Source organism: Dentiradicibacter hellwigii (assembly GCF_041770905.1).
GTDB classification, from domain to species: Bacteria; Pseudomonadota; Gammaproteobacteria; order Burkholderiales; family Rhodocyclaceae; genus Propionivibrio; species Propionivibrio hellwigii.
This window is the reverse complement of record NZ_JBEUWX010000002.1, coordinates 1,763,120-1,820,790: the sequence shown is the minus strand read 5'-3', so window position 1 is coordinate 1,820,790 and position 57,671 is coordinate 1,763,120. Positions and strand designations below refer to the sequence as shown.

At 58.1% G+C, this 57,671-nt stretch carries 51 protein-coding genes (1 of these 51 cut by a window edge); 23 read left to right on the top strand and 28 right to left on the bottom strand.

All coding sequences use genetic code 11. The features are described from left to right. Positions 1–1,359, top strand: partial view of an IS1380 family transposase gene (locus ABCS64_RS10550; RefSeq protein ID WP_418891741.1) — the 3' portion only. The gene continues 21 nt to the left of window position 1, outside the view; the window shows 1,359 of its 1,380 coding nt (coding positions 22–1,380); its start codon lies beyond the left edge, outside the window; its stop codon occupies positions 1,357–1,359. A 438-nt stretch (positions 1,360–1,797) separates the two neighbouring features. Here ABCS64_RS10550 and ABCS64_RS10545 read toward each other — a convergent pair whose 3' ends face one another. From ABCS64_RS10545 to ABCS64_RS10510, 8 genes are all read right to left on the bottom strand, one after another. Then, positions 1,798–3,807 (bottom strand): primosomal protein N', encoded by a 2,010-nt coding sequence (locus tag ABCS64_RS10545; RefSeq protein WP_418891794.1) that lies wholly within the window; start codon positions 3,805–3,807, stop codon positions 1,798–1,800. 488 nt (positions 3,808–4,295) lie between these two features. After that, entirely contained in the window at positions 4,296–5,420 is a 1,125-nt protein-coding gene (hemE, locus tag ABCS64_RS10540; protein WP_418891793.1) for a uroporphyrinogen decarboxylase, read from the bottom strand. Positions 5,421–6,248: 828 nt separating this feature from the next. Continuing rightward, positions 6,249–7,022, bottom strand: a complete 774-nt coding sequence (locus tag ABCS64_RS10535) for a sulfite exporter TauE/SafE family protein (RefSeq protein ID WP_418891792.1) — start codon at positions 7,020–7,022, stop codon at positions 6,249–6,251. After that, positions 7,009–7,623 (bottom strand): DUF2242 domain-containing protein, encoded by a 615-nt coding sequence (locus tag ABCS64_RS10530; protein ID WP_418891791.1) that lies wholly within the window; start codon positions 7,621–7,623, stop codon positions 7,009–7,011. The genes ABCS64_RS10535 and ABCS64_RS10530 overlap by 14 nt, the downstream gene beginning before the upstream one ends. A 16-nt stretch (positions 7,624–7,639) precedes the next feature. Further along, entirely contained in the window at positions 7,640–7,975 is a 336-nt protein-coding gene (locus tag ABCS64_RS10525) for a hypothetical protein (RefSeq protein WP_418891790.1), read from the bottom strand. 8 nt (positions 7,976–7,983) lie between these two features. After that, positions 7,984–8,844: a Tim44 domain-containing protein gene (locus ABCS64_RS10520; protein ID WP_418891789.1), complete on the bottom strand. Its 861-nt coding sequence runs from the start codon at positions 8,842–8,844 to the stop codon at positions 7,984–7,986. 49 nt (positions 8,845–8,893) lie between these two features. Continuing rightward, positions 8,894–9,628 carry a bifunctional demethylmenaquinone methyltransferase/2-methoxy-6-polyprenyl-1,4-benzoquinol methylase UbiE gene (gene ubiE / locus ABCS64_RS10515; RefSeq protein WP_479686659.1) on the bottom strand — a complete coding sequence of 245 codons (735 nt, stop codon included), beginning with the start codon at positions 9,626–9,628 and terminating at the stop codon, positions 8,894–8,896. A gap of 146 nt (positions 9,629–9,774) precedes the next feature. Next, the gene (locus ABCS64_RS10510; RefSeq protein WP_418891787.1) at positions 9,775–10,203 is read right to left on the bottom strand and encodes a gamma-butyrobetaine hydroxylase family protein; all 429 of its coding nucleotides are present in this window, start codon (positions 10,201–10,203) and stop codon (positions 9,775–9,777) included. 66 nt (positions 10,204–10,269) lie between these two features. Here ABCS64_RS10510 and ABCS64_RS10505 point away from each other — a divergent pair, with 66 nt between their 5' ends. After that, positions 10,270–10,461 carry a hypothetical protein gene (locus ABCS64_RS10505; protein ID WP_418891786.1) on the top strand — a complete coding sequence of 64 codons (192 nt, stop codon included), beginning with the start codon at positions 10,270–10,272 and terminating at the stop codon, positions 10,459–10,461. Here the strand turns inward: ABCS64_RS10505 and ABCS64_RS10500 are convergent, their stop codons facing one another. The 10 genes from ABCS64_RS10500 to metG all read right to left on the bottom strand — a co-directional run bounded on the left by ABCS64_RS10500 (position 10,462) and on the right by metG (position 21,375). After that, entirely contained in the window at positions 10,462–10,965 is a 504-nt protein-coding gene (locus ABCS64_RS10500) for a hypothetical protein (protein WP_418891785.1), read from the bottom strand. A gap of 371 nt (positions 10,966–11,336) precedes the next feature. Further along, positions 11,337–11,711, bottom strand: coding sequence for an acylphosphatase (locus ABCS64_RS10495; RefSeq protein ID WP_418891784.1), 375 nt, complete (start codon positions 11,709–11,711; stop codon positions 11,337–11,339). Further along, positions 11,708–12,235, bottom strand: coding sequence for an NADH-quinone oxidoreductase subunit B family protein (locus ABCS64_RS10490; protein WP_418891783.1), 528 nt, complete (start codon positions 12,233–12,235; stop codon positions 11,708–11,710). The genes ABCS64_RS10495 and ABCS64_RS10490 overlap by 4 nt, the downstream gene beginning before the upstream one ends. A gap of 2 nt (positions 12,236–12,237) precedes the next feature. Continuing rightward, entirely contained in the window at positions 12,238–13,794 is a 1,557-nt protein-coding gene (locus ABCS64_RS10485) for a hydrogenase large subunit (protein ID WP_418891782.1), read from the bottom strand. 4 nt (positions 13,795–13,798) lie between these two features. Further along, positions 13,799–15,253 carry a hydrogenase 4 subunit F gene (locus tag ABCS64_RS10480; RefSeq protein WP_418891781.1) on the bottom strand — a complete coding sequence of 485 codons (1,455 nt, stop codon included), beginning with the start codon at positions 15,251–15,253 and terminating at the stop codon, positions 13,799–13,801. Beyond that, positions 15,250–15,936 (bottom strand): formate hydrogenlyase, encoded by a 687-nt coding sequence (locus ABCS64_RS10475; protein WP_418891780.1) that lies wholly within the window; start codon positions 15,934–15,936, stop codon positions 15,250–15,252. Before ABCS64_RS10475 ends, ABCS64_RS10480 begins: the two co-directional genes overlap by 4 nt. Continuing rightward, positions 15,936–16,883, bottom strand: coding sequence for a respiratory chain complex I subunit 1 family protein (locus ABCS64_RS10470; protein ID WP_418891779.1), 948 nt, complete (start codon positions 16,881–16,883; stop codon positions 15,936–15,938). Before ABCS64_RS10470 ends, ABCS64_RS10475 begins: the two co-directional genes overlap by 1 nt. A 4-nt stretch (positions 16,884–16,887) precedes the next feature. Then, complete coding sequence (gene hyfB, locus ABCS64_RS10465; protein ID WP_418891778.1) at positions 16,888–18,915, bottom strand: hydrogenase 4 subunit B; 2,028 nt, start codon at positions 18,913–18,915, stop codon at positions 16,888–16,890. Next, complete coding sequence (locus tag ABCS64_RS10460; RefSeq protein WP_418891777.1) at positions 18,912–19,169, bottom strand: hypothetical protein; 258 nt, start codon at positions 19,167–19,169, stop codon at positions 18,912–18,914. The genes hyfB and ABCS64_RS10460 overlap by 4 nt, the downstream gene beginning before the upstream one ends. 43 nt (positions 19,170–19,212) lie before the next feature. Continuing rightward, positions 19,213–21,375: a methionine--tRNA ligase gene (metG, locus tag ABCS64_RS10455; RefSeq protein WP_418891776.1), complete on the bottom strand. Its 2,163-nt coding sequence runs from the start codon at positions 21,373–21,375 to the stop codon at positions 19,213–19,215. A 379-nt stretch (positions 21,376–21,754) separates the two neighbouring features. Here metG and apbC point away from each other — a divergent pair, with 379 nt between their 5' ends. The 5 genes from apbC to ABCS64_RS10430 all read left to right on the top strand — a co-directional run bounded on the left by apbC (position 21,755) and on the right by ABCS64_RS10430 (position 28,255). Continuing rightward, entirely contained in the window at positions 21,755–22,846 is a 1,092-nt protein-coding gene (gene apbC, locus ABCS64_RS10450) for an iron-sulfur cluster carrier protein ApbC (RefSeq protein ID WP_418891775.1), read from the top strand. A gap of 163 nt (positions 22,847–23,009) precedes the next feature. Further along, positions 23,010–23,525: a superoxide dismutase family protein gene (locus ABCS64_RS10445; RefSeq protein WP_418891774.1), complete on the top strand. Its 516-nt coding sequence runs from the start codon at positions 23,010–23,012 to the stop codon at positions 23,523–23,525. A gap of 209 nt (positions 23,526–23,734) precedes the next feature. Continuing rightward, positions 23,735–24,304 carry a dCTP deaminase gene (dcd, locus tag ABCS64_RS10440; protein ID WP_418891773.1) on the top strand — a complete coding sequence of 190 codons (570 nt, stop codon included), beginning with the start codon at positions 23,735–23,737 and terminating at the stop codon, positions 24,302–24,304. 97 nt (positions 24,305–24,401) lie between these two features. Continuing rightward, complete coding sequence (locus tag ABCS64_RS10435; protein ID WP_418891772.1) at positions 24,402–26,642, top strand: Orn/Lys/Arg family decarboxylase; 2,241 nt, start codon at positions 24,402–24,404, stop codon at positions 26,640–26,642. A gap of 122 nt (positions 26,643–26,764) precedes the next feature. Beyond that, entirely contained in the window at positions 26,765–28,255 is a 1,491-nt protein-coding gene (locus ABCS64_RS10430) for an amino acid permease (protein WP_418891771.1), read from the top strand. A gap of 73 nt (positions 28,256–28,328) precedes the next feature. On the opposite strand, the gene ABCS64_RS10425 is transcribed toward ABCS64_RS10430, so the two are convergent. Then, positions 28,329–28,847, bottom strand: a complete 519-nt coding sequence (locus ABCS64_RS10425) for a dihydrofolate reductase (protein ID WP_418891770.1) — start codon at positions 28,845–28,847, stop codon at positions 28,329–28,331. A gap of 1 nt (position 28,848) precedes the next feature. After that, on the bottom strand, positions 28,849–29,670 hold the full coding sequence (locus ABCS64_RS10420; RefSeq protein WP_418891769.1) for a thymidylate synthase: 822 nt from the start codon (positions 29,668–29,670) through the stop codon (positions 28,849–28,851). A gap of 233 nt (positions 29,671–29,903) precedes the next feature. Between ABCS64_RS10420 and ABCS64_RS10415 the strand changes: the two genes are divergently transcribed. Next, positions 29,904–31,391 carry a hypothetical protein gene (locus tag ABCS64_RS10415; RefSeq protein ID WP_418891768.1) on the top strand — a complete coding sequence of 496 codons (1,488 nt, stop codon included), beginning with the start codon at positions 29,904–29,906 and terminating at the stop codon, positions 31,389–31,391. A gap of 55 nt (positions 31,392–31,446) precedes the next feature. On the opposite strand, the gene yjgA is transcribed toward ABCS64_RS10415, so the two are convergent. After that, positions 31,447–32,040, bottom strand: coding sequence for a ribosome biogenesis factor YjgA (gene yjgA, locus ABCS64_RS10410; protein WP_418891767.1), 594 nt, complete (start codon positions 32,038–32,040; stop codon positions 31,447–31,449). 117 nt (positions 32,041–32,157) lie between these two features. Between yjgA and pmbA the strand changes: the two genes are divergently transcribed. After that, the gene (gene pmbA / locus ABCS64_RS10405) at positions 32,158–33,567 is read left to right on the top strand and encodes a metalloprotease PmbA (protein WP_418891766.1); all 1,410 of its coding nucleotides are present in this window, start codon (positions 32,158–32,160) and stop codon (positions 33,565–33,567) included. 214 nt (positions 33,568–33,781) lie between these two features. On the opposite strand, the gene ABCS64_RS10400 is transcribed toward pmbA, so the two are convergent. The 3 genes from ABCS64_RS10400 to lgt form a co-directional block, all read right to left on the bottom strand. Continuing rightward, positions 33,782–35,392, bottom strand: a complete 1,611-nt coding sequence (locus tag ABCS64_RS10400) for a hypothetical protein (protein ID WP_418891765.1) — start codon at positions 35,390–35,392, stop codon at positions 33,782–33,784. Positions 35,393–35,682: 290 nt separating this feature from the next. Next, complete coding sequence (mce, locus tag ABCS64_RS10395; protein WP_418891764.1) at positions 35,683–36,096, bottom strand: methylmalonyl-CoA epimerase; 414 nt, start codon at positions 36,094–36,096, stop codon at positions 35,683–35,685. A 152-nt stretch (positions 36,097–36,248) separates the two neighbouring features. Continuing rightward, entirely contained in the window at positions 36,249–37,076 is an 828-nt protein-coding gene (gene lgt / locus ABCS64_RS10390; RefSeq protein WP_418891763.1) for a prolipoprotein diacylglyceryl transferase, read from the bottom strand. Between the two features lie 186 nt (positions 37,077–37,262). Between lgt and ilvD the strand changes: the two genes are divergently transcribed. The 11 genes from ilvD to ABCS64_RS10335 all read left to right on the top strand — a co-directional run bounded on the left by ilvD (position 37,263) and on the right by ABCS64_RS10335 (position 48,505). After that, a complete protein-coding gene (ilvD, locus tag ABCS64_RS10385; protein ID WP_418891762.1) occupies positions 37,263–39,119 on the top strand; it encodes a dihydroxy-acid dehydratase in 1,857 nt (618 codons plus the stop codon). A gap of 59 nt (positions 39,120–39,178) precedes the next feature. Continuing rightward, entirely contained in the window at positions 39,179–39,565 is a 387-nt protein-coding gene (locus ABCS64_RS10380; RefSeq protein ID WP_418891761.1) for a hypothetical protein, read from the top strand. 495 nt (positions 39,566–40,060) lie between these two features. Then, a complete protein-coding gene (locus ABCS64_RS10375; protein ID WP_418891760.1) occupies positions 40,061–40,822 on the top strand; it encodes a maleate cis-trans isomerase family protein in 762 nt (253 codons plus the stop codon). A gap of 46 nt (positions 40,823–40,868) precedes the next feature. Continuing rightward, positions 40,869–41,662 (top strand): IS5 family transposase gene (locus tag ABCS64_RS10370; RefSeq protein ID WP_418891759.1). Its coding sequence is split into 2 segments (ribosomal slippage): positions 40,869–41,145 and positions 41,145–41,662, totalling 795 coding nucleotides; the frame shifts between segments, so codons are not numbered across the junction. Between the two features lie 519 nt (positions 41,663–42,181). After that, positions 42,182–42,532 (top strand): hypothetical protein, encoded by a 351-nt coding sequence (locus ABCS64_RS10365; protein ID WP_418891758.1) that lies wholly within the window; start codon positions 42,182–42,184, stop codon positions 42,530–42,532. 132 nt (positions 42,533–42,664) lie between these two features. Beyond that, entirely contained in the window at positions 42,665–43,039 is a 375-nt protein-coding gene (locus ABCS64_RS10360) for a hypothetical protein (RefSeq protein WP_418891757.1), read from the top strand. A gap of 87 nt (positions 43,040–43,126) precedes the next feature. Next, positions 43,127–43,915, top strand: a complete 789-nt coding sequence (locus ABCS64_RS10355; RefSeq protein ID WP_418891756.1) for a hypothetical protein — start codon at positions 43,127–43,129, stop codon at positions 43,913–43,915. A gap of 59 nt (positions 43,916–43,974) precedes the next feature. Next, positions 43,975–44,934 carry a hypothetical protein gene (locus ABCS64_RS10350; protein WP_418891755.1) on the top strand — a complete coding sequence of 320 codons (960 nt, stop codon included), beginning with the start codon at positions 43,975–43,977 and terminating at the stop codon, positions 44,932–44,934. A 15-nt stretch (positions 44,935–44,949) separates the two neighbouring features. Next, positions 44,950–45,357, top strand: coding sequence for a hypothetical protein (locus tag ABCS64_RS10345; RefSeq protein WP_418891754.1), 408 nt, complete (start codon positions 44,950–44,952; stop codon positions 45,355–45,357). Between the two features lie 290 nt (positions 45,358–45,647). After that, on the top strand, positions 45,648–47,027 hold the full coding sequence (locus ABCS64_RS10340) for an IS1380 family transposase (RefSeq protein WP_418891741.1): 1,380 nt from the start codon (positions 45,648–45,650) through the stop codon (positions 47,025–47,027). A gap of 395 nt (positions 47,028–47,422) precedes the next feature. Beyond that, entirely contained in the window at positions 47,423–48,505 is a 1,083-nt protein-coding gene (locus ABCS64_RS10335) for a TRAP transporter substrate-binding protein (RefSeq protein ID WP_418891939.1), read from the top strand. Between the two features lie 99 nt (positions 48,506–48,604). On the opposite strand, the gene ABCS64_RS10330 is transcribed toward ABCS64_RS10335, so the two are convergent. Together ABCS64_RS10330 and ABCS64_RS10325 are read right to left on the bottom strand one after the other, a co-directional pair. After that, positions 48,605–50,236 (bottom strand): TRAP transporter large permease, encoded by a 1,632-nt coding sequence (locus tag ABCS64_RS10330; protein ID WP_418891753.1) that lies wholly within the window; start codon positions 50,234–50,236, stop codon positions 48,605–48,607. Then, positions 50,233–50,841, bottom strand: a complete 609-nt coding sequence (locus ABCS64_RS10325; protein WP_418891752.1) for a TRAP transporter small permease subunit — start codon at positions 50,839–50,841, stop codon at positions 50,233–50,235. Before ABCS64_RS10325 ends, ABCS64_RS10330 begins: the two co-directional genes overlap by 4 nt. Positions 50,842–51,268: 427 nt before the next feature. Between ABCS64_RS10325 and glyA the strand changes: the two genes are divergently transcribed. The 3 genes from glyA (at position 51,269) to ribD (ending at position 54,223) form a co-directional block, all read left to right on the top strand. After that, complete coding sequence (gene glyA, locus ABCS64_RS10320) at positions 51,269–52,519, top strand: serine hydroxymethyltransferase (protein WP_418891751.1); 1,251 nt, start codon at positions 51,269–51,271, stop codon at positions 52,517–52,519. Between the two features lie 121 nt (positions 52,520–52,640). After that, entirely contained in the window at positions 52,641–53,090 is a 450-nt protein-coding gene (gene nrdR, locus ABCS64_RS10315) for a transcriptional regulator NrdR (protein ID WP_418891750.1), read from the top strand. Positions 53,091–53,137: 47 nt separating this feature from the next. Beyond that, the gene (gene ribD, locus ABCS64_RS10310; RefSeq protein ID WP_418891749.1) at positions 53,138–54,223 is read left to right on the top strand and encodes a bifunctional diaminohydroxyphosphoribosylaminopyrimidine deaminase/5-amino-6-(5-phosphoribosylamino)uracil reductase RibD; all 1,086 of its coding nucleotides are present in this window, start codon (positions 53,138–53,140) and stop codon (positions 54,221–54,223) included. Positions 54,224–54,476: 253 nt separating this feature from the next. Here the strand turns inward: ribD and ABCS64_RS10305 are convergent, their stop codons facing one another. Together ABCS64_RS10305 and ABCS64_RS10300 are read right to left on the bottom strand one after the other, a co-directional pair. Beyond that, positions 54,477–55,916, bottom strand: a complete 1,440-nt coding sequence (locus ABCS64_RS10305) for a S41 family peptidase (protein ID WP_418891748.1) — start codon at positions 55,914–55,916, stop codon at positions 54,477–54,479. Positions 55,917–55,940: 24 nt separating this feature from the next. Next, a complete protein-coding gene (locus tag ABCS64_RS10300; protein WP_418891747.1) occupies positions 55,941–57,479 on the bottom strand; it encodes a murein hydrolase activator EnvC family protein in 1,539 nt (512 codons plus the stop codon). Positions 57,480–57,671 lie beyond the last annotated feature (192 nt).

Here is a 57,671-nt window from a genome sequence, read left to right as displayed (position 1 = left end):
GTCAGCCCATGCGCGAAGCGTATTGATGGCCGCCAGGTGGCGGTGGATTTCGACGGAGGGCAGATCAGTTCGGATGCGGGCGCGCTGTTGCTGCGCGAGGTCGATCGCACCTTGCGGCTGACCGAACGGGTGGCGGCCTGCTTCGAGGATGGGCGCGATCCGGAGCTGATCGAACACACGGTGCACACGTTGGTGATGCAACGGATCGTGGGGATCGCGCTGGGCTACGAGGACCTGAACGATCACGATCAATTGCGCCGTGACCCGGTACTGGCCACGCTGGCCGGTAAGCTCAGCGCTCGGCGCAAGGGCTGCGAGCTGCTGGCGGGCAAGTCGACCTTGAACCGGCTCGAACATGCCCCCGACACCAAGGACGGTTCGCGCTATCACAAGATCGCTCACGATCCGGCGGCCTTCGAGTCGCTGTTCGTCGCGTGCTTCATTGAGGCGCACGAGCAGGCACCTGACGAGATCATCCTCGATCTGGACGCCACCGACGACCCGCTGCACGGCCAGCAGGAAGGGCGTTTCTTCCATGGTTACTACGGCGGCTACTGCTACCTGCCGCTGTACATCTTCTGCGGCCGACATCTGCTCGCCGCCAAGCTGCGCCGGGCCAACACGGATGCCTCGGCGGGCAGCATCGATGAACTCGAACGCATCGTCACCCAGATCCGCCGCCACTGGCCGGAGGTGCGCATCGTGCTGCGTGCCGACTCGGGCTTTGCGCGCGATGCCTTGATGAGTTGGTGCGAGCAGACGCACATCGACTTCGTCTTCGGGCTGGCCAAGAACGACCGGCTCAAGGCCCAGATCGAAACCGAGATGAGCCAGGCGCAGGCCGAATGCACCCAGACCGGCAAGCCCGCACGGCGGTTTCGCGACTTCACCTACCGCACCCTTGACAGCTGGTCGTGCGCCCGGCGGGTCGTCGGCAAGGCCGAGCAGCTGCCGGGCAAGGCCAATCCGCGCTTCATCGTCACCAGCCTGGACGCTCAGCGCTGGCCGGCACGCGAACTGTACGAGGCGCTGTACTGCGCCCGAGGCGAAATGGAGAACCGCATCAAGGAGTGCCAGCTACACCTGTTCGCCGATCGCACCTCAACGGCGACGATGCGGGCCAATCAGCTGCGGCTGTGGTTCGCCTCCTTCGCCTACGTCATGCTCGAAGCGCTGCGCCGCATCGGGCTGGCTGGCACCGAACTGGCCGAGGCCACCTGCGAGAGCCTGCGCCTGAAACTGCTCAAGATCGGCGCACGGGTCAAGATCAGCGTGCGCCGCATCCATGTCAGCATGGCCAGCAGTCATCCGTTCCAGACCACCTGGCGCCTGGCCCAGGCCAGACTCGCCCCCGGCTGATCCGCCACGCCACCGTGGCCCTGCTGATCCGATCGCGCTCCCGTTCGCGCGAGGCGGTCTCATGCCCAAACAGCGCCGCTTGCCCCCTCAACGCACCTGACCGCCCGCAGAACCTCACCCGCCTGCACTCCATTGGCCGCTCGCGGGCCTGAATCCTCGCGGTCACGGCAACGCGTGAAGGAAAAAGCCGCGCCAACGGGGGCCGAACCGTGAGGGTGTGAGAAATGTGGGCTAGTGTGCCGTGCCGCCGCACCCGCCGGACCACTGCTGGAGCCCGCGTAAACAGGGCATCTCCGGCCCCCATGCCCTGAATCCCTTTATTTATAAGGGTTCCAGAGGTGCCTGCCTAGGAACGCCCTGTTTACGCGGGTTTTCGGGCGCCCACATCTGAAACGCCCTAAATACGCGGGCTTGCGGGTAGGCGCCCGGCGCGCTTTGTCAGAATGCCATCGGATCGACTTCCAGATGCCAGCGCAGTCGGGACGGCGTTTTGATTGCTGCAACAGCCGACCGCCAGGGGGTGAGAAATGCCTGCAAGACCCGCCGTGAAGGCGATTCGACGAGCAGTTGCGCGCGTTCGAGATTGGCGCGGCGGGCCAATCGCATGGGGACGGGGTCGTACAGCATGACCTCCGGATACTCTGCGGCCTGCGGCCAGGCACGCGCCGTGGCCAGAAAGGCGATGGCATCGGCCATGTGCGGCGATTCGGCGCGGAGCATGGCCTGGTAGGTGTAGGGCGGGAAGCCGGCCTGCTCGCGTTCCTTGAGCTGCGCCTCGGCAAAGCCGGCATAGTCGTGGCGCACCAGCGCCGCGTAAAGCGGGTGATCGGGATACTGCGTCTGGATAATGACCTCGCCGGGCAGATCGGCGCGGCCGGCACGGCCGGCAACTTGCATCAGCTGGGCGAACAGCCGCTCCGCCGCCCGCCAGTCGGCGGCGAACAGGGCGGCATCGGCGCCCAGTACGCCGACCAGCGTCAGCTTTGGGAAATCATGCCCCTTGGCCAGCATCTGCGTGCCGACGAGGATGTCGGCCTCCCCGGCGCGAATGCGGGCGACCAAGGCTTCCCATTGTTTACGGCTTTTTGCCGCATCGCGGTCAACGCGCAGCACGCGGGCATAGGGAAAGCGCGCGGCGAGCGCCGCTTCCAGCCGTTGCGTGCCGCGCCCGAAGGGCATGATGTCCTGGTTACCGCAGGTTGGACAATGTTTCGGCACGCGGCACTCGAAGCCGCAGTGGTGGCAGCGCAACCGCCGATCCGCCAGATGCAGCACCAGATTGGCGGCACACCGCCGGCAATGCGAAATCCAGCCGCATGCCGGGCAGGACAGCACCGGCGCATAGCCGCGCCGGTTGAGGAAGACGAGGCTTTGTTCTCCGCGCGCCAGACGCATGTTGATCGCCGCCAATAAAGCATCGCAGCATCCGTCCTGCAATTTTTCCTGACGCGTGTCAATGCGCCGCACCGCCGGCAGGCGCGCGCCGCCGATGGCGCGCGCCTTGAGCGTGAGCAGCTGGTAGCGCGCCCGGGTGCGCGGGTCGGTCGCATTCGCCCAGCTTTCCAGCGACGGCGTCGCCGAGCCGAGCACGATCGGAATATCACGGGCGCGGGCACGAAACACGGCCACATCGCGCGCCGAATAACGCATGCCCTCCTGCTGCTTGAACGAAGCGTCATGTTCCTCATCAACGATGATCAGGCCAAGATCAGGCAGCGGCGTAAATACCGCCAGCCGCGTCCCCAGTACGATGCGCGCCGCGCCTTCGAACGCCGCCCGCCAATGTTGCGCGCGCGCCGCTTCGCCCAGCTCGCTGTGCAGGCTGACCAGCGGCACATCCGGAAAACGCGCGGCTACGCGCTCTTCGAGCTGCGGCGTCAGATTGATTTCCGGCACCAGCAGCAGCGCCTGCCGGCCAGCGGCCAGCGCCCGCGCAATCAGGCGTAGATAAACTTCGGTTTTGCCGCTGCCGGTCACGCCATGCAGCAGGTATGGGTGGAAGCCTTCTTCGCCGGTAATGGCCGCCAGCACGGCTTCCTGCTCATCGGTCAGTGCCGGCGCGGGGCAGGGAAATGGCGTTCGGGCGGTACGGCGCGGTGTTCTCGCCCGTGGCGGGTCGATGCGGCGCAGCCTTGCCGGCAGGGTCGAGAGCATGACTTCGCCCAGCGGCGCATGGTAGTAGGCTGCACAGAACTCGCATAGACGAAACCATTCGGCCGGCAGCGGCGGCAGGTCACGCAGCACCGCATCGGCGTCCTTGAGCCGCGTTTCGGCCAGTTCGCTGTGTTTGGGCAGCGCGGTCAGCACGCCGATGCGCATTTGCCGGCCGAACGGGACGCGCACGCGCAGCCCGATGTCGGCAGCGCCCAGAAGCTCACCCGCCGGCGCGTAATAATCGAACAGGCCGTCCAGCGGAACATCAAGGGCAATACGGATAATCTGGCGCACGCAATAGGCTCTTTAAGACAAGCTCAGGCACCCCAAGCCATCAAGCGGCAGCGCCGGCGGCACGGGCCTGAATGGGGCGCGCCTGGCAAAATCTCTTGCCGCACAAACGGTGGAAGGACTGGAACAACGGAAAAACCGCCGCGCGACGGCGCCCCCTTTAAAGACGGGGCAAAAGCAGAATGAAATATCATGTAGTTGTGCTGCCTTTTTCATTTGCTTTCTACGAAACGCGCCTAACGCTTTCTCTCGACAAGATTTTTTCGTTATGCACATTTTCTGTGGATAATTTTGTGGAATTGGGCTGAAAAAAGTGCCTAATTACGTGTTCCATAAGGGTTTTCATTGGCTTGCCTGAAAAATAATCAGAAAAATATCTTTTAATAATCAATTAGATAAAAATAATTTGCTGATTATCAACGAGTTTTTGAATGCGCCGGCACAACAAGCTGATTTTTGTGCATAAGTCAAGCGTTCGCCGCCGGTCTGTTCTACGCTATTTCAGGATGTCCGGCCGGATTTCCGGCTGGATTTCCCGCCTTATTTTCCGATAACAAAGGTTTGCGGCGATAGGCATGAACCGTTTCGACCAGCACGGCAATGTTTTCGGGTGGCGTGTATTGGGAAATCCCGTGGCCGAGGTTGAACACATGCCCGGTATGCCCCGCGCCATAGCAATCCAGCACCTTGATGGCCTCTGCCGCCACGACCGTCGGCGGAGCGAAGAGGACATTCGGATCGAGGTTGCCCTGCAAGGCGACCTTATCGCCGACGCGCCGGCGCGCTTCGCCCAGATCAATCGTCCAGTCCAGACTGATGGCGTCACAGCCGCAGGCCGCGATGGCCTCCAGCCACAGGCCGCCGCCTTTGGTAAATACGATCACGGGAACGCGGCCGTCCTTTTGTTCACATTTCAGGCCGGCAATGATCCGCTGTAGATACGCCAGCGAAAACGCCCGGTATGCGGCCGTCGACAGGCTGCCGCCCCAGGTATCGAACAGCATCAGCGCCTGCGCGCCGGCTTCGATCTGAGCGTTGAGGCAGGCCGTCACCGCCTCGGAAGTCACCGCCAGCAAGTGATGCAGCAAATCCGGACGCGCGTAGAGCAGGGTCTTGATATGGCGATAGTCGCTGCCGGAAGCGCCTTCAACCATGTAGCAGGCCAGGGTGTAAGGGCTGCCGGCAAAGCCGATCAGTGGCACGCGATCGCCGAGCGCACGCCGCACCTGGGCAATCGCATCAGTCACATAACGCAGGCGATCGTAGGGGTCTGGTACGGCCAGCCGCAGAATGTCCCGCTCTTCACGCAAGGGGCGTTCAAAACGCGGCCCTTCACCCTCGCTAAAATACAGCCCCAGCCCCATGGCATCGGGCACCGTCAGAATGTCGGAAAAAATGATGGCGGCGTCCAGATCGTAGCGCGCCAGTGGTTGCAGCGTCACCTCACAGGCGAGCGCCGGGTTCCTGCACAGATCGAGAAAGCCGCCGGCGCGCCGGCGCAGCGCACGGTATTCCGGCAGATAACGTCCGGCCTGACGCATCATCCAGATCGGCGTATGGTCGGTCGGCTGGCGCAGCAGCGCGCGCAGAAAATTGTCGTTACGGGGTCGAGCCATGACGGTTTTGATTGTTCAATAGGTGTATCAGGACAAAAACGGATTATGCGTTAATTTACAAAATTGAACCGCTATTAAGGCTTCTGGAACACGTCTCTGAACCCCACGTAAACAGGGCATCTCCCGGCACCCTGCCCTGGAGCCCTTTATTTATAAGCGCTTCAGGGGTGCCTGCCCGGAAACGCCCTATCCACGCGTGGTTCCGAGGGGGTGCTCCAGAAACTTAATAGCGGCTCGACTTTGCCAAAAAACAAAGCGGCGAGCCGCAGACAGTATGAGTAGTACGGCAAGGCGAAGCCAACGCCGTATTTTGGCAAAGGAAGCCGCTATTTCAGAAAAGCGCGGGGCGGCAGGCGGGAACAAGGGCTTGATTGTTTGAGCGTGAGCGAGTTATAAAGTCCGCCGCACAAGTACCAATCCAACCCGCGACAAGGAGTTTTCTGCGCCTGGGGTCGCCTTTCTTTGCTGACTTTCTTTGGCGAGATAAAGAAAGAAGGTAGGAAAGTCAGCGGGGCGCGCTGCCGCACAGCGCTACAGCATCAAGAGACGTCTTGTGGGTGGAAGTCAGCTCGCAGGCCTTGGCAATTCCTATAGTTAAAGTGTCTCAAGGTACTTGCCCGCTAGCCCGCGTATTTAGGGCGTTTCAGAGGAGGTGCCCGTAAACCCCTTGTATTTAGGTCATCTCCGGGCACCCTATCCGCAAACGCCCTATTTATAAGGGTTTCAGAGATGCCTATCCGGAGATCCTTTATTCATAAGGGCTTCAGAGGCGCCTACTTGGAAATGCCCTATCTACACGGGTTTCCGGGGCGCTATTTTTGACCGCGCTTAGGCCAGGGCGTCCCAGATCAGCTTGACGCCGCTGAGAAACAGCAGCAGGTAGCTGATCTGGAAAAAGGTTTTTTCAGAAATACGCTTGTGCAGCCAGATGCCAAGCCAGATTCCGAGCGGCACCAGCGGCGCAAAAAGCAGTGATAGGGAAAGATTGCTCAGGCTCAATTGGCCGAGAAAATAGTATGGCGCTAGCTTGACGTAATTGGCGATGCAGAACAGCAGCGCCGAGGTCGCGACAATGGCCGATTTGTCCAGACGCTGCGAGTAGATATAAACGGCAAAAGGCGGGCCGCCTGCATGCGCCAGCGTGCTGGTAAAGCCGGAAAATAGGCCGCAGATTGCGCCCGTGACCGGACCGGGCGTTTGCTCGCTCATGGACAGGCGGGCGGCCAGACGCTCGGTGAGTGCGAAGTATTTATTGACCGAGAAAAACACGGCGATAAGGCCGACGATCAGCCGGATTGCATTGACCGGAAGAATGCCGAACGCCAGGCTGCCCAGGGCGATGCCCGTCAGTACGCCGGGGAGCAGAATGCGCAGATGCCGGATCGACCAGCGCCCGCGCCAGGCGTAGACGCTGAAAATATCCATGGCGCAAAGAATGGGCAACATGATACCGGCGGCTTCCGGCGGGGCGACGACCAGCGATAGGATCGGTACGGCCAGCCCGCCGGCCGCTGCGCCGAATCCGCCCTTGGAAATACCGGTCAGCAGAATGGCGACGACGGCGACCGGATAAAACGCCAGCGGGGTTTCAGGGAGCGTCATCGGCGGCGGGCGTGGCTTTCTTCCCGCCTTCGAGCGATTCGATCAGATCGAACAGGCGCTGGTAGAACCCGGCGTTGGTAATGGTTTCCTCGCTGATTTTGACCAGCGTATTGCGATCCATCGTCCACGGCAGAGAAAGCGACCCCATGCCGGAAACACTCACGCCAGCGCTGCTGCCGCTCGATTTAAGTTCGTAATGGGTTTCCAGGGCGTTGGCGTAAATGATGGCGCCCCGCCCGCTCGCCAGGCAGACGAGATTGATGCCGAGGCGGACGACTCTTTCTGTTTCGGGTCGGAAGATTTTTTCGCCGTTCAGACTCAAGGTCTTGTCTTCACTGATACGGTAGCCCTGGCTCAACAGCGCGCGCTTGCCAGTTTCGCACGCCGCTTCGGGCGGACGCTTGCTGGCATAGGAAAAAGGCGTATCCGTCGTAAATGTTTCGTTCGCATGGACGCGTTTCTCCGGCGCGCTAGTGCTTTTGCAGGCAGTGAGCGTTAACGTCAGCCCAAGCCCGAGAATCAACGCCGATGCCTGTAAAAGCCGCTGAAAATATGGATGTTGCTTGTACCGCGGTGTTTGCGGAAAAAAGATCGAAGTCATGGCATTCATAAAATCATTAAAGGTAGGCGCACGTCCGGATTTCCATGCCGCCCAGTTGTCCCAGGCGTTGTTCGAGCGATGTCGTATCCCGGATCAGTGCGTTGATGGCGCGGGCTAATGCCTCCATCTCGGCCTGGCCGACGATGAGCGAGTTTTTCTCGCTGAAATATTCGGCGAAATGCCGTGCAAATGCGCGGGCAGCACGCGAAACGCCGGAAAAGACGGCACGGCCGCGCTGCGCCCGCCGTCGGACGGGTTGGGCGGCAATGTCTCCGACGCTGCGGGGCAGCGCGTCCTCGAAATTCCGGCGCAAATTGCGCAGGGTGAAAGCCAGCGCGGCAGCCGTCAGCATGGTGAGGATTACTGAATCTGCTGAATGCCGGCGACGACCCAGCCGCTGCTTCCGTCGATCGGCTTGCTCAGATGCCAGATTTCTTCAAAAGGCGCGGCGGCGCTTTCGGCATCGCCAAGGCTCTCTCGAATCATGCCGCCAAAGCGCACGCTGGCGATATAACGCGGGCCTTCTTGGACGACTTCCAGTAAATCGGCCGTAAGCGTCACGATGTCGGTTTGCTGGGGCGTATTGCCGCGCTCGTCCATCTGCAGCTTAATCTCGGCGTAGATTTCGGGCGTGACGAATTCGCGGATGTCGTCAAGGTTCTTCGCGTCGTTCGCTGCTTGTAGGCGGACAAAGTTGAGCTTGGCGACACGCAGGAAGGCTTCGTCGTCAAAACCGGCGAGGATGTTGCCGGCAGCCGAAGGCGTATGATCCGGCGCCTCCGCAGCCCGCATGGATTGGGCGTTTGCGGCCGCCCCGTCGGTATGGCGGGGCGATTGTCCGGGGGTGTTTACGCCCGCATAGCGCATCGGCGCCTGCTGCCCCTGTTGGGGACGGCGGAACAGACGGACAAGGAACATGCCGGCCATCACTAGCAGGACAAGCATGACGAAATTTGCCAGTTCAGCACTCAGGCCGAGATACGAAAACAGCGCGGCGAGGCCGAGGCCAGTCGCCAAGCCGGCGATCGGGCCGAGCCAGCTGCGCTGCGCCTGGCCCGGTGCGGGCGCGGCCTGGCGCTGCGGCGCGGCCGGGCGGGGCGTGAGCGCCCGGCGCTGCATACCGACGGAACGCCCGCCGCCCAAACGCGCGGCTTCGGCATCGTCGACGGTTGACACGACGGCGAGTAAGGCGATGAACATAGCGGCCAAGAATCTTTTCATCAGGCGTTCTCCTTGGGGTTTCTTGAATTTGATTGACTGAAAAATTCCTTCAGAACTTGAAGCCCCGATGCAGGGCGACAACACCCAGCGTCAGGTTGAAATATTCGACGTTTTCCAGCCCAGCGTGTTCCATCATCCGTTTCAGCGTCATCTGGTCCGGATGCATGCGGATCGACTCGGCAAGGTAGCGGTAGCTTGCTTCGTCCTGCGTCACGAGCCGGCCCAGCTTCGGGATGATTTTAAACGAATAGAAATCGTAGGCCGGCGCCAGCGGCTTCCAGATCCGCGAGAATTCGAGGATCAGCAGGCGTCCGCCCGGGCGCAGAACACGGCGCATTTCGGCGAGCGCCCTGTCCTTGTGCGTCATGTTGCGCAAACCAAAAGCGACCGTCACGCAATCAAAATAATCATCGGGGAACGGCAGCTTTTCAGCGTCACACTGCGCTACCGGCAATAGAATCCCCTGATCGCACAAGCGATCGCGGCCGTGCGTGAGCATGGCGTTGTTGATGTCGGTCAGCCAAACTTCGCCGCTTTTGCCGACGCGCCGGGCGAAAGCGCGCGACAGGTCGCCGGTGCCGCCTGCCACATCAAGCACGCGCGCGCCTTCGCGCACGCCACTGCGGTCGATGGTAAAGATTTTCCAGAGCCGATGCAGTCCGCCGGACATCAGATCGTTCATCAGGTCGTAGCGCGTCGCCACCGAATCGAATACGCCGGCGACGCGCCGCGCTTTTTCGCTCTCGGCAACGTGTTCAAAGCCGAAATGGGTTTGTTTATCCATGGCAGGGTCAGGGCGATCGACGTTCATATTTTCGGGCAACGACGCAATTTTAGGCGATTGCTGGACGATCGTACGCCATCAGGCGCGCAACGAGGGCAATAAGCATGGCGAACAGGCAAAGGCGCGGCGTATTCCGTACGCGGCGCTCAGTGTCTGACCAGGCCACATTGCACTGCGGGCGGCTGCGGCGACGGCGGGCATTCGGCCGGATCGCGGCTGCCACCGGCTGCGGCGAGGCGGTCGAGGTAGGCTTGCCACAGCGCATCGCGGTGGCGGCAGAAGTTGTACAGCAGATCCCAGGAATACAGGCCGCTGTCGTGACCGTCGGAAAAAACCAGGCGAAGCGCGTAATTGCCAACGGGTTCGATGCGCTCGATTTCGACGTCGCGCTTGCCCAGTTGCAGGGTTTCCTGGCCGCGTCCGTGACCGCGCACTGCCGCCGAAGGCGAAAATACGCGGAGAAACTCGTGGCTGAGTTCATAGTGCGCGTTCTCATAAACGAGTTCGAGGCGGCGGGTTTTCTGATGCAGCCGGATTTCGGTGGGAATCGGCGTATCGGGAGAAAGTCCGGTCATAGCGAATATCAGTCGGTCGAACCCGGCGGAGAAGGCGGGCGAGGACGGAGGAATGCAGGAATGGGCGTGAATGAGAAACGAATCGGGCAAAAAAGCCGGCGCGCCAATCATAACGTAAAACGCCTCGTCCCCGATGGCGATGTAAAGTCAATCACGCTGAAAACCGGGCAGTTTTACGCCCGTTGTCTGGCCGCCGAGCCTTCCAGATATCTGGGCAGTCCGGTGCAGCGCGCCACGATCCGGTCTGCCGGGCCTTGATCAATCGTCATCGTCATCGTCATCATCATCATCGTGATGGCGGCGATGGCGCGGGAATTGGCGATACCCGCGCCAGCGGTAACCGTCGTACATATGGCGCCTGCGCCATTCTTCACGGTAGCGGAAATGGGGCGGAGGCGGCGCATCGTAACCCATGTAGCGTGGCGCGAACTCGCGGCGATACCAGCTATCCCGCACAAAATACACCGGCTCGCTGCAAGCGCCGTATTCGCGGCAGTGGCGGCGCCAATGCTTGATGTGCCGGGGAGGAACGCGAAAATATACCGGCGGCCCCATGAATGGCGACGGGGTGACGATGACAGGTTGGGAATAAACCAGGGGTGGGGGTGGATGGCCGCCGATATCAATGCGCCCGTAAAACCCCGGATCCCCGATGCTGAACGAGACTTCGGCACGGATGCTGCCGGCAAAACCGACAAGTGCTGCGAAGGCGAGAAGTCGGACGGCAATGGCAAAAAACAGCGGGCGGTGTTGCTTCAACATGATGAGTCTCCTTTTTTTCCGTTCAGCATCGGCGCGTTTTCCGTACATTGCGTCCCGTCTGTGGCGGCGCGCCTTGCGACTGTTTTTATTCAGTCAACGACATTCAAACAACGCGCTATCTCTGTATCTGGCCGACGTGGCAAAGGTAAAAGATTGTGTCACGCCAATAGTACATGGGATGTGCACCGAATGTACATCGCGTGCGGCATGGAAAAGTACAAAGTGTACGAAATGGCTGCGCCGGAGGCCGGAAAGCCGTGCTGGATGCGGGGCAAGCGATTGGCGATCTTATGCCGCGTCGTATTACTGGAGGCTTGACAATGCAACCCAGATGGCGCACTAAAGGTCGTGGGCAGATATCAGTGCGGTGATTACACAGAAGGTTTGCGCCGGAAGGGAAAGTATTCCTGGGGGCGAGCTTCTGACAAGTCGGGTGGCGGTGATTCCGGCGGAAATGCCGCTGAAAGGTGTTCCAGAAAGGACGCCGGGTGTGCCCCCGGAAAAGGCATTTCCTGGCAGGTCACGCGGTCGATCCGCGCCAGGCGCGGGCCATGATGGGCCCAGGTAATCAAGGCATTGACGTGCGCTTCCTCGCCGCAGAAAAAAGCTTCGACGTGGCCGTCATGGTGGTTGCGCACCCAGCCGCCGACGTCGAGACGCAGGGCTTCGGCACACAGCGCGTTGCGGAAGCCGACGCCCTGCACGCGGCCTTCGATCAACAGCCGGCAGGCAATACGGCGGTTCATTGAGCTTCGCGGGTATCCGGTGCAATGGCGGCGAGGATGCCCTGCATCAGCTGCAGCGGTGTCGGCGGGCAGCCCGGGATGGTGACATCGACGGGAATCACGTTGGCGACGCGCCCGCACGAGGCATAGCTCTCACCGAACGGACCGCCGGTACAGCCGCAGTCGCCGACGGCGACAACGAGTTTCGGCGCGGGCGTCGCCTCGTAGGCACGTTTGAGCGCGGTTTCCATGTTTTTGGCGACCGGCCCGGTGACGAGCAGCATATCGGCATGACGCGGGCTGGCGGAAAACTTGATGCCAAGCGCTTCGAGGTTGTAATAGGGGTTGCCCAGCGCATGGATTTCCAGCTCGCAACCGTTGCAGGAACCGGCATCGACGTGGCGGATGACCAGCGCACGGCCGAGCAGGCGGTGCATTTCGCTGTCCAGACGTTGCCGGACGGCGACCAGCATGGCGTCATCGGCGGCAGGCGGCGGCTCGGTGACGATGCCGGTGCGGAGAATCTGTCGGATGAGGGGAAACATGGCTACAAATCCGGCCCGGAATAAGAAAGATTGAACGATTTGTTGATCAGCGGAAAATCGGGAACGATGTTGTCGATCACCGCATGTTCGAGCGCCGGCCAGTTGTGCCAGGAAGGGTCGTGGCAATGGCAGCGGCGGATTTTGCCGTCGGCGCCGGTTTCCAGCGCCACCAACACGTCACCGCGCCAGCCTTCAATCCAGCCGAAACCGCGCCGGTTGGGCTGGCTGTGTAGCACGGTGCGTGTTTCGCCTTCCGGCAGGTGGTCGAGCAGCGCCCGGATCAAGGCAAACGATTCAAACAGTTCGGTAAAGCGCACGGCGGCGCGTGCGGCAACGTCGCCACGCCGCTCGAGCGCCAGCATTGGCACCATCCGGTCGTAAGGCAGGCATGGGTGGTTGCAGCGCAGGTCCCACGCCTGCCCGCTGGCGCGGCCGGCCAAACCGATGAGGCCGAGTCGACGCGCCAGATCGGGCGTGACGGTGCCGGTGGTCAGAAAGCGATCCTGCAGGCCGGCGTGTTCGTCGTAAATGGCCTTCAGCCGGCGCACCTCCTTCTCGACGGCGTCACACTGACTGTGTAAAGCACCGACACCGGCAGCGTCGATATCGACGGTCACGCCGCCGGGAACGATGCGATCCTTGGTGAAGCGGTGCCCGAACAGGCGGGCGTTAAGGCGCACCCAGTCTTCCTTCAGGCGCATGAACTGCATCAGCCCGAAGGCAAGCGCAACGTCGTTGCCCAGGTAGCCGAGATCGCTCAGGTGATTGGCGATGCGTTCGCGTTCGAGCAGCAGGGCGCGCAGCCAGGCGGCGCGCGGCGGCGGCACGACCTCGGCGATGGCTTCGGCGGCCTGGCTGTATGCCCAAGCGTAAGCGACCGTGGTATCGCCGGAAATCCGGCCGGCCAGCAGGGCGCCTTCGGCCAGCGGCATACCGATGAAACGCCGGTCGATTCCTTTATGTTTCCAGCCCAGGCGCTCCTCCAGGCGGAGCGTGCGTTCGCCCATCGTCGAAAAACGGAAGTGGCCCGGTTCGATGATGCCGGCGTGGATCGGGCCGACAGCAATTTCATGGACGCCCTCGCCCGCGACACGGACGAAGGGATAATCTTCATTTTCCGCCGGAAACTGGCGATCCGGCGTGTCGCGGCGCAGCGGAAAGTAGTCGGCCGGCCAGTTGGCGTGGCGTAGCCAGGGGCGCGTATCCTCGCCGTCCTTGATGCGCAGGCCGAGCAGGTCACAGGCGGCGCGCTGCAGGCGGTTGGCGCTGTAAAACAGTGACGCCAAATCGGGGAAGGCGGGGTTGTCTGCCGGCAGCGGCAGGCTCAGGCATACCAGCCCTTCGGCCAGATCGAAGGCGACATGCAGGGCAAAGCCGGCGTCAGCATCCGCAGCGCGGTCACGCTCGTCACTCCCCCACAGGCTGACCAGCCGCCGGCCGGCGCGATGAACGGCAACGCTGAAATCCACTAACTGCGCGGCACTGACGGTCGCCACGTAAGCGGCCATCGTCTGGCCGGCGACAGGCGAAAAATCGATGGGCTGATCGAGGAATCGCATGAGGCTATCCGATGAAAGCGACGGCCTGGTGGAACCACTCGGCCAGATAGGGCGGAATCCACAAACCGAGCATGAGCACCAGGCCAAGATGTAGGAACACCGGCAATAGCGCCGGATTGTGCGCCAGCGGCTTGACTGTCGGCTCGCCGAAAACCATGCCCTGCACCTTATGGAACATGGCCGCGAAGGCAACGCCCAGCGCAATCAGCAGAATCGGCGCCGCCCAGGGGTGCTGCCGAATGGCGATGGTCAGGATCATGAATTCGCTGGCGAATACGCCGAAGGGCGGCATGCCGAGAATGGCCAGCGTGCCGAGCATGAGTCCCCAGCCAATGGTGGGCGAGCGTTTGAGCAGGCCGCGGATGTCTTCGATGGTCTGTGTGCCGGCCATTTGTGCGGCATGGCCGACGGCGAAGAAAATGGCCGACTTGGTTAACGAATGCACGGTCATGTGCAGCAGGCCGGCAAAGATGGCGACCGGCCCGCCCATTCCGAAGGCGAACGTGATCAGCCCCATGTGCTCGATCGAAGAAAAGCCAAACAGGCGCTTGATGTCTCTCTGGCGGGAGAGGTAAAAAGCCGGCACGACGACGGTCAGCAGGCCGAAGGCCATCATTAGGTTTTCCGCAAAGCGGGTGCCCAGCGCCCCGTCGACGAGCACCTTGCCGCGGATGATGGCGTAGAGCGCCACATTGAGCAGCAAGCCGGAAAGTACGGCGGAAACGGGCGTTGGCCCTTCGGCGTGGGCATCCGGCAGCCAATTGTGCAGCGGCACCAGACCGGTCTTGGTGCCGTAACCGACGAGCAAAAACACAAAAGCCAGCGACAGCGTCGTCGGCTCGAGCAAGGTGCGCACGCCGTTCAGATGCGTCCATAGCAGCGCATGTCCTTCGCTGCCGAGCATGCGTTCTGCGGCAAAGTAAATGAGGATGGTGCCGAATAGCGCCTGGGCGATGCCGACGCCGCACAGGATGAAGTATTTCCATGCCGCTTCCAGACCCGCCGGCGTGCGGTAAAGGGCGACGAGCAGAACGGTGGTCAGCGTCGCCGCCTCCATGGCGACCCAGAGGATGCCGAGATTGTTGGTCGACAGCGCCGTCAGCATGGTGCACATGAACATCTGGAACATGCTGTGATAGAGCCGCAATCGCCCTGCCGAAAGGCGGCCGTAATCATGCTCGATGCGCATGTAGGGGCGCGAGAACAGGGCGGTAGTGAAACCGACCAGCGCCGTCAGCGCGATCAGGAAAACATTGAGCGGGTCCACGAAAAACTGCATGTCGTATGCCCACATCGAACCGTCGGCAATAATGCGCCGGGTCAGGAAGGCGGCGGCGATCAGGGTCAGCAGGCTGCACACGGCATTGATCGTGCCCGCCGCGCGCCAGTGGCCGACCAGCGCCAGCAATATCGCGGCGAAAAGCGGAATGCCGAGAACACAGCCCAGTTCAACCGTCATTTTTCGTGCGCCTTTTGTGTCTGTTCCATGCGGCTGATGTCCAGGCTGTCAAACTGCTCGCGGATCTGGAAGAAGAAAATGGCCAGGATGACCATGCCGACCATGACATCGAGCGCAATGCCCAGTTCGACGACCATCGGCATGCCATACGTGGTGCTCGTGGCGGCGAAAAACAGGCCGTTTTCCATAGCCAGGAAGGCGATCACCTGCGGTACGGCCTTGCTGCGCGTGATCATCATCAGGAAGGAGAGCAGTACGCAGGCCAGCGCGATGCCGACGGTCGAGCGCATGATCGTGCCGGAGAGCTGCGAGATCGGCTGCGCTACGTTGAAGGAAACAATCACTAGCAGAATGCCGACCAGCATCGTTGTCGGGATGTTGAGTAGCGTCTCGACATCCCACTTGACCGACAGCCGGCGGATCAGGCGGTGCAGGATCCAGGGCAGGGCAAGTACCTTGAGGAGCAAGGTTAGCGCCGCCGACCAGTAAAGGTGCCGCTGATGTGTTGCCACGGCGACGATCAGCGTCGAGCAGAATAGGACGAATCCCTGCATCATGAACAGGTTGATCAGTGTCAGGATGCGCCGCTGCGAAAGCATGGCGAAACCGAGCAGCAGCAGGATCGCTGCGCACAGGTTGATGAGCGGCAGGGCTTCCTGGATGAGCAGCGAGGGGAGCATCATCACGCCCTCAACAGCAGGTGAACGAGCATGGCTAGCACGGCCAGCATGAAGGCGGCGCCGAGAAATTCCGGCGTGCGGAAAACGCGCATTTTGGCCGAGAGCGTTTCGATCAGCGCTAGGCAAAAACCGCTGACAGCCAGCTTGGCGAGCAGGATGAGCGCTGCGCGGCCCAGTGACAGCGGGTCGGAGGCATCAGGGATGCCAAAGGGAAAGAACAGCGCGATGCCGATGCACGAGTAGGTGAAAAGTTTGAGGCTGGACGCCCATTCGATCAGCGCCAGATGGCGGCCGGAATATTCGAGAATCATCGCTTCGTGGATCATCGTCAGCTCCAGGTGCGTCGTCGGATTATCCACCGGCACGCGCGCATTTTCGGCCAGTGAAACCATGACGAAGGCGACGCCCGAAAAAGCCAGGCTTGGGTAGATGGCGAACTCGCGGTTGCCCAGGCTATCGACGATCGTTGATAGCGAGGTCGATTGCGAAATGAGTGAGGCGGTGAAAAACACCATCAGCAGCGCCGGTTCAGCGAGAAAGCCGATCAGCATTTCACGGCGCGCGCCGAGCGAGCCGAACGCCGTGCCAACATCCATGCCTGCCAGTGCGATGAAAACGCGCGCCAGTGCAAACAGGCCGACCAGGGCGATGGCATCGGCGGCTGGTGACAGAATTAGATCAGTAGATAGGGTGGGCACGATGGCCGAAGCCAGAGCCATGCAGGCAAAAATCACATAGGGGGCGGTACGGAACAGCGACGAGGCGTTGTCCGCCAGCACCACTTCCTTGCGGAAGAGTTTGTGCAGTGTGTAATACGGTTGCAGTAAAGAGGGCGCCGAACGATTCTGCAGCCAGGCACGGCACTGGTTGACCCAGCCGACGAGCATGGGCGCCAAGATAATGGCAGCAGTCAGTGCGAGCATTTGGGCGAAGAATGGGTAAAACCTCATCGCCTCATCCCCGCGTCAGCACCAGCAACGCGATCAGTGTCACGAAACTGTAAAGTAAATAAATGGCAATCCGCCCCTGCTGAAGCAACGCCGCCAGGCGCGTGCCGTATTCGACGAAGCGGGCGATCGGTAGATACAGCCAGTACCAGGTTGGGTCTTCGACAACACTGCGGTAGACCGGCGCTTTGTCGAAGGGCGAGGGGTGCATGCGCGTGCGGCGCAGGAATACATCGAAAATACGCCGCACGGGCTGACCAAAGCCCTCGGCCGTGTCCTGCATACGCGGCGTTTGCAGCGGAAAGCCGCAATCCCAGGCCGGCGCGCGCCGATGCCCGGGCATTCCCTGTTGGCGGCGCTGAAAACGGCGCACGGCAAAATAGACGATCGGCGTCAATATGGCCAGGCTGACGAAAAAGGCCAACGCACTGTAACTGGCGCGATCGGCATTGATCGGCGTGAGCAGCCACCAACTGTTGGTTGCCGCATCACGCAGGCTAACACCGACCAGCAGGCGCGTGACCGGGTCGAGCAGGGTCACGACCGCATTCGGCAGCAGGCCGAGCAAAACGCAGCCGAACGCCAGCCAGAGCAGGCCAAGGCGTTCAAACTGACCGGCGTCGTGCGCCTCGGAGAGCTTTTCTTCACGCGGCTGGCCGAGAAAAATGACGCCGAAAAACTTGACCATCGCAAAGCCGGCCAGCGCGGCCACCAGCGCCACGGCCGCCGCGACGACCGGCAGAAGCATATTCAGATAGCCGTGCGGCAGCCCGGAAGTAAACAGAAAGCTTTGCAGCAACAGCCATTCTGAAACAAAGCCGTTGAGCGGCGGCAGCCCGGCGGCAGCGAGCGTGCCGACGAGAGCCAGCCAGGCCACCCAGGGCATACGGTGAATGAGGCCGCCCAGTTTGCCGAGATTGCGCTCGTGCGTGGCATGCAGCACGGAGCCGGTCGACAGGAACAGCAGCCCCTTGAAAAAAGCGTGGTTGAGGCAGTGATACAGCGTAGCGGTGAGTGCCAGCGCCGACAGATAGGGGAGCTGGAAGGTGACGAAAATCAGTCCGAGGCCGGCGCCGACCAGGATCAGGCCGATGTTTTCGATCGAAGAATAGGCGAGCAGGCGCTTCATGTCGCTCTGGATCGCCGAATAGATGACGCCGAACAGCGCCGTCAGCAGCCCGGCGACCAGCATCAGCGCCCCCCACCACCAGGTTTCCGCATCCAGCAGATCGAAGCTGACGCGCAGGATGCCGTATACAGCGGTTTTCAGCATGATGCCGCTCATCATTGCCGACACCGGCGAAGGCGCGGCCGGGTGCGCCTCCGGCAGCCAGATATGCAGAGGCAGCATGCCGGCCTTGGCGCCAAAACCGAAGAGTGCCAGCAGAAAAGCGCCTGCCGCCCAAGCGCCGCTGCGCGGAAATTCGCGCATGGCCTCGAACGTATAGTCGCCGGCGCCACCGGCCATGACGCCAAAAGACAGCAAAATGCCGATGGCGCCGATGTGGGCGATCAGCAGATAAAGATAAGCGGCGCGCCGAATCTCGGCGTGGCGATGCTCGGACGCAACGAGAAAAAATGAGGACAGCGCCATCGATTCCCAGGCGACCATGAAGGCGTAACCGTCATCTGCCAGTAAAACGCAGGCCATGCTCACCAGAAAAACGTGATAAAGAAAACAGTAGAGGCCGGGCGGGGCGCTGTCGTCGCGGTGCATGTAGCCGGCGGCATAGAGGGAAATGCCTGCCGCCGCTGCGCCGAGCAGGAACAGAAAAAACGCCGAGAGCGCGTCCAGCCGCAGATGGAACGGCTGACCGGGAAGACCCAGCGGCAGGATGAGCGTTTGCGGTGAGGCCGCCATGGCCAGCAGCGCCTGCACGGCGACCAGCGCGGCGATGCCCGCGCCGAGCGGGAACAGGAGGCGGCTGATCAGGGTAAAGCGACCGGGCTGTACGAGGCCGATACAACCAATCAGCAGCCAGCCGGATGCGGCCAGCAGGATACTGTGGATTCCGTTGGAAAATAGCGCGCTCATTTCGGCGGCTCCGTCGGCGGCGCTGGCATTTCGAGCATTTCACGCAATAGTCTGGCAATGGCGTAGACCATCAGTACCAGGCCGCCGCCCAGGGCGATGAAAGCTTCCGCCTTCGTCGCCGGAAAGTCGCGAAAGAACAGGGGCACGCCGCGTATCAGCCAGAGCGCGCCTGAAGAAAACAGCGCAATGCCCAAAACATCGCAGGCAATATAGGCCAGCACTTTCGGTGTCAGGCGCAGCCGCATGGTTTTCATGCGGGTCGCCTCTGCCTCATTGCGCGCATTGCCGTCCTCCGGATTACTTGACCTTCATGCCGGCCTGCGCGCCTGCATCAGGCGACAGCAGGAAGATTCCCGGCATGTTGCCGTCCGCGTCGGAGGCGGCGAGGATCATGCCTTCGGACAAGCCAAACTTCATTTTGCGCGGCGCCAGATTAGCGACCATAACCGTATGGCGGCCGATCAGTGCGGCCGGGTCGTAAGCGGACTTGATGCCGGCGAATACCTGCCGGGGGCTGTCTTCACCAATGTCGAGCAAAAGGCGGAGCAGCTTTTCCGCCCCTTCGACATGGCTGGCATCGACAATGCGCGCCACGCGCAGGTCAACCTTCATGAAATCGTCGATGCTGATTGTTCCCTTGTCCGCGTTGTCTGCCGGCCCAGTTTTTCGGGAAGAAGATCCCTCTAGCGCGGCGGAGGCAGGGCGTGCGGCGGACTTGCCGGAGCGCTGCCCGTCCGCGTCGTGATGCGTTTTTGCTTTCGGTCCGGAATCTGCCGGAACGGCGTTCAGCGAGGCCTTGTTGGCTTCGATCAGCGCGGTAATCTGTTTTGGGTCGATGCGTGTCATCAGATGGCTGTAGGCGCCGATGACGTGACCGGCCGGCAACGGCGCCTGTGCGTCGTCCCAGGCAAGCGGAGGTACGCCGAGGAAAGCCTCGACCGCTTCGGCGACTTTGGGCAGAACGGGCTTGAGGTATACGGTTAGCAGGCGGAACGCCTCGATGGCCTGCGAACAGGCGGCATGTAAAGCTTCCTGCTGTCCTTCCTGTTTGGCGAGTTCCCAGGGTTTCCGGTCGTTGACGAAGACATTGGCGGTATCGGCCAAAGCCATGACTTCACGCAGGGCGCGCCCGAATTCACGCGCTTCGTAGGCGGCGGCGATGTTGCTGGCGGCATCGCGCAAGGGTTGCAGCCACGCCGCGTCAGTCGCAGCCAGACGGCCGCCGAAGCGCTTGCCGATGAAGCCGGCGCAGCGGCTGGCGATGTTGACATATTTGCCGATCAGGTCGGCATTGACGCGGGCCACAAAATCTTCGAGGTTAAGGTCGATGTCTTCCATTGTCGCGTTGAGCTTGGCGGCGTAGTAATAGCGCAGCCATTCGGGGTTCAGTCCCTGCTTCAAATAGCTTTCGGCGGTGATGAACGTGCCGCGCGACTTGCTCATCTTGGCGCCGTCGACGGTCAGAAAGCCGTGCGCGAAGACGCCGCTCGGTGTGCGGAAGCCGGCGTGCGCCAGCTGGGCCGGCCAGAATAGTGCGTGGAAATAGAGGATGTCCTTGCCGATAAAGTGATACAGCTCGGTTTGCGTATCTGCTTGCCAGTAGTCGTTGAAGTCGATGCCGTTTTTTTCGCACAGGTTTTTGAACGACCCCATGTAGCCGATCGGGGCGTCGAGCCAGACATAAAAGTATTTGCCGGGCGCCTCGGGAATTTCAAAGCCGAAGTACGGCGCATCGCGCGAAATGTCCCAGTCACTGAGCCGGTTTTCGCCTTCTGCGCCCAGCCATTCCTGCATCTTGTTGGCGGCTTCCGGTTGCAAATGGCCGCTGTCGTGCGTCCAGCGGCGCAGGAAATCCTGGCAGCGCGGGTCGGAAAGCTGGAAGAAATAATGCTTGGACTGGCGCAGCTCCGGCGTGGCGCCGGAAACGGCCGAGTAGGGGTTTTTCAGTTCATTCGGCGTGTAGGCGGCGCCGCACGACTCGCAGTTGTCGCCATATTGGTCGGGGGCGCCGCATTTCGGGCATTCGCCTTTAATGAAGCGATCGGGCAGAAACATCTGCCGGGTCGGGTCGTAATACTGTTCGATCGTGCGCGTTGCGATCAGGCCGTTTTCCCGCAGACGGGCGTAGATCAGGTTGGCGTAGTGGCGGGTCTCCGGCGAATGCGTCGTGTAGAAATTGTCAAAGCCGACGTGGAAGCCGGAAAAATCGCGGAAATGCTCATCATGCACGCGCGCGATCAGCGCCTCCGGCGTGATGCCTTCCTGCTCGGCACGCAGCATGACCGGCGTGCCGTGCGTATCGTCGGCGCAGACGTACCAGCACGCCGCTACCCGGTCTTTCGCCTGCATTTTCTGGAAGCGCACCCAGATATCGGTCTGGATATATTCGACAAGATGGCCGAGATGGATCGCGCCGTTGGCGTAAGGCAGGGCGGAAGTGACGAGAATTTTGCGGGACATGACGGTATGCAAGGCATTCTTAGGAATTGGCAAGCCGTCATTTTATAGCGAATGGTGGCTGAAACCTACCGTTCCATGCGCCTGTGCCCGATGAAAATCTTTGTAAACAAGGTGTCTCAGGGTGGGGCGCGGAGATGTTCCGGCCACGTGGGTTTTAGCGGGTCATTTGGCTATGATTTTCCATTTTATGTTTTTTGATGCCCTGAAGCCCTTTATTTACGTCGACTTCCGGGCATTTTATGTTTTCTGGCCTATTTGCACGAGGTTTCGGCGCACTTTTTTCAGCTAGACTGGTCACAGCTTCCAGGCGTCACGCGCAGCTTTGAATCCGCTTTGCCCGCACAGTCATACCGCTAGAAAATATTTCAAGGAACCCGTCATGGCAGTCACTCAGGAAAACGTACTTGCAGCCTTGCAGCAATGGATCGACCCGAATACGCGGAAAGATTATGTTTCCAGCCGGTCGGTCAAAAACCTCCGGATCGACGGCGGCAGGGTCGCGTTCGACATCGCGCTCGGCTATCCTGCCGGAACGCAAATCGAAACGATTCGTCAGGCATTGGTAGATCTCGTGCAGGCTGTCCCCGGCGTGACGGCGGTGGATGCCAATGTCGCCAGCAATATTGTTGCGCACGCCGTCCAGAAAGGTCTGAAACCGCTGCCGGGCGTCAGGAACATCATCGCCGTGGCTTCCGGCAAAGGCGGCGTCGGCAAAAGTACGACCGCCGTTAATCTGGCACTGGCGCTGGCGCAGGAAGGCGCGGCGGTAGGGCTGCTCGATGCCGACATCTACGGGCCATCGATTCCGCAGATGACCGGTCTTTCCGGCCAGCAGCCGGATTCTCCGGACGGAAAATCCATGACTCCGCTTATTGCGCACGGCATCCAGACGATGTCGATCGGCTTCATGATCGACGTCGATTCGCCGATGGTCTGGCGCGGACCGATGGTGACGCAGGCGCTCGAACAGCTGCTCAAGCAGACAAGCTGGCAGGACCTGGACTACCTGATCGTCGATATGCCGCCCGGTACGGGCGACACGCAACTGACCCTGGCGCAGAAGGTGCCGGTGACGGGCGCGGTGATCGTCACGACGCCGCAGGACATCGCCCTGATCGATGCGCGTAAGGGGCTGAAAATGTTTGAAAAAGTCGGCATTCCAATTTTGGGGCTGGTGGAAAACATGAGTTTGCATACCTGCTCGCAGTGCGGCCACGAAGAGCCTGTTTTCGGCAGCGGCGGTGGCGCCCGGATGGCGCAGGATTACGGCACGGAGCTGCTCGGCGCCTTGCCGCTGGAGCTGTCCATCCGTGAGATGACCGATGCCGGCAAGCCGACCGTGGTCGGTGCGCCCGATTCGCGCGCAGCAGAAATCTATCGTGCCATTGCCCGCCGCATTGCCGTCAAGATCGCCGAGAAAGCCAAGGATATGAGCGGCAGGTTTCCGAATATCGTCGTCCAGAATACCTAAAACATATGCGGCCGTACCGGCGCGATAAGTGATGCCGTGGCGCCGCTTTCCGTTTGCCTGCGGGCGGCAAAACCGCTAGTCTTGATCCTTGTGGGTTTTCGGCTTGCCGCCGTGGCGGCGGGATGGCCGGGAACACGTTTTCAACGACCTCAAGGAGAACGCTATGAAAAAAATGTGGCTATGCCTGCCGATCGTCGCGGCATTGAGCGCCTGCGCAGGCAGCGGTGCGGGCGGTGCGAACGCAATGGCGGGCGCGGAAGCTGTTCTGAAGGCGACGCAGGGGAACAGCGTTGCTGGCAGTGTGGTTTTCCGCCAGGAAGGCAATACACTGGTCGTCATGACGCAGGCTTCGGGGTTGACGCCCGGTGCGCATGGCTTCCACGTTCATGAATTTGGTGATTGCAGCGCGCCGGATGCGTCCAGCGCCGGCGGGCATTTCAACCCGATGGGCAAGCCGCATGGCAAGCCGGGTCAGGCCGACAGTCACGCGGGCGACATGCCTGAACTGGTTGCCGACGCCAAAGGCAATGTCCGCCAGATGGATCGCCTGACGGGCGTTTCTGTGAACGATTTCATCGGCAAGAGCGTCATCATCCATGCCGGTGGGGATGATTACAAGACACAGCCGACGGGTAATTCAGGCGCGCGCGTTGCCTGCGGAGTCATCGCTGCCAAGTAGGGCGGCGCTCTGCTGCTAGGATCGTCGGGCGGCGGCGCGTGTTTGCCGCCCGATGTGTGCCGCGCCGCATCCATGACCTGTTCCCTGCCCTGCTTTCCTCCCGTGCGCCGTTTTGTATGGAAAGCAGGTTTCATCGACTATAGAATACGCGCCTGAGCAATTTCCGATTCATTCTTCCGCTTTATTTCGTTGGCGCAGCAAGGAAAGCGATGTCCATCAAACCCGACAAATGGATCCGCCGCATGGCCGAGCAGTACGGCATGATCGAGCCGTTCGAGCCGCGGCTGGTGCGTGAACTCAACGGCGACAAGATCGTATCCTACGGAACGTCGAGCTACGGTTACGATATCCGCTGCGCCGATGAATTCCGCGTGTTCACCAATATCAATTCGACGATCGTCGATCCCAAGGCCTTCGATCCGCAGTCCTTCATCGAGGTTTCCGGCAAAGGCTATTGCGTCATTCCGCCCAATTCTTTTGCTCTGGCGCGTACGGTCGAATATTTCCGCATCCCGCGCTCGGTGCTGACGGTCTGTCTCGGTAAAAGCACGTATGCGCGCTGCGGCATCATCGTCAATGTCACGCCCTTTGAACCGGAATGGGAAGGCTTCGTGACGCTCGAATTTTCCAACACGACGCCCTTGCCGGCCAAAATCTATGCCGGCGAAGGCTGTGCGCAGGTGCTGTTCTTTGAATCCGACGAGGAATGCGAAACTTCGTACAAGGATCGGGGCGGAAAATACCAGGGGCAGATCGGCGTCACCTTGCCGAAAATCTGATTCCGAGGGTTGATCGCGAGCCGCTGTCAGGCTGTTTTTGTGACTATATTTGTCAGACCCGCTGCGGCGGGTCGTTGCTTTCCGGGAGCCAAATGCCATGCGCTTTAATTTTCCGATCATCATTATCGACGAGGATTTCCGTTCGGAAAATGCCTCCGGACTGGGCATCCGCGCGCTGGCGGAGGCCATTGGCGCCGAAGGCATGGAAGTGCTCGGCGTGACGAGTTACGGTGACCTGAGCGCCTTTGCCCAGCAGCAAAGCCGTGCGTCGGCTTTCATTCTGTCAATTGATGACGAGGAGTTCAGCGGCGACGAGGCGCAGACGACCATTGAAGAATTGCGCGCCTTTGTGGTGGGTATCCGCCGCCGCAACGAAGATATTCCGATTTTCCTTTACGGCGAAACGCGCACCTCATACCACATTCCGAACGATGTGCTGCGCGAGTTGCACGGCTTCATTCACATGTTTGAGGATACGCCGGAATTTATTGCCCGCTATGTCGTCCGCGAAGCGCGCGCCTATCTGGGTAGCGTGCCGCCGCCCTTTTTCCGCGCGCTGACGCATTACGCTGCGGACGGCTCATATTCCTGGCACTGTCCGGGGCACTCGGGCGGCGTGGCTTTTCTTAAATCGCCGGTCGGGCAGATGTTCCACCAGTTTTTCGGTGAGAATATGCTGCGCGCCGACGTCTGCAACGCCGTCGAAGAGCTGGGGCAGCTGCTCGATCATACTGGGCCGGTCGCCGCTTCTGAGCGCAACGCCGCACGCATTTTTAATGCAGACCATCTGTTCTTCGTCACTAACGGTACGTCGACCTCGAACAAAATCGTCTGGAATTCTGCGGTTGCTCCCGGTGATATCGTCATTGTGGACCGCAATTGCCATAAATCCATTCTTCACTCGATTATCATGACCGGCGCCATCCCGGTCTTCCTGATGCCGACGCGCAATCACTTCGGCATCATCGGGCCGATTCCCAAGGAAGAGTTCCGTTGGGAAAATATCGAGAAAAAAATTGCCGCCCATCCGTTCGCCAGTGGCGTGACAGCGAAGCCGCGTGTGCTGACGATTACCCAGAGCACTTATGACGGGATTCTCTATAACGTCGAGGAAATCAAGGAAATGCTCGACGGGCGTATCGATACGCTGCATTTCGACGAAGCCTGGCTGCCGCACGCGGCGTTCCACGATTTCTATGGGGATTATCATGCGATCGGCGCCGACCGTCCGCGCTGCAAGGAGTCGATGGTTTTTTCCACGCAATCGACGCATAAGCTGCTGGCCGGGCTGTCGCAGGCTTCGCAGATTCTCGTCCAGAACTCGGAAAACCGCGAACTGGATCGCGCCGTTTTCAACGAGGCTTATTTGATGCACACCTCGACCTCGCCGCAGTATTCGATCATCGCTTCCTGCGATGTGGCGGCGGCGATGATGGAAGCGCCGGCCGGCACGGCGCTGGTGGAGGAATCCATTGCCGAAGCCCTCGATTTTCGTCGCGCCATGCGCAAGGTGGCCGAGGAATGGGGCGATGACTGGTGGTTCAAGGTCTGGGGGCCGGACGATCTGTCCTCCGAGGGGATCGAGGAGCGCGAAGCCTGGATGCTCAAGCCCGGTGAGCGCTGGCATGGTTTTGGCCGGCTGGCCGACGGCTTCAATATGCTCGATCCGATCAAGGCGACGATTATCACGCCGGGTCTGGATGTGGATGGCGATTTTGCCGAAGGCGCGGGGATCCCGGCCGCCATTGTGACCAAGTATCTGGCCGAGCACGGCATCATCGTCGAGAAGTGCGGTTTGTATTCCTTCTTCATCATGTTCACCATTGGCATCACCAAAGGGCGCTGGAATACGCTGGTGACGGAGTTGCAGCAGTTCAAGGACGATTACGACAAAAACCAGCCGCTCTGGAAAGTGCTGCCGGAATTCGTTGCCAAACATCCCGTTTATGAAAATATGGGGCTGCGCGACCTGTGCCATACCATCCACGGCGTCTATGCGCTCAACGACGTAGCGCGGCTGACTACCGAAATGTATCTTTCGGATATGGTGCCTGCCATGAAGCCGACCGACGCCTTTGCCAAAATGGCGCACCGCGAGATCGACCGCGTGCCGATCGATGACCTGGAAGGGCGCATTACGAGCATTCTGCTGACGCCCTACCCGCCGGGGATTCCGCTGCTGATTCCGGGGGAGCGCTTCAACGCGACCATCGTGCGTTATCTGAAATTTGCCCGCTTCTTCAATGAGCAGTTCCCTGGTTTTGAGACGGATATTCACGGTCTGGTCAAGCAGACGGTCAACGGTAAGGCCGAGTATTTCGTTGATTGTGTTCGTTGAGGCGACAGGCTGATGCGGCAGCTCAGCGTTGAGCAGGGCGCGGGGCTTTCCAGCCCGGCGGCATGTCTCTGCATCTGACGGCCAGCCTGGTTTTTCCAATCTTTCAAGGGGCACATCTTTATATGTCCAGCGTATCCGACACTTCCGAAGCCGTGCATCAGGTACAGCGCCGCCTGAAACTACGGCATCTGTCCATGATTGCCATCGGCGGCTGCATCGGCACAGGCTTGTTTATGGCCAGCGGCGCGGCCATCCACAGCGCCGGTCCGGGCGGCGCCTTGCTGGCCTATGCCGCGGTAGGGCTAATGGTTTATTTTTTCATGACTTCGCTGGGGGAGATGGCGACGCATATGCCCGTCTCCGGTTCGTTCAGCACGTATACGGCACGCTACATCGACCCTTCGCTCGGCTTTGCGCTGGGGTGGAATTTCTGGTTTAGCTGGACGATCACCGTTTCGGTCGACGTTGCCATTGCCGCGGTGGTGATCAACTACTGGGCGCCGCTGCGTGAGCTGATGCCCACCTGGGGCTGGAGCCTGATGTTCTTGGCCATCATCTTTGCCCTCAACACCGCCTCGGTGCGCGTGTATGGGGAGACGGAGTACTGGATGGCGCTGGTCAAGGTCGTCACCGTCATCCTGTTTTTGACGATTGGCGTGCTGACCATCTTCGGCATCGTGGGCGGGCACTACATCGGCCTGAGCAACTTTACCATGGGCGATGCGCCATTTCTGGGCGGTACGTTGGGCGGTCAGTTCCTGACGACCCTGGGCGTATTTCTGGTGGCGGGCTTTTCGTTTCAGGGCACCGAGCTGATCGGCACGGCGGCGGGCGAGTCCGAGCACCCGGAACAAAGCATCCCGCGCGCCATCAAGCAAGTGTTCTGGCGCATCCTCATTTTTTACGTGCTGTCCATCGCCGTCATCGGGCTGATCATCCCCTACAACAGCCCGGAACTTCTGGGCGCTGATGTTAACGAGATTTCCAAATCGCCGTTCACACTGGTGTTTGAGCGGGCGGGGTTGGCATTCGCGGCGGCGGTCATGAACACGGTGATTCTGACTTCCATTCTGTCGTCGGGCAATTCGGGCATGTTTTCATCGACCCGCATGCTTTACGCTATGGGACGCAATGGTCTGGCCTGGCCTATTCTTGGCGAGGTCAATACGCGTGGCGTGCCCGTGCCCGCCCTGCTGGTAACGGCCACAGTCGCGCTGGCCGTGTACCTGCTACAACTGATCAACGACGCTGCTTATCAATATGTGCTAGCCGCCTCGGGGCTGACGGGATTCATCACCTGGGTCGGCATCGCCGCCAGCCATTGGCGCTTTCGCCGCGCCTGGATGGCACAGGGCAAACCATTATCCGATCTGAAATATCGCGCCAAGTGGTTTCCCGTCGGGCCGTTAATGGCATTGGCGCTCTGTGTGCTGGTCATCATTGGGCAGGACACGCAACTGGTGTTGCATGGTGATTTTGACTGGGAGCGCCTGGCGATTACCTATATGGGATTGCCGGTGTTTCTGGGCTTTTATATCTATCACAAGCTCAAGCACCGCACGCGGCTGATCCCCTTGCAGGACGTGGATTTGAGCAAGCGGGAATATGATTGACGCGATGGTGACTAACACGGTGGCAATTGACACTGTTGATCGCACGCTACCGTGATGCCGCCGCCGGCTGTATCTACGGTTTACGTTGGTACTCGACAAATGCCAATGTAAATGTTCGCCCGTCGTTTGTGCCTGATGCAGGGGGTATGGTCTGGCGGCTGGTTTCCTGCCATTGCGCCGGATTGAGCGTTGGGAAGAACGTATCGCCGACAAAATCCGCATCAATTTCCGTCAGGTAGAGGCGGTCAGCCAGCGGTAGGGCCTGCCGATACAGTTCGGCACCTCCGATGACGAAAACTTCCGCCGCCCCGGGCACAAGGCGCGCAGCCTGCTGCAAGGCATCCTCCAGCGAGGCCGACAATACGGCGCCTGCGGCGTGATACTGAGGGTTGCGGCTAACGACGATATTTAGTCGGCCGGGGAGCGGACGGAATTTTTCAGGGAGGGATTCCCAGGTTTTGCGCCCCATGATGAGCGGCTTGCCAGAGGTGATTTCGCGGAAATGGCGCATATCTTCTGGCAGCTGCCAGAGCAGCTGTCCGTCCTTGCCAATGGCGCGATTGCGGGCGATGGCGGCGATCAGTGAGAGCATGTCAGACGGCCACCGGAGCGGCAATGTGCGGGTGCGGATCGTAGCCCTCGAGCGTGAAATCTTCGAACCGGAACGCAAAAATATCGCTGATTTCCGGATTGAGCCGCATGGTCGGTAACGGGCGCGGTGTGCGCATAAGCTGGAGACGCGCCTGTTCGAAGTGGTTGCTGTAAAGGTGCGCATCGCCAAAGGTATGCACAAAATCGCCGGGGCGATAGCCGCATACCTGCGCGATCATCATCGTTAGCAGCGCATAGGAAGCGATATTGAACGGCACGCCAAGGAAAATGTCGGCGCTGCGCTGGTAAAGCTGGCAGGATAACTTTGGGCGCGGGTCGGTATCACCGGCGGCGGGCGGCGAGACATAGAGCTGGAAGAGCGCGTGGCAGGGCGGTAGAGCCATCCGTTCCATATCGGCCGGGTTCCAGGCGGTGACGATGTGCCGCCGTGAATCGGGATTGCGCTTGAGGTCGGCGACAAGCCGGGCAATCTGGTCGATCTCGCCGCCGGCGGGCGTTTGCCAGTGCCGCCACTGATGGCCGTACACCGGACCCAGGTCGCCGTTTTCATTTGCCCACTCGTCCCAGATGCGGACGCCGTGTGCTTTCAGATAGGCAATATTGGTGTCGCCGCGCAGGAACCAGAGCAGTTCGTAGATGATCGAGCGCAGATGCAGTTTTTTGGTGGTGAGCAGGGGGAAACCGGCTGCCAGATCGAAGCGCATCTGCCAGCCGAACACCGAACGGGTGCCCGTGCCAGTACGGTCGTCTTTGTCGACGCCCTGTTCAAGTACATGGCGCATCAGGTCGAGATAAGGTTTCATAAAAAAGTAGAAAAACAGTCCGGATGATCAACGCCAGGCATTGTAATGGAATGAAAGCCAATCGGCGGATAACGCGGATACAAATCGCGCTGTACGCTTGCGGTCTCAGCGCTGGAATAATACTATTGGAATAAATCTTGGTAGGGCACACGTGCCGGAATAACAAAGGCAAGACTGTGATACTTGATCTGTTTACGCCACGCCCCATACATCAACTATGTGACGCCGCGGAGTTGAAGCGGACGCTTGGCGCATTGCTGGCCGGCGAGGCTTTTAAGGCAGTTGAAGAAATCTATGGCTGGTTTGAATCGCTGCATCGCGCGGAGGGCGTGCGGCCGATGCAGTTGTTCGATATTGTGCGCCAGCTCGACGAGGTTGGTTATCACAAGATACGTCGGCTGACGCGGGATTACTTGCATTCCGCGCGCCTGTCGAAAGGCGAAGAACGCCGGTTATGGTCGATGTGCTTCAATTACTGGGGCGAGTTGACCAGCCTTTATGCCTATTGCGCCGAGCAGCTTCGCCCCGCCTTGCAGGACAAGGCGGATAAGTCAGAGCAGGCGGGCGAGTCGCTTAAATCCATCATGCCGCTGTTGCTGTCCCGTCAGATGGCGGCGCGGACGAACCAGCTGCGATGGATGGTTTATAGCTATTCTGTGATTGGCGAGGATCTTTGGCGCGGGTTGGGGCATGCATTCTCGCGTGCCGTTGCGGACGGCTTCGCCAATGAGCCGGTACTGCTGTATCCGGGCATGAACCAGACGACGAGCGTGACGCGGGAGTATCTGCATCTGCTGGTGCTTTCGGCGTCCTCGGCGGACAGTCTGATGCCTTTTGAGATCGATCTGGCGGATCGGCTGATCGGCCATTTGTTACCGCATTTCGTTTTTTCGGAAACTTTCCAAAAAGACAGTGTGTATTGGGTCGATATCGCCGAAGGCAAGCCGCCAACCCGCCTGGCGCGCGAGCCTGCCGCACTGACGCCGACATTGCGCTTCTTTTCGCCTGGCCGTGCACATCAGGCGTTAAGCCAGCTCATTCAGCGTGTCGGTCAGGGGGAAGTGCCTGAGGAGTTGAATCTGGGCGGCAATTATGCGGCCGATATCGTTTTGCCGGTGATGCAGCATTTGGCCTTGTATTGGGCGCCCGAGCCGCCATTGCGCCAACATCCGCGCCATTCAGTCAAGGCGCGCATTGCCGCGCTGCAGGGGTTTGAGGATTGCTTTACGCTGTTTTCCGGCGAAATCGCGCGTTTCGGCAAGGAACAGACCGCAGCCGTCTGGGTTGTCGAAAACGTCAGCCTTGGCGGTTTCCTGGCATCGGCGGATATTGCCACGGAAGGGCTGAAAATCGGCACCTTGCTTGGCCTGCAGCCGGAGGGCAGCGAGAACTGGGTACTCGGCATCGTTCGCCGTTACAGCAAGGAGACGACGACACAGGCCAGCGTCGGCATCCAGGCGCTGTCACGACAAGCGTGGAGCGTCAAATTGCGTCCAGGCGGTAATGGATTCTCCCCGCACAACGCCATCCCCGGCATTTGTCTGGAAGAGCATGCGGGCGAAAGTGAACTCCGGATTGTCGTTCCTTCGGGGTGTTTCGATGCGCGCGAGACGATCGAATTTGCCCATGAAAATCGCCACTATATGCTCACGCCCATTGCATTGGAAGAAGTCGGCGATGATTTTGAGATCGCCCGTTACCGATTCACCGTATTTTCCTGATGGGCATTTGGGCATATGGGCGTACGTAGTATGCCGCCACACTGCCCGCGGTGTTTCATGCCAATGCTTCATCCTCATCCGCAGGGGCGGGTTGTTCCGTCAGTGATTTGAGTGCCTGAAACAGTGCGCGGTAACTGCGCGGCGGCTTATTCTGCGCCCGCTCCTTGAGTGCGGCGCGGCGTAACGCGCGTAGTTGCTGCAAGTCGGCGGCAGGATAATCGCGTGCAATCCCGTAAAGCAACTTTTCGTCGGCCAGCAAATCTTCGCGCCACTTTTCCAGTCGGTGCAGGTTGGCGAGCGCCTGCGCCGATTCGCTGCGTGCTTCCGCTAGGGCAGTGCGTATCGGCTCGGGGGCGACATCGCGCATCAGGCGACCAATGTATTGCATCTGGCGCCGCCGCGCCTCATCGTGTTTTTTCATGGCGCTGACGGTATGGATGGCATCGCGTAGATTTTCCGGTAGATCGATCCGTGCGATGTGCTCGGCGGGTAATGTTGTCAGTGCCTCACCCAGCGCTTGCAGATCCTGCATTGCCCGCTTGCGCTGGGTTTTGGAAGGAGGCGGTGCCCGCCCTTCTTCATTTTCATGATCCGCTCCCATCGTTATCTCCGCAGCCGGGTAATTGTCCGGGCCATTCACCGTCTTCATAGCGATCGCATCATTGAGTAAAAACAGAAAAAACCAACGAGTGTCGTGCGCGTGCGCACCCGATGGCGCGCCTGATAACTGCTATGATAGCGGCTCTTTTGACAATTGATGGTCCCTATGCCCCATGACCCTGCCGTAGTATCCGCGCAGCCCCTCGCTCCCGCTCGTGCGCATGTCCGCCCGCCCTCACGTTTTGCGCATCACTCGTCTGTATTGCAGGCGCTGGCCGGTGATGTGCTTCAGTATGCAAAAATGCTTGGCGCGAGCGACTGCGAGGTGGAGGTTTCCGAAGGCTTCGGGCAGGCGGTAACGGTTCGCTGCGGCGATGTCGAGAATATCGAATATAACCGTGACAAGGGCATCGGCGTTACGGTCTATCTTGGCGCGCGCAAGGGCTATGCAAGTACCTCGAATTTCTCGTCCGCAGCCTTGCGTGAAACGGTCGACGCGGCGCTCAATATCGCCCGCTATACCGCCGAGGATTCATGCGCCGGCCTGCCGGAAACCGGCTTGCTGGCGACGCGCGAAGAGTGCGCGCGTGATCTCGACCTCTACCATCCGTGGTATATCGGCATCGAAGAAGCCGTCGATACGGCGCGCCGTTGCGAACAGTCGGCCTTTACCGTCAGCCCGCAAATTACCAATTCGGAGGGGGCGACGGTTTCGGTTCAGGAAGCCCATTTCATTGCCGCCAATAGTCGCGGCTTCATGGGCGGTTATCCCAGCTCGCGCCACTATGTGTCCTGCTCGGTGATTGCTGGCAAGAACGCGGCCATGCAGCGCGATGATTGGTATTCGACTGCGCGCAACCCGGCGCATCTGTCTTCTCCTGAAGCCATCGGTAACTATGCGGCGCAGCGCGCACTGGCCCGGATGGGGGCGCGTCAGGTCAAAACGTGCAGAGTGCCCGTTTTATTTGAAGCGCCGCTGGCAGCCTCGCTGATCGGCCATTTCGTGCATGCCGCCAGCGGCGGTAGCTTGTATCGCAAAAGCTCTTTTCTTACCAACTGCCTTGGCGCGCGCGTGTTTTCGCCCGTCGTGCAGATCAGCGAGCACCCGCATCTGGTCGGCGGCATGGCCAGCAGTCTGTTCGATAGTGATGGCGTGGCGACGCGACATCGTGAAGTCGTGACCGCCGGCGAACTGCAAGGCTATTTTCTTGGTGTGTATTCGGCGCGCAAGCTCGGCATGCAAAGCACGGGTAATGCCGGCGGGTGCCATAACCTGATTGTGCGGCCGGGCAGCCATGATTTTGCCGGCCTGCTGCGCACAATGCGGCGCGGGCTGTTGGTGACCGAATTGCTTGGGCATGGAATCAATTATGTGAGCGGCGATTATTCGCGCGGTGCGGCCGGTTTCTGGGTTGAAGACGGGGAAATCGCTTATCCGGTTGAGGAAATTACCATTGCCGGCAATCTGAAAGACATGTTCCGCCATATTGTCGAGGTCGGCAACGATATCCTGGTGCGCGGATCAAAGCAGGTCGGTTCGATTCTGATCGAAGAAATGAAAGTGGCCGGCGGCTGAAATATCGTCGATACACTTGATCTTTCCACGAAGGCGGGCCCGGTCTATTTCGTCGGATGAGGATGATCGTCCGCTGCGGCACAGCGGTTGAGCATTTCTGTGCTTTCGACGATTTTGCCGTCTGTCCGGCAAGCCGGAGTAAACAGGCGAACAGGCGCTTGCCGGCATCCCGCCTTTCTTATGCCTTTTCCAAGCTCAGGGTGAGCGGTGGCGCTCAGTTTGCCTCGGGCGCGCCGAGTTGCCAGCGCTCATTGTCACCATGGCGCTCGATGAGAGTCTGTGGCGTGAATGGCAGCGGCAGCAAGGCGGAGTCGGCGCCGTCATAAAGGCGGCAACGCAGGACGCGCGCCAGTGCGTTGGTCGGCAGAATGATCTGTAATTCGTTTCCCGATCCGGTCAGCAGTGCCGGATATCGGAAAGTCGCGTTTGAGATTTTCTCCGTGATTTCCACTGCCAAGGGCGAAATTTTTCCGGCCAGGAAATGCGCGCCGACCATAATCTGGCCGTCTTGCGTGAACAGGCGACTGACACTTGCTAACTGCAGATCGGCATCCGGCGTTTGACGAATACCAAGTAGATCGCCGCAGGCTAGGCGCTTTCCTGGCCGATTCACGGCGCGCTGCAAATTCAGCGTTGTTGTGTCCGCCGAGAGTGCGCCCTGCCAGGTTTCAAAAACGATCGACGCTAGGTTTCCGGGATCGGCGATATGTCCGAAAATGGCCAGCCGTTCGGCCTTGATGCGTGCGACGGAGGTTTCCGGCAGGTTTTCCTGAGCGCTTGTGCCGCCGATGAGACGGTAAATGTCTGTCAACGTGCAGAGTACTTCTACCGGCTGCATTGCCGTGGCGGCGGCGGGGGATGGCGTGAGTACAGGCGCGTACAGACGCGCGCCCAGTTTTCCCAGCAGTTCGATGGAGACTTCCGATGTTACGAGCTTGCCTAGGCGGAGATCTTCCGGCGAAGCGCCGCCTTTCAGCGCCTTGATGCGCTTTCCGATTTTGCGGAAGATGGCGTCGAATGAAATCTGGCGTTGCGTGGCACTGTCTTTATTGCTGCGTGCGGGATCATGCGGGAAAGAGAGATCGAGAACAACGCTGTGCGCATTATTATTGAAAGACGTATCTGCCGGCGCCTGTACAGTGACCAGTTCCCGCCAGCGGGAAAGCCACTGAAGGACGGCGAGTAGGTGAACGTGCCGCAGGGCATAGGGATCGGCCAAGTGTGCCAGTATCGCCATGCCGTACTGGCCGGTCAGCGTCGATTCGAGTGTTTCATTGGGTAGCGGATCGCGGACGAATTCGCTGAGTACCTGCAATTTTTCGGCCGCCAGATAGATGGCGTGCAGCTCCTTCCAGAAATGATCGCCCAGCGCACTGCCGGCACCATAGCAGCACAATTGCTCCATGCGCAGGCTGGTAATTGCCCGATGTGCGATCTTTCCTGCCAGGCCGTTGAGGCTGGCCTCCCCTTCCAAACAGGCATTCAGGCAATATAAGTAACCCAGCGTACAGCAGCGCCAGAGCCGGGATGTGGCCAAAAAAACCGCCTGCTCATCAGCGGTGAGCGGCAATGGTTTATTTTCAAAATGACGGCAACTTTCGCTGCCGATGGTAAATACCATCCTGCGGAGCGCTTCCAGTGTCTTGAAGCGCTCCCGCGTGGGCAGGGCAAAGTGGTTGAAGGCATCGATCTCGCGCGTCAGCGCTTCGAGCATGACCGGAACGTTAGCCTGGGGTTGCCTGGCGAGCCATTGGCTAGCAAGGAATGCATCGCGGAAGGCGACGGGCTGCTCGGTGCTTGTTTTCGGTAGTGAAAAACGAACCATCTCATGCCCCCTGGATGATGTGCGATGTGTTTTTCTGGCAAATGGCGACGCTATGGCTGTTTTTCATGCATTCGTCGAATCACTGCGGTGAATCCTCGTTGCAATGCTCACGTCACAATATCCCGTATTTGTGCCGGTTTTGGTTTTATGTGAGCTTTACCTCATAACGCATCGTCCGTGTATCTGCCGGGATGCAAAATTCGTCAGCCCATAAAAAACAATCGGCTAGAACCGTACAGGTTCCGACCGATTGTAAACCAAACCAAATATATTATGTGAATTGCTTATTTTTATTTCTTATTCGGATCTTCGCACAGTTCCATCAATATGCCGCCCGTGGTTTTCGGATGCACGAAGGCAATGTTGAGGCCTTCTGCGCCCTTGCGCGGGGTTTTGTCGATCAGCTGGGCGCCCTTGCTGGCCAGTTCGTCCAGGTTTTCTTGCAGTCCCTCAACGGCAAAGGCCAGGTGGTGGATGCCGCCGCCATTCTTTTCAACGTATTTGCCGATGGGGCCGTCCGGCTCGGTCGATTCGAGCAGTTCGATCTTCGATTGGCCAATCTTGAAAAATGCGGTGCGAACCTTCTGTTCTTTTACTTCTTCGATCGAGTAGCACTTCATGCCCAGTTTTTGTTCCCAGAAGGGAATGGCTTCATCCAGGCTCTTGACGGCGATGCCGAGGTGTTCGATGTGTGTCAGTTTCATGTGTGATTTCCTTGTGTTATGAGTGATAAAAAACGGGAAAGAACCCGACTGGAAACCTGAGAACCCTCAACGGGTCGGGCGCTAGCTTATACACCTTTTCCAGAAACAATCAATAAGGGGCTTCCACAGTATCCGCTATACTTCGTTTGTAATCAGTGCATTGAGTTAATGTCTTTATCTTTTTTTTGCCGGCGATTGGCCCAGAACAGCAGCGCAATGCCGGATAAAACCATCGGTAGCGAGAGCCATTGTCCCATGCTGATGACTTCCGAGCGGCCAAAAATGCCCGCATCAGGTTGGCGGAAGTATTCGGCAACGAAACGAAAAGCGCCATAGCCGACGAGAAATGCACCGGACACCGCGCCCAGCGGCCGCGGTTTGGCCGAGAACCACCACAGGATAACGAAAAGCGCCAGTCCTTCCAGTCCTGCCTGGTAGAGCTGCGATGGATGGCGCGGCTGCAAATCCCCGGATTGCGGGAATACCATTGCCCAGGGGAGCGACGGATCACAGACACGCCCCCAGAGTTCGCCATTGATGAAATTGCCGATGCGCCCCACTGCCTGACCGAGCGATATGAGCGGTGCGATGAAATCGGTGATGGCCAGCCACGGACGCTGCATTTTCCATGATGCAAACGCCATGGCGACCAGAACACCGAGAAGCCCGCCGTGGAAAGACATCCCGCCTTTCCATATGGCAAGGATTTCGAGCGGATGTGACAAGTAATACGTGGGTGCGTAGAAAATGACTTCGCCTAGCCTGCCGCCGAGGATCACGCCGAGGACGCCGTAGAACAGCAGGTCGTCAAGCTGCTCGACCGTCCAGCCGTCGGCAATGTACTGCGCATGTGTGCGGATGCGCCGCCGTCCAAGCCACCAAAATTGCAGAAAAGCCAACAGGTACATCAGCCCGTACCAATGGATCGACAACGGGCCGAGGCGGAGTGCAACAGGATCGAACTGAGGGTGGATCAGCATGCGCGTGATTGCCTTGAAACAAGCCGTTTTGGGCTAGAATCGAAAAGAATTCCGACGAATAATGAACGGACGTAACTGCGCGGAAATTATAGCGCGCCGCGTTGCTTGCGTTTTTGCCGCTTTTTGCCTGTTCGCCTTCGCATCCCAAGCTGTGTTGACCTGATTCTTGACTTATTGGAGACCCTCATGCCCGCTTATCGCTCCCGCACGTCTACCCATGGCCGCAACATGGCCGGCGCTCGCTCGCTGTGGCGGGCCACCGGCATGAAGGACGGCGATTTTGGCAAACCCATCGTCGCCATCGTCAATTCCTTTACGCAATTTGTCCCGGGGCATATGCACCTGAAAGACCTCGGCCAGATGGTCGCGCGCGAGGTCGAGGCGGCAGGCGGCGTCGCCAAAGAATTCAATACGATCGCCATTGATGACGGCATTGCCATGGGGCATGACGGCATGCTTTACTCATTGCCTTCGCGTGATCTCATCGCCGATTCGGTTGAATACATGGTCAACAGCCATTGTGCCGACGCGATGATCTGCATTTCCAACTGCGACAAGATTACGCCGGGGATGCTGATGGCGGCAATGCGCCTGAATATCCCGACCATCTTCGTCTCTGGCGGGCCGATGGAGGCGGGCAAGGTTCAACTGGGCGGCGATCAGGTCGTGCGTACCGATCTGATCGATGCCATGATTAAAGCAGCCGATAAAACGATTTCCGACGAAGATGTCGCCAAGATCGAACGTCTGGCCTGCCCGACCTGCGGTTCCTGCTCCGGCATGTTTACGGCCAATTCGATGAACTGTCTGACGGAAGTTTTGGGGCTGTCCTTTCCGGGTAACGGCACGCTGCTGGCGACGCACGCCGACCGCAAGGCGCTGTTCCTGCGTGCCGGACGTCATATCATCGAACTGTGCCGCCGCTATTATGAGCAGGATGATGTGTCCGTACTGCCGCGCGGCATCGCCTCGTTCGGTGCGTTCGAGAATGCCATGTCGCTCGATGTGGCGATGGGCGGTTCGACCAATACCGTCCTGCACCTGCTGGCGATTGCGCACGAGGCCCAGGTCGATTTCACCATGGCCGATATTGACCGCATCTCGCGCAAGGTGCCGCATCTGTGCAAGCTGGCGCCCTCGACCGAGGTCTATCACATCGAGGATTGTCACCGGGCGGGCGGCATTTTCGGCATTCTGGGCGAACTCGACCGCCTTGGGCTGATTCATCGCCAGCCCGCGACGATCCACGCGCCGACGCTGGGCGGAGCGATCGACCATTGGGATGTCAGGCGTTCGGACGATCCTGCCGTGCGGCAGATGTACCTCGCCGCGCCGGGCAATAGGCCAAGTGGTGAAGCGTTCTCGCAGGATAAGCGTTATGCGGCGCTCGACCTCGATCGCCAGGCCGGCTGCATCCGCGACCGTGCGCATGCTTACAGTCAGGACGGCGGTCTGGCCGTGCTGTTTGGCAACATTGCCGAGGATGGCTGCATCGTCAAGACGGCGGGCGTCGATGCCAGCATCCTCAAATTCACCGGCCGGGTGCGCGTTTTTGAGAGCCAGGAAGAAGCGGTCAACGGCATCCTCGGCGACCAGATCGTCGCCGGCGACGTGGTGCTAATCCGCTACGAAGGGCCGAAAGGCGGGCCGGGCTGCCAGGAAATGCTCTATCCCACCTCCTACCTCAAGTCGCGCCACCTCGGCAAAGAATGCGCGCTGATTACCGATGGCCGTTTTTCCGGCGGTTCGTCGGGGCTGTCGATCGGCCACGTTTCGCCGGAAGCCGCCGAGGGCGGGGCGATCGGCCTGGTTGAGGAGGGCGACGTCATCGAAATCGACATTCCCAACCGCAGCATCCGGCTTGCTGTTTCCGACGCGGAACTGACACGGCGCCGTGCGGCGATGGAGGCCAAGGGCGACAAGGCCTGGAAGCCGGTCTCCCGTCAGCGTGTTGTCTCCACGGCCTTGCAGGCGTACGGCCTGATGGCGGCTTCTGCATCACGCGGCGCGGTGCGCGATCTCGGCCAGTTGCGGCGGCGTTAGCCGTCAAAGGTAGAAAAAAGGCGCCGTAGGGCGCCTTCATTGCAAGGAGCGGCTTGGCGATGAAGAACTTTTTCTATGGCTTTTACTGGAGCGGAGTCTGGATCGGTATTTGTTTCCTTGCTTTTGCCGGCAGGTTATTTTCCCCGGAGGCGTTTTTGGCACTTTTCTTTATCGCCCTTGTTCTGAGTTTGCCGTGGAATATCTTCGCCCTCCTGCTCGGGATTCTTCTCATGATGCTAATCCACCCGATAGGTGACTTTTTTCTGTTTTTGGGGGGTGGGGAAGGTGGAGCATTGGGCGCAATGATAGGGGACTCATTAATTGCGATAGCCATTGGCCTGCATATCAATGGAATGTGGTTCATCAGCTATAGAAAAAAGAGGCAACAGCGCAGAATGGAAAAAGAACAAGAACAAGAACGGGAGCAGGCACGGCGGCAAGCGTAGGAAAAAAACTTAAGAACGGGTTTCCCCAGCCCGGCTGCTGGAATAGCGATTGCAGGCATCCGCTGATTGGTTTTCTATCGGTCGGCGTTTTCATTTATGGCAGCGAATCTTTGGCTGGCTTTTCTGGCCGCCTCGACCGCATTCGCTGTTTCACCGGGAACGGGCGCGGCATTGTCGATGGGCAACAGTCTGCGCTATACGGCTACCGGACACCCCTGCGCAGCATCGCCCGCCGGCAATACGTGCTGGTGCCCGAGATTGGCGTTGCCGTTGTGGGCGGCGGCGCGAGTGTTTCCCGTCATATTGATTGGATGTCATCGGGAAAGGCATGCCGTATATTCAAAAAAAACCGATGAAAAGTGGAGGGTGCATCCATCAGGTCGTGGTATTGGCGATTAGCCTTTTCCCTTGCATTGAGCCGCTTGGTCTGGCATAAACAATCGGTGTGCACCCAGTGACACATCTATTATTCATGTACCCCCCAGGAGAGTTGCCATGAAAATGAATTATCGGATCGGCCAAATCGTTCCCAGTTCCAATACGACGATGGAAACCGAGATTCCTGCCATGTTGCGGGCGCGCGAAACGGTCGAACCGGAACGCTTCACTTTCCATTCGAGCCGCATGCGCATGAAAAAAGTGACGAAGGAGGAACTGGCAGCGATGGATAACGACTCTGACCGTTGTGCCATTGAGCTGTCCGATGCGCGCGTTGATGTCCTCGGCTATGCCTGCCTGGTAGCGATCATGAGCATGGGCAAGGGCTATCACCGCATTTCCGAGGCGCGATTGCATCAGCGCACGGTCGACAACGGTGGTCCGGCGCCTGTCGTGACCAGCGCTGGCGCGCTGGTGGAAGGCTTGAAAGTCATTGGCGCGAAAAAGATCTCGCTTCTGGCGCCCTACATGAAACCGCTGACGCAACTGGTCATCGACTACATCGAAAATGAGGGCATCGAGGTGGTGGATAGCCTATCACTCGAAATTCACGACAATCTCGAAGTCGGCGCGCGCGACCCGCGTGCACCTGCCGAACTCTGGCGCAAGCTCAATCTTGCCAATGTCGATGCCATTGTCGCCTCTGCCTGCGTGCAGATGCCGTCGCTGGCCTCGATTCCGCTGATCGAAGCGGCGAGCGGCCTGCCGGTGGTTTCGAGTGCCGTCTGTACGACTTACCAGATGCTGGCCAGGCTGGGGCTGAAAACGATCGTGCCGAATGCGGGCAGTCTGCTATCCGGACGTTACCCGGCGGTTTGAACAGTGTCTAAGAACGTGTTCATAGTCTCTGCTGTAAAGTATCGTTATGAACAGAAAAGCCTACCCAAGCGATATAAGTCGCACACAATTTGCTACTCTTCTTCCTCTTTTGGAAAGTGCTCGCAGACGCACAGCACCGCGCAAAGTGGACTTGTACGATGTCTTTTGTGCCATTCTCTATCTTCTACGCAACGGCTGTGCCTGGCGTGCCTTACCGGGCGATTTTCCCAAATGGCGCACCGTTCATTCCTACTTCCAAAGATGGAGTGAGCCCCGCGAAAGTGGCATCAGTCTCCTTGAGGAAGCGTTAAAAAAAATCAGGTGGCCGCAGCACGTCGCAAGCAGGGGCGCCATGAAGCAACCACTTTCCTGATTATTGATGCGCAGAGCGTGAAGAACACGGATACCGCCATGGAAAAAGGCTACGATGCGGGCAAGAAGGTTAGCGGTATCAAGCGACATATAGCGGTTGACACGCAAGGTTTGCCGCATGCCCTTGCGGTAACGACGGCGGATGTTACGGATAGAAAAGGCGGCCTGGTGGCATTGGAACGTGACAGAGATAATCTTGGTGCGGTACAAAAAGTCCTTGCCGACGGAGGTTACACGGGTCAGGCATTTGCTTCGTCGGTACAGGAGTTGATTGGTGCGGAAGTAGAGATTGCCAAACGAAACGAATTGCAGCGTTTTGCGGTATTGCCAAAGCGATGGGTAGTAGAGCGCAGTTTTTCCTGGTTGGAAAAGAACAGGCGGCTTTGGAAAAACTGCGAGCGTAAGTTGAGTACCAGTCTGCAAATGGTAGTTTTGGCTTTCTTGGGCGTCCTGCTACGAAGACTATGAACACGTTCTTAGATGCTATGGCGATGGCGGCATCGGGTTCGCCAGCGTGCGCGCTTCGGGTCAAAGCAAACTTCAGATAGGTTGCCAGTGCTGATGCAAACGGTGCATGAATGGCAGCGCGGCAGCCGTGTAACGAGGGAAGAATGGGCGAATCCCAATACAGACGTGGGCTGGCGACAAGTGTCGCCATACGACGACAGTATCAACGGGCAGAAACGCGGGGAATTTGCGTATGTACCCTGGGATGTGTCGCCCACGGGCGACGCCTAAAGGCTTTAAAGGCTCGTGTGTTTTTTATAACAATTTGAATATAAAAATAAAATTATTTATGGCACGGGATGTGCTTTAACTCCCTCGGCATAAGCCGTTTCGTACGTGAAGCTGGTTTTCTGATAGTGCTGATTTCTAGTTTCGCGTTTTATGGTTATCCCGTGAATAGGCGGGAGAAACTTCCGGCAGATGGGGCTTGGGAATTTTCCCGATATGTTTTCCGCCGGATATAAGGAAAGGAGAATCAGAATGGAACTTCTTAAAAAACTCGCGCTGGTCGGTATTTTTTCTTCGTTTGCAATGGGTGCTTACGCCGGTGATTTGGGTGACGCGGCAAACGCGGCGGCTAGTCTGACCTCGGTTCAGGGGAATGTGGCTGTGGGCGTCAACGCGGGTAGTGGTGATGCTGAGATCAAAGCGAATGCGTCGGGTAAAGATTCTGTTGCCAATGCGGGCTTGGCTGTCGTTGATGCCAAAGCTAGTGGCGGCAAGAGTCTGAATGCAGCGGTTGGCGTCAATACGGCAAAAGCTAATATTAGTGCGACAGCCAGAGATGGCGGAACGTCCAATGCGGGTCTGGCGGTCGTTCGCGCACAATAAGCTGAAGACCGCAGCGGTGCTGGCTGGAGTGATCCGGCTGGCAGCGTGACCCTAAGCGCCTGTTGTCTGTTTGGTTAGCTGCCAGTACAGGCAAGAGGCGCTTGTAACGATTTTTCGATGGAGACATATTTTATGTTCCGCAAATCTGAAATGCGTCACGGCAGTGCATACCGCGGGCTTTTAATAGGAGTGCTGGCGTTCATCCTGACGCTTGGCGGAGCAGCTGTATATGCGGCCGGGAATATTGCAAATGTTGCTAAACAAGGCGTTTCGGTGGTCGGCAGTCAGGTGTTCATAGACGGCGTTGAGGTTGAGCCGGGCGTAGAGCGTTATACGTCACCGACAACCGGAGACGTTTACCGCATTCAGCGCCGAGGGGAGTCTGTTGCCGTTGTGCTTGAGCGGAGCGGTGGCAAGCAAGGTGGCACAACCCGGATCGAGTCGCATGCTTCCGGTCGCGGCGCGACGGTAAATGCCGGTCAGGTGGTGATTACGACCGGACAGTAAATCGCTGGATGTTTTAGTGTACGATCAGGGTATAAGTTAGTGGTAAATGAATTGCGGGACTTCACTGTCAATTGCACAGAATGCGGAATGAAAACATTGAGAGGAGGCGCAATGAATCGTCGAGGATTGAATCAAAAAAATTATGCCCTGCAAGAAGGGCAGCGGACGCGCATGGAAGCTTTCTTTCTATCGTTTTCCTTAGGATTCCTTCTGGCGTTTTTATGTGCGCTTATGGCGCCTTCGCGAGCAATGGCCAGCGATATCACGGGCGATGCGTCACCGGCCAATCGGCAGCAGGTTTCAAACCAGAATGGAATGGTTTCCGGCAAAGTGACCGAAACGGCAAATAGCGTCATCATTGATGGCGCGACTTTTGTTTCCAGCGGAAATGATCAACCGGTCGTCAAAGTCGATGCGGATACCCGGAAAAAGGTCATCCTGCGCAACGTCAAGATCATCAGCAACAACCAGACAGTTTCGGATCTGAACGACACGCACAAGGGCTCGGCCGGCATCGTGTCGGTCGAAAATAGCCAGTCGAAGTCAAAAGTAGTGATGAAAAATGTTCGGGTTGTGGCGCGCAATTCCAATATAAGCAGTATCAGCGATGGAGATGATAACTGTGCTGGCCTGGTATGCAATAAGGGCGGTCGTTATGATGGTGTGCAGGCCGTTTCGGCAACCGCGCTGGGGCGGACAAACATTTCGGCGGTACAAGGCGCGCGCCCAGATTACCGCAAGGTCGCCGCCACCAATAGTGCGCGCTATGGCACGCAGCGGGCCGCGCCGGCAGCATCGATGTCATCAAGCATTACATCCACTTCGACAACGCTGAACGGCCATCCTGACTATCGGAGGATACCGCGAGCCAATTGACCTGCTCGGCATGTTGATTTTCAGGGAAATTTTTCAATAACAACAACCTATTATTTTTTATGAAAAATAGACATCTACGCTTCTTGCCGCTTCTTGCCACATTATTTCTTGGCGGGTGTGCAACGGTTGATTTAAAAACGCCGCGCGCTGACGATTACAGCGATTCCAACAAGGAAAAAATCCGCGGTATTGCAGAACTTAGATCAAAAACGTTGGCTGACAACGAAACCTATTTTACGGATCACCTGCGCTGTATTGGTAAAGGAAAATTACTCAATGATCTGGCATTGCGGATCAGTGTTGCGCCTATCTACGATAAAACAGCCAAGGTTTTTCCGAGTGGTTCGACAGCTATTTCAGAAATGGTGCTGAACGCCCTATCCTACGTTAAAGGGCTTCATATCGTGGATACACCGTTTGGTGAAATTACCGAGTCTCGCGTCAATCTGCTCAGCGACAGGTACGTCTTTTTGGGCAAAGGGCTGAAGGACAATATTGTGCCCATTTCCAACAAGATTGCTCCTTTACCTTACGGCATCTTGTTCCCAAGCCAGGTGAGCATTTCTGGTGCACTCGTTCAATATGATGAGGGTACAGAAACCATTACACCGGAAATCGGGCTGGATATCGACGCTTTTTCCGGAAAGCGTTCGGTCGAAACAATCTCGGTTGGTCTACATCTGCGTTTGATCAATTCCAACGACGGTGAAATTCTGAGCAATAGTGCCCTAGGCAAGCGCGGTAGCGTACTGCTTTCTAACAAGGTGTATAAAATCAAAACCAAAGGCAACTATTTTCGCCTGATCAGCGCCAAGCAGTATGGCCTGGATGTTGCCGTGACTGTGGATGACCCCAAACACTATGTTATTCAGGAAATGGTCGAGCGAGGTGTTGCCGAACTGCTCTCAGTTCTGCCAAGCGATGTCGTATGCCCGGAAAAGAAGAACGATGCTGCTGTAAATGCCCAGGAAACAGCGAGCGTAGCGACCCCTCAGGGTCTGAACGAACCAGCTCAGTGAGAGGTGATGCTTATCATGCGTAAACAATACTGGATGGCGTTGAGCGTTTTTTTGGGAACACTGTTGCAGGCTTCTCCATTGATGGCTGCCGATGAAGTGCTTGTTCCTTGGGCGCCGACGGTGATTGATTCTGATGAACAGGCGGAAACGGAGCGGCGCGCGCGAGCGAGTGCTCTGGAAAATCTGCGCACGCCCGAAGAAAACAGCGAAGAAGCATGGATGAAAAAATTTAACCCTGAATTGGAAGATGCGGCGACGGAAGAAACGTCACAAACGGGTTCCCGCTATTCTTCTGCAGCCAAAGCATCCACTAAGGAAGCAGCAGGCAAATCAAGAAAACAGAAAAGTACGGGCGCCGAAAAGAAATCGGTACAAAATGCACGCGGCTCAGGTTCCGGAATCCACGGTACTGGTGGTCGCTGACTGAGCGAAATACAAAGTGGTAGCGTGATGAAGCGCCATGGGAAATACATAAACTGAATGTGGGGCGGGTAGTCTCATAATGTTCTATGGTTTCCGCTAGGGGCGATGCCTTGCCCCGTATCTCCAAAAAAGATACGGGGCATTTTTTTTGCGCGATAAAAGTTCAGAAGATATCGCGCATGATTGCTCGCTTAACCCGCATTTCTCACAGATAGAAGGTGCATCGCGGCCGGAGATATAAGAAAGTTTTTTTGCGAGAACGACTTAACCATATCTCTGAGGAAGCCGCGATGCCGACACAGTGTACCGTAGTCAGCCCATGCGCGAAGCGTATTGATGGCCGCCAGGTGGCGGTGGATTTCGACGGAGGGCAGATCAGTTCGGATGCGGGCGCGCTGTTGCTGCGCGAGGTCGATCGCACCTTGCGGCTGACCGAACGGGTGGCGGCCTGCTTCGAGGATGGGCGCGATCCGGAGCTGATCGAACACACGGTGCACACGTTGGTGATGCAACGGATCGTGGGGATCGCGCTGGGCTACGAGGACCTGAACGATCACGATCAATTGCGCCGTGACCCGGTACTGGCCACGCTGGCCGGTAAGCTCAGCGCTCGGCGCAAGGGCTGCGAGCTGCTGGCGGGCAAGTCGACCTTGAACCGGCTCGAACATGCCCCCGACACCAAGGACGGTTCGCGCTATCACAAGATCGCTCACGATCCGGCGGCCTTCGAGTCGCTGTTCGTCGCGTGCTTCATTGAGGCGCACGAGCAGGCACCTGACGAGATCATCCTCGATCTGGACGCCACCGACGACCCGCTGCACGGCCAGCAGGAAGGGCGTTTCTTCCATGGTTACTACGGCGGCTACTGCTACCTGCCGCTGTACATCTTCTGCGGCCGACATCTGCTCGCCGCCAAGCTGCGCCGGGCCAACACGGATGCCTCGGCGGGCAGCATCGATGAACTCGAACGCATCGTCACCCAGATCCGCCGCCACTGGCCGGAGGTGCGCATCGTGCTGCGTGCCGACTCGGGCTTTGCGCGCGATGCCTTGATGAGTTGGTGCGAGCAGACGCACATCGACTTCGTCTTCGGGCTGGCCAAGAACGACCGGCTCAAGGCCCAGATCGAAACCGAGATGAGCCAGGCGCAGGCCGAATGCACCCAGACCGGCAAGCCCGCACGGCGGTTTCGCGACTTCACCTACCGCACCCTTGACAGCTGGTCGTGCGCCCGGCGGGTCGTCGGCAAGGCCGAGCAGCTGCCGGGCAAGGCCAATCCGCGCTTCATCGTCACCAGCCTGGACGCTCAGCGCTGGCCGGCACGCGAACTGTACGAGGCGCTGTACTGCGCCCGAGGCGAAATGGAGAACCGCATCAAGGAGTGCCAGCTACACCTGTTCGCCGATCGCACCTCAACGGCGACGATGCGGGCCAATCAGCTGCGGCTGTGGTTCGCCTCCTTCGCCTACGTCATGCTCGAAGCGCTGCGCCGCATCGGGCTGGCTGGCACCGAACTGGCCGAGGCCACCTGCGAGAGCCTGCGCCTGAAACTGCTCAAGATCGGCGCACGGGTCAAGATCAGCGTGCGCCGCATCCATGTCAGCATGGCCAGCAGTCATCCGTTCCAGACCACCTGGCGCCTGGCCCAGGCCAGACTCGCCCCCGGCTGATCCGCCACGCCACCGTGGCCCTGCTGATCCGATCGCGCTCCCGTTCGCGCGAGGCGGTCTCATGCCCAAACAGCGCCGCTTGCCCCCTCAACGCACCTGACCGCCCGCAGAACCTCACCCGCCTGCACTCCATTGGCCGCTCGCGGGCCTGAATCCTCGCGGTCACGGCAACGCGTGAAGGAAAAAGCCGCGCCAACGGGGGCCGAACCGTGAGGGTGTGAGAAATGTGGGCTAGTGCAGTTCAAAAAATTTGTAACGTAAGTAGGCAGAATATGGCTTGATGCCATAAATAAAATGCAGTGACCTTTTTTGCGTTTGGCTATAATCCTTACGGTGTTGGCGCCGTATGGATTTTTTATTGGCACGACCGTTGTTCTCAATATCTGGAGAAAATTATGGAAAGACGTTCTTTTCTGAAAACCGCTGGGCTGGGCCTTGCTGCCAGCACCGTGGCGACGCCTGCGCTGGCGCAGAATTTACCGACAATCAAGTGGCGTATGGCTTCGAGCTTTCCCAAGAGTCTGGATACGCTGCACGGCACGGGTGAGTTCCTTGTAAAACGTATTTCAGACATGACGGGCGGGAAGTTCCAGATCCAGCTGTTTGCTGCCGGCGAACTTGTCCCGCCAGCCGGCGTACATGATGCCGTTAGGGATAATACGGTCGAAATCGGCTTCACCTGCTCTTACTATTATTTCGGCAAAGATCCGACGTATTGCATCGATACGGCGATCCCGTTCGGCATGACGGCTCGTCAGATTTCCGCCTGGTACCGTCAGGGTAATGGCGCCAAGTTGATGGGTGAATTTTTTGCCAAATCCAATATTCTCTCTATTCCGACCGGCAATACCGGTGCGCAAATGGGCGGATGGTATCGCAAGGAAATCAAGAGTGCCGCTGATTTTAAAGGGTTGAAAATGCGCGTGGCCGGTCTGGCGGGGGCGATTCTATCCAAACTGGGGGTTGTACCGCAGCAGATCGGCGGTAGCGATGTCTATCCGGCACTTGAAAAAGGCACGATTGATGCTGTGGAATGGGTGGGGCCTTACGATGACCTGAAACTAGGCTTCAACAAGGTTGCCAAGTATTACTATTACCCGGCATGGTGGGAAGGCGGCCCGCAGGTTTCTACTTACGTTAACCTCAAGAAATGGGCTGAATTGCCGAAAGAATACCAAGCGGTTCTCTTGGCGGCGTGTGCTGATGCGGATACCGAAATGGGAGCGCGCTATGATGCGAAGAATCCGGCGGCAATCAAGCAGCTGCTTGCCTCGGGGACAAAGGTTCTGCCCTTTCCAAAAGATGTTATGGAAGCCAGCTATAAAGCTGCGATGGAGTATTACGCGGAGACTTCGGCATCTAATCCGGGATTCAAGAAGATTTACGAGGATTACAAGAAATTCATGGATGATCAGAATTTTTGGTATCGCGTTGCCGAGAATGAATACACTCGCTTTATGCTCAGCCGCAAGCACTAGCTAAATCTGAAATAGAAGGTATGTAAAACGGGGGTGATACCCCCGTTTTTATTTCATCTACTGAATATTGTGCAGATAGCAGCGTCCAGGAGCCTCTGTTTATTCAGCCGGTAAGCTAAGCGTGGGCGGCTCGGCGGTCTCTGGATCATCGTAGTGCGTATCAGGTATTTCCATTTGTACGGAATCAAGATCAACCTGTGCCTGATTGTGATCCAGGCCAAGCGTTACCAGCTGCGGTATGGCAATGACGAGCAACACCATCAGCACCTGGATGCAGACAAATGGAATGGCTCCCCAGTAAATATCGCTGGATTTCACTGACGGCGGCGCAACCGAGCGCAGAAAGAAGAGCGCAAAGCCAAACGGCGGGTGCAGGAATGAAGTCTGCATGTTAATAGCCAACAGAACACCAAACCAGATCAGATCGATTCCTAGTTTTTCGGCAACTGGCCCGAGCAATGGCACGATAATGAATGAAAGCTCGAAATAATCGAGGAAGAATGCCAGTAAAAAAACCAGAATATTGACCGTGATTAAAAATCCGTACTTACCGCCGGGTAAATCGACCAGTAGATGCTCGACCCAGACATGGCCGTCGACGCCGTAAAAAGTCAGCGAGAAAACGCGCGAGCCGATCAGGATAAAGATTGCAAAAGTGGTCAACTTTGCCGTACTTTGCATGGCTTGTTTGAGCAGCTTTAAATCGAGGCGCTTGCGTAGCAGCGCCATTAGTAGCGCGCCGGTCGCGCCCATGGCACCCCCTTCGGTTGGCGTGGCGATGCCAAGATAGATCGTGCCAAGCACCAGGAAAATCAGTGCTAGCGGCGGAATCAACACAAAAGTGACCCGCTCGGCTATGACTGAAAGCAGCCCCAGTTTCAGTGCACGATTGATGAGTGCCATGAGGAAAGGGACACTGACGCCCACCATGATGCACATGACCACCAGTTCATCGGTCGGCGTATTGTCCGGGCGTGTTTTCGCAAAGACCGTGCCGACGATCAGTGCAGTGACAGTCAGAACAATCAGCGATGTACCTCCCATCGTGCCGTTGGGTTCGCGGAAAGTACGTGCTTCCGCAGGTAATGCCGGCGCCCATTGGGGACGGAAAAGCGCAATCAGAATGACATAGAGCACATACAATGCGGTGAGCACCAAACCGGGGATGAATGCGCCCCTATACATGTCGCCAACTGATTTGCCGAGCTGATCGGCCATGACAATCAGTACCAACGAGGGTGGAAGAATCTGTGCCAGCGTTCCCGAGGCGGCAATGACACCGGATGCCAAACGCTTGTCGTAGCCATAGTGCAACATGATCGGCAGCGAGATCAGTCCCATCGAGATCACCGATGCTGCAACAACACCGGTCGTTGCTGCCAGCAGGGCGCCGACAAAAATTACGGCATAGGCCAGACCGCCGCGGATCGGACCAAATAACTGACCAATCGTATCGAGCAGATCCTCAGCCATTCCGGAACGTTCGAGGATTAGCCCCATGAACGTAAAAAATGGCACGGCTAGCATGGTTTCATTGGTCATTACGCTGTAAATACGGTCGGGCAGCGCTTGAAAAAGCTGTGGTCCCAGCAGTCCCAGCTCGATGCCGATCAGGCCGAAAACGATTCCATTGGCCGCCAGTGCGAAAGCGACAGGAAATCCAAAGAGCAGGAATACGATCATCGAAACGAAGATGATCGGCGCCATATTGGCGATCACAAAATCCATCATTTTTCGTCTCCTGCCGCAGTTTCGTCATTCTGGCGCAGGCGAATCGTTTTAATCAGCTCATCTTCGGCGCTGGCTTCCTCGTCTCTTTGCGTTGGATCAGGACACAAGCCTTTCAAGAAACCGATGCGCTTGATGAGTTCTGAGATAGCTTGCAGGATGAGCAGGAAGAATCCAACGGGAATCATCAAGCGCGCCGGCCAGACAATCAGGCCGCCGGGGCTATTGGACATTTCATCGCTCAGGAAGGCATTAACGAATACCGGCCAGGAGAGCGTCATGATGGCGATTGCCATCGGCATCAGGAAAAACAGGATGCCCAGAATATCGACCCAAATCTGTCCACGCTTTGGCAGTTTGTGAAGGATCAGGTCGATGCGGACGTGTTCGTTGCGCAGTAGCGTGTACCCCGAACAGGAAAGAAAAATCAGTCCAAATAAATACCACTGCGCTTCGAGAAACGCATTCGAACTGTAATTGAACAGATAGCGTAAAACGGCATTCAGGGAACTAAATAGTACGATGACGAGAACGAACCAGACTGCAATTCTGCCAATACATTCCGTGCAGGCATCAATACACCTGGATAATTTGAGTAAAGCGTTCATGATATGAGTAAAGCAAAAGCCAAAATAAGCGCCGTGAAATCAATGGAATAACACTGCGATCACGGACCGCGGACAGGCAGGCGATGCATCAAAGAATTCATTGTGCATCACTTTCTGCAATTCGTTATACAAGCGAGTTTTCTGGTCGCGCAGAGAGCTTTTGGCATCTGCCTGACAGGCAGTCCGGCGTGGGTATGGCCGGTTTGTCACGCATGACTCGATTCATTTTTTGAATGATTTTAAAATTATCCCACAGAAACTTTCTTTCCGCATTCAATTGCAAAAATACAAGTATATTTCTAATGTATTGATTATGCTGGATTTATATCATCAGAAATAAAAGTGCCTACTCTGGTCATGATACAATTTACATATTTTCAGTACATCAAATAACCGTATTTTTCATAAACAGGTCACGAGGAAAACGATGTTCTCAGCGCAAAACACTCTGGCAAAAGTCGATCCTGAACTTTGGCGGGCAATCACATCTGAAAACCAGCGTCAGGAGGACCATATTGAGCTGATCGCTTCCGAAAACTATGTCAGCAAGGCTGTCATGGAAGCGCAAGGGTCACAATTAACCAATAAATACGCGGAAGGCTATCCTGGCAAGCGTTACTACGGCGGCTGTGAATATGTCGACATCGCCGAACAAATTGCCATCGATCGCTTGAAGGCGCTGTTTGGTGCCGACTGCGCCAATGTCCAGCCCAATTCCGGTTCGCAGGCCAACCAGGCTGTCCTGATGGCTTTTGCAAAGCCGGGGGATACGCTCATGGGCATGAGCCTGTCTGAAGGCGGGCATTTAACACACGGGATGTCGCTCAATATGTCTGGCAAGTGGTTCAACGTCATTTCTTACGGCCTCAATGCCGATGAGGAGATCGATTATCCGCGCATGGAAGCACTGGCGCGTGAGCATAAGCCGCGCATCATCATTGCCGGCGCATCGGCGTATTCGCTGCATATCGATTTTGCTCGTTTTGCCGCCATTGCCAAGGAAATCGGCGCGATTTTTTGGGTGGATATGGCGCATTATGCCGGCCTGATTGCGGCGGGCTGTTATCCTAATCCGGTGCCGTTTGCCGATGTGGTGACCTCGACGACGCACAAGACCCTGCGCGGCCCACGCGGCGGTGTCATCCTGATGAAAGCGGAGCACGAAAAAGCCATCAATTCGGCCGTATTTCCCGGCCTGCAAGGCGGACCGCTCATGCACGTCATTGCTGCCAAGGCGGTATCTTTCAAAGAGGCTGCTTCGCCAGAATTCGTCAAATATCAGGAGCAGGTGCTCGCCAATGCCCGTGCGATGGTGCGCGTATTGGCCGAGGAGCGCGGTTTGCGCGTCGTTTCCGGGCGTACGGAATCCCATGTTTTCCTGCTCGATCTGCGCGCTAAGAACATTACGGGCAAAGATGCTGAGGCGGCTTTGGGCAAGGCGCACATCACGGTTAATAAAAACTCGATCCCGAACGATCCGCAGAAACCGATGGTGACATCGGGCATTCGCATTGGTTCGCCTGCCATGACAACGCGCGGCTTTACCGAGGCCGAGGCAGAAATAGTCGCCCATCTGATTGCGGATGTACTCGAGGCGCCTACCGATGAGGCAGTGCTGGCGCGGGTACGACAACAAGTGGCTGCCTTGTGTGCGAAATTCCCGGTCTATGGTGACTGATCGTTGTGGTCTATAAATGGTCTGGTCATGCCGGCTTGCTATGTCGATCATTACGTAAAAGCAGATTCGGCATGATCGACTTACCCGCGGGCCTGCTCTTATCCGATTTCGCTGACTTCTCATGAAATGCCCATTCTGCGGAGCTGCTGAGACGGCGGTTGCCGATACCCGTATCAATGACGACGGTGACATCATTCGCCGCCGCCGCCGTTGCCTGCGTTGCGACAAACGCTTCTCGACCTATGAGCGTGCTGAAATCCGTTTGCCGCAAGTCGTCAAGCGCAATGGCTCGCGCGTCGATTACGATCGTGAGAAGCTCTCTGCCAGCCTTTGGCTGGCATTGCGCAAACGTCCGGTGACGGTAGAGGCCGTCGATGCGGCAATCATCAGAATTGAGGAGAAATTACTCACGTTTGGCGAACGCGAAGTCATTTCGGAGAAGATTGGCGAATTGGTCATGCGTGAACTCAAAAAGCTCGATAAAGTCGCCTACGTCCGTTTTGCCTCGGTCTATCGGAATTTCGAAGACGTGGATGAATTTACAAACATTATCCGCGAAGTCTCACCATAACGCGCAGCCCGGCAATTGCGGCGCATCTTCGCCATTGACAACCCGCCATGTTGATTCCCGCAGATCACCTTCTGATGGCGCGCGCCCTGCGCCTGGCTGAACATGGCTTATTGACGACGACGCCCAATCCGCGCGTTGGTTGCGTCATTGTCAATCACGGCGAAATCGTTGGTGAAGGCTGGCACGAAAAGGCGGGTGAGGCGCATGCGGAAATCCGCGCCTTGCAGGCTGCGGGCGCTGCGGCGCATGGCGCAACTGCTTATGTAACGCTGGAACCCTGCAGCCATTACGGGCGTACGGCGCCTTGTGCCGAGGCATTGATTGCCGCCGGCATTCGACGCGTCGTCGTCGCCATGGCCGACCCCAATCCGCTGGTATCCGGACGCGGACTGACCCGGCTGGAGGCCGCGGGTATTACGACCGTCTGTGGCTTGCTGGAAGAGGAGGCACGAGAACTCAATGTTGGTTTCGTCAGCCGTATGACACGCGGTCGGCCCTGGGTGCGGCTGAAAGCCGCTGCCAGTCTTGATGGAAAAACCGCGCTGAATGACGGCCGGAGTCAATGGATTACGGGGGATGCAGCGCGTCAGGATGGACATCGCTGGCGGGCTCGTGCCTGCGCCATTCTGACGGGCATCGGCACTGTTCGCTGTGACGACCCGCAATTGACCGTACGCGGTATTGATACACCCCGCCAGCCGCTGAAGATCGTTGTTGACAGCCGACTCGAACTTTCGCCGCAAGCGCGCTTGTTCGACGGAAATTCAGTGCTGATTGTCACCGCTACGGGGGCTGCTGAACGCATCGACAGATTATGTGGCTGTGGCGCGGAAGTGCTTGTTCTCCCCGATCGTTCCGGGCGGGTCGACCTGGCCGCATTGATGCTTGAGCTTGGACGACGCGGCATCAATGAGCTACATGTCGAAGCGGGAAGCACGCTCAATGGCGCGCTGCTCGATAGCGGTCTGGTCGATGAACTGCTGCTTTATCTGGCACCTTGCCTAATTGGAAATTGTGCCCGCGGCCTGTTTGACCTGCCCGCGCTTGCATCGTTGGGAGAGAAGAAAGTGCTTGCTGTGCGTGAATGGCGGCAAATCGGCGAAGACCTGCGTTTGCTGGCGCGTTTGGCCTGAAACGAAAGATTGCCCGAAGGCGCTGCGCAAACGGCGCAAAAATTTTGCGATCCAGGTAGCAAGGCGGGCAGTAAAGCAGACATTACCCACAACCATGCACCTTCAGGCGAGCGACGGGCGTCTAACCATTGACCTGGGCGCGCAGTGCAGGCATAGATCAGGTCTGGCCTATCTCCTCCTATCCCGCCTGATCTCAACATCCTTGAATTTACCTGCACTTTCTGCCGGTATGGTCAGCGGAACGGTCGCTTTTTTATCTCGGCTGAATGATTTGTAAGCCCTTGAGCAAATTGAGCGCCTGCATGAACTGGTAATCTTTCTTCGAAGCCAGTTCCCGCGTCGTGATCGGCGCATCATCCTGATCGTCGGAGCGACTGTTGTCATCCTTATCGTTCTTCGGCGAAGAAGACTTAGTTTTTTCCGACGTTTTATTCTGCGGTGATTTGTCTGGTGCTGGCGTTTGTGCCTTTTCTTCCTTGCCGTTTGCCAGGTGGTGTTCGAGATCGGCCTCGCGCAAACGCATGGAGGAACTCGAATTTCCATTGGGGCTTTCTTCGACAACGATGTCCGGCTCGATGCCTTTGGCCTGAATCGAGCGTCCCGATGGCGTGAAGTAACGTGCCGTTGTCAGCTTAATCGCCGTATTGCTGGGCAGCGGCAGTACGGTCTGAACGGAACCTTTACCAAAACTGGTTGTGCCCATAACGATTGCGCGCTTGTGGTCCTGTAGAGCGCCGGCAACAATTTCGGAGGCAGAGGCCGACCCCCCGTTGATCAGCACGACGATCGGCACTTTGCGTACCTCAGGCGGCAGATTTCTCAGGTAGTCATCGCGCGTGCCGCGCAGATAATCCTCTGGCGTGGCAAAGAATTTGTGCTTGGAATCCGGCGCGCGACCATCGGTCGAAGTAACGAGCGATTTCGGCGGCAGGAATGCCGCGGCAACGCCGACTGCGGAGTTGAGCAGGCCGCCCGGGTCGTTGCGCAAGTCGAGCACCAGGCCTTTGAGCGAGCCCTCCTTGTACAAATCCGTCAAATGCTTGGCGACGACGGCTCCCGTGCTTTCCTGGAACGAGGTGATGCGCAGATAGCCGTAACCCTTTTCAACGAGCTTGGATTTGACGCTTCGTACCTTGATGATCTCGCGTGTCAGCGTTAGCTCAATGGGCTTGACTTCGCCTTTACGCATGATCGACAGCTTGATCCGGGTTTTCGGCTTGCCGCGCATGCGTTTGACGGCGTCGGAAAGTGTGAGCCCTTTGACCAAGGTGTTATCGATCTTGAAGATCAGATCGCCCGTCTTGATGCCGGCGCGATCAGCCGGTGTATCCTCGATAGGCGAGATAACCTTGACCAGGCCGTCTTCCATGCCGACTTCAATGCCGAGGCCGCCGAATTCGCCTTGCGTTCCGACCTGCAATTCCTTGTAGGCGTCGGCGTCAAGATAGGACGAGTGAGGGTCGAGATTACCCAGCATGCCGCTAATGGCGTGCGTAATCAGTTTCTTGTCATCGACTTCTTCGACATAGCCTTGTTTGATGGCATTGAATACTTCGGCAAAGATGCGCAGATCTTCGATCGGCAAACGATTGCGCACATCTTCTTTTTCCGCCAGCGCCGGCAATTGCAGGCTAATCAGGATGCCGCCCAGCATTCCTGCACAGACCAGACCGGCGTGTTTCAATTTACCCATCAATTTTGCTCCAGAACGAAGTCATTACAGGCTGACCCACCTCAACGGGTCAATCGGTTTTCCCTGATGACGTATTTCGAAGTATAAACCGGATTCCGCGTTGCCACCGCTGCTTCCTGCCGACGCAATGACATCACCGCTGTGCAATGTGTCGCCGGTCTGTTTGAACAAGGCGTCATTATTGCCGTAAATCGACAGATAACCCCTGCCGTGGTCAATAATCAGCAGGTTGCCAAAACCGCGCATCCAGTCGGCAAAGACAACCCGCCCGCCGGCGATGGCTTTGACATCGCTGCCTGTGGCGGCGCGGATGAATACGCCCTTCCATGTGCCGCCTTCCGGCCGCGCAGCGCCGAAACGGTTGGTGACGGTGCCGCGTACGGGCAGACGCATCTGTCCGCGCATTTGCGTGAGATTGCTTGTGGGCATTGATGCAGGCGCCTGTGTGACGCGGGTTTCTGATGTCGAAGCGGGCGCGTTATCTTCGGCAGGCGGCGTACCCGCCGGACGGCGTGACCGCTGTATACGCCGCGCTTCTTCCTGCTGCCGTGCCGCCTCGCGTCGGGCGGCTGCCTGACGCGCCGCTTCCCGGCGGGCGGCCGCTTCCTGGGCGGCAATTGCCCGATTCAGTTGATCGACTAATTGCGATAGCTGCTTTTCATCGCGTTCGAGATTCCCGATTTTTCGCCGCTGTTCGGCAAGCTGCGTTTCCATTTTGCCCAGAACGATTTTGCGTTGTGCATGCTGGACGACGAGTTTGTCACGCTGCTGCTTATGCCGGTTTTCAACGGTAGTCAGATCGTTGGCGCGCGCCTGCGTCGTCTCGGCCACATCGCGTTTGCGCTTCAGTGTCGTTTCGATATCCGCCACCATTTCGCGGCGCGCTTGTCCGACGGCTGACAGGTAGTACAGATCACGCATCGACTGATTAAGGTCATTTCCATTCAGCAGGGTTTGCAGCGCATCCGGGTGGCCTTGCAGATACTGGCGGTAGACGAGTTGCTCCAGTTGCGACTGCTGGGCGGATAACTGGCTTTCCAGATCGTGTGCCTGCTGGTTGAGCGCTTTCAGCGTTGCCTGCAATTTACTGCGTTGCAGTGACAGGGTTCTCAGATCCCGTTCGCTAGAGGAAATCTCTTTCTCGATGCTTTTTAACTGGTCGGTCGCGCTGGCATGCTTGTCCTCGGTATGTGCTACTTCCTTGCGCAGCGCTTCGAGTTGCCCGCGTAGCTCACGTAAGTTTCCCTGTTTCCTGGAGACTTCCTGCTGCGTTGAAGAGACGGCCTTTGCCGGCGAGGATTTTCGCGTCGGCTTTATTTCCCGGGTGCCCGCTTTAACGCCGGATTTTGTAGCGACCGTCTTTGTCGTAATAACTTTCTTCCCTGGTTTTCTGGCGTTATTGTCCGCCTTGGCAAAAGCGGGTACAGAGGTCTGTAATGCAAGCGCAATCATCAACAACAAGCACGCCACACCGCCGCATGAAGTGCGGAAAACAGGCAACGCACGCCCTGCGGCAGGAAACATGCCGGGCAATACAGCGGAAGTCAGGCGAAGTAAGCGCATGATGCGGATGAATGGGGTAGAGGGGAACAGCCTTATAAACAGGAAATATTTTATAATGGACTGACTTTTTGAACGAACGTTGGCACGACGCTTTTCGCAAACAAGGCGTTTGCGCCGACTGGAAATTTTGCCTCTGGGCCTGTACTTTCTGACCATGCGTTTTTATCTTGATTCGTAGGGCGGAATTTGCCT

Coding starts and splice junctions, on each gene's coding strand:
- ABCS64_RS10335 (WP_418891939.1), top strand. CDS start 47,423: ATGGAAAGACGTTCTTTTCTGAAAACCGCTGGGCTGGGCCTTGCTGCC.
- ABCS64_RS10365 (WP_418891758.1), top strand. CDS start 42,182: ATGGAACTTCTTAAAAAACTCGCGCTGGTCGGTATTTTTTCTTCGTTT.
- ABCS64_RS10525 (WP_418891790.1), bottom strand. CDS start 7,975: ATGCTGACGGCTGCCGCGCTGGCTTTCACCCTGCGCAATTTGCGCCGG.
- ABCS64_RS10360 (WP_418891757.1), top strand. CDS start 42,665: ATGTTCCGCAAATCTGAAATGCGTCACGGCAGTGCATACCGCGGGCTT.
- mce (WP_418891764.1), bottom strand. CDS start 36,096: ATGAAACTGACACACATCGAACACCTCGGCATCGCCGTCAAGAGCCTG.
- pmbA (WP_418891766.1), top strand. CDS start 32,158: ATGCCCCATGACCCTGCCGTAGTATCCGCGCAGCCCCTCGCTCCCGCT.
- ABCS64_RS10350 (WP_418891755.1), top strand. CDS start 43,975: ATGAAAAATAGACATCTACGCTTCTTGCCGCTTCTTGCCACATTATTT.
- hemE (WP_418891793.1), bottom strand. CDS start 5,420: ATGGCTCGACCCCGTAACGACAATTTTCTGCGCGCGCTGCTGCGCCAG.
- lgt (WP_418891763.1), bottom strand. CDS start 37,076: ATGCTGATCCACCCTCAGTTCGATCCTGTTGCACTCCGCCTCGGCCCG.
- ABCS64_RS10355 (WP_418891756.1), top strand. CDS start 43,127: ATGAAAACATTGAGAGGAGGCGCAATGAATCGTCGAGGATTGAATCAA.
- yjgA (WP_418891767.1), bottom strand. CDS start 32,040: ATGAAGACGGTGAATGGCCCGGACAATTACCCGGCTGCGGAGATAACG.
- ABCS64_RS10530 (WP_418891791.1), bottom strand. CDS start 7,623: ATGACTTCGATCTTTTTTCCGCAAACACCGCGGTACAAGCAACATCCA.
- ABCS64_RS10300 (WP_418891747.1), bottom strand. CDS start 57,479: ATGCGCTTACTTCGCCTGACTTCCGCTGTATTGCCCGGCATGTTTCCT.
- hyfB (WP_418891778.1), bottom strand. CDS start 18,915: ATGAGCGCGCTATTTTCCAACGGAATCCACAGTATCCTGCTGGCCGCA.
- ABCS64_RS10345 (WP_418891754.1), top strand. CDS start 44,950: ATGCGTAAACAATACTGGATGGCGTTGAGCGTTTTTTTGGGAACACTG.
- ABCS64_RS10460 (WP_418891777.1), bottom strand. CDS start 19,169: ATGAAAACCATGCGGCTGCGCCTGACACCGAAAGTGCTGGCCTATATT.
- ABCS64_RS10340 (WP_418891741.1), top strand. CDS start 45,648: ATGCCGACACAGTGTACCGTAGTCAGCCCATGCGCGAAGCGTATTGAT.
- ABCS64_RS10470 (WP_418891779.1), bottom strand. CDS start 16,883: ATGAGGTTTTACCCATTCTTCGCCCAAATGCTCGCACTGACTGCTGCC.
- ABCS64_RS10480 (WP_418891781.1), bottom strand. CDS start 15,253: ATGACGGTTGAACTGGGCTGTGTTCTCGGCATTCCGCTTTTCGCCGCG.
- ABCS64_RS10510 (WP_418891787.1), bottom strand. CDS start 10,203: ATGACCGGACTTTCTCCCGATACGCCGATTCCCACCGAAATCCGGCTG.
- ABCS64_RS10325 (WP_418891752.1), bottom strand. CDS start 50,841: ATGAACGCTTTACTCAAATTATCCAGGTGTATTGATGCCTGCACGGAA.
- ABCS64_RS10495 (WP_418891784.1), bottom strand. CDS start 11,711: ATGAACCGCCGTATTGCCTGCCGGCTGTTGATCGAAGGCCGCGTGCAG.
- ABCS64_RS10425 (WP_418891770.1), bottom strand. CDS start 28,847: ATGCTCTCACTGATCGCCGCCATCGCCCGCAATCGCGCCATTGGCAAG.
- dcd (WP_418891773.1), top strand. CDS start 23,735: ATGTCCATCAAACCCGACAAATGGATCCGCCGCATGGCCGAGCAGTAC.
- ilvD (WP_418891762.1), top strand. CDS start 37,263: ATGCCCGCTTATCGCTCCCGCACGTCTACCCATGGCCGCAACATGGCC.
- ABCS64_RS10475 (WP_418891780.1), bottom strand. CDS start 15,936: ATGATGCTCCCCTCGCTGCTCATCCAGGAAGCCCTGCCGCTCATCAAC.
- ABCS64_RS10500 (WP_418891785.1), bottom strand. CDS start 10,965: ATGTTGAAGCAACACCGCCCGCTGTTTTTTGCCATTGCCGTCCGACTT.
- nrdR (WP_418891750.1), top strand. CDS start 52,641: ATGAAATGCCCATTCTGCGGAGCTGCTGAGACGGCGGTTGCCGATACC.
- ABCS64_RS10535 (WP_418891792.1), bottom strand. CDS start 7,022: ATGACGCTCCCTGAAACCCCGCTGGCGTTTTATCCGGTCGCCGTCGTC.
- ABCS64_RS10435 (WP_418891772.1), top strand. CDS start 24,402: ATGCGCTTTAATTTTCCGATCATCATTATCGACGAGGATTTCCGTTCG.
- ABCS64_RS10380 (WP_418891761.1), top strand. CDS start 39,179: ATGAAGAACTTTTTCTATGGCTTTTACTGGAGCGGAGTCTGGATCGGT.
- ABCS64_RS10330 (WP_418891753.1), bottom strand. CDS start 50,236: ATGATGGATTTTGTGATCGCCAATATGGCGCCGATCATCTTCGTTTCG.
- ABCS64_RS10485 (WP_418891782.1), bottom strand. CDS start 13,794: ATGCGATTCCTCGATCAGCCCATCGATTTTTCGCCTGTCGCCGGCCAG.
- ABCS64_RS10420 (WP_418891769.1), bottom strand. CDS start 29,670: ATGAAACCTTATCTCGACCTGATGCGCCATGTACTTGAACAGGGCGTC.
- ABCS64_RS10445 (WP_418891774.1), top strand. CDS start 23,010: ATGAAAAAAATGTGGCTATGCCTGCCGATCGTCGCGGCATTGAGCGCC.
- glyA (WP_418891751.1), top strand. CDS start 51,269: ATGTTCTCAGCGCAAAACACTCTGGCAAAAGTCGATCCTGAACTTTGG.
- ABCS64_RS10490 (WP_418891783.1), bottom strand. CDS start 12,235: ATGTTTCCCCTCATCCGACAGATTCTCCGCACCGGCATCGTCACCGAG.
- metG (WP_418891776.1), bottom strand. CDS start 21,375: ATGTCCCGCAAAATTCTCGTCACTTCCGCCCTGCCTTACGCCAACGGC.
- ABCS64_RS10375 (WP_418891760.1), top strand. CDS start 40,061: ATGAAAATGAATTATCGGATCGGCCAAATCGTTCCCAGTTCCAATACG.
- apbC (WP_418891775.1), top strand. CDS start 21,755: ATGGCAGTCACTCAGGAAAACGTACTTGCAGCCTTGCAGCAATGGATC.
- ABCS64_RS10400 (WP_418891765.1), bottom strand. CDS start 35,392: ATGGTTCGTTTTTCACTACCGAAAACAAGCACCGAGCAGCCCGTCGCC.
- ubiE (WP_479686659.1), bottom strand. CDS start 9,628: ATGGATAAACAAACCCATTTCGGCTTTGAACACGTTGCCGAGAGCGAA.
- ribD (WP_418891749.1), top strand. CDS start 53,138: ATGTTGATTCCCGCAGATCACCTTCTGATGGCGCGCGCCCTGCGCCTG.
- ABCS64_RS10305 (WP_418891748.1), bottom strand. CDS start 55,916: ATGGGTAAATTGAAACACGCCGGTCTGGTCTGTGCAGGAATGCTGGGC.
- ABCS64_RS10430 (WP_418891771.1), top strand. CDS start 26,765: ATGTCCAGCGTATCCGACACTTCCGAAGCCGTGCATCAGGTACAGCGC.
- ABCS64_RS10520 (WP_418891789.1), bottom strand. CDS start 8,844: ATGAAAAGATTCTTGGCCGCTATGTTCATCGCCTTACTCGCCGTCGTG.